General features: G+C 70.6%; 46 protein-coding genes and 1 pseudogene (1 of these 47 only partly in view). 21 read left to right on the top strand and 26 right to left on the bottom strand.

Annotated elements, in window-relative coordinates; translation table 11 throughout:
* Window positions 1–29: 29 nt before the first annotated feature.
* From G3I60_RS30895 to G3I60_RS30865, 7 genes are all read left to right on the top strand, one after another.
* The gene (locus G3I60_RS30895) at window positions 30–1,964 is read left to right on the top strand and encodes an ATP-binding SpoIIE family protein phosphatase (RefSeq protein ID WP_164608032.1); all 1,935 of its coding nucleotides are present in this window, start codon (window positions 30–32) and stop codon (window positions 1,962–1,964) included.
* 146 nt (window positions 1,965–2,110) lie between these two features.
* Window positions 2,111–3,559, top strand: coding sequence for a catalase (locus G3I60_RS30890; RefSeq protein ID WP_138352110.1), 1,449 nt, complete (start codon window positions 2,111–2,113; stop codon window positions 3,557–3,559).
* Between the two features lie 166 nt (window positions 3,560–3,725).
* Entirely contained in the window at window positions 3,726–4,673 is a 948-nt protein-coding gene (locus tag G3I60_RS30885) for an SPFH domain-containing protein (protein ID WP_138352111.1), read from the top strand.
* Window positions 4,670–4,960, top strand: a complete 291-nt coding sequence (locus G3I60_RS30880; RefSeq protein WP_164295358.1) for a hypothetical protein — start codon at window positions 4,670–4,672, stop codon at window positions 4,958–4,960. Before G3I60_RS30885 ends, G3I60_RS30880 begins: the two co-directional genes overlap by 4 nt.
* 77 nt (window positions 4,961–5,037) lie before the next feature.
* Window positions 5,038–5,562 (top strand): PadR family transcriptional regulator, encoded by a 525-nt coding sequence (locus G3I60_RS30875; RefSeq protein WP_138352113.1) that lies wholly within the window; start codon window positions 5,038–5,040, stop codon window positions 5,560–5,562.
* Window positions 5,559–6,260, top strand: coding sequence for an ABC transporter ATP-binding protein (locus tag G3I60_RS30870; RefSeq protein WP_164295359.1), 702 nt, complete (start codon window positions 5,559–5,561; stop codon window positions 6,258–6,260). The genes G3I60_RS30875 and G3I60_RS30870 overlap by 4 nt, the downstream gene beginning before the upstream one ends.
* Window positions 6,257–8,677 (top strand): FtsX-like permease family protein, encoded by a 2,421-nt coding sequence (locus tag G3I60_RS30865; RefSeq protein ID WP_343241328.1) that lies wholly within the window; start codon window positions 6,257–6,259, stop codon window positions 8,675–8,677. Before G3I60_RS30870 ends, G3I60_RS30865 begins: the two co-directional genes overlap by 4 nt.
* A 43-nt stretch (window positions 8,678–8,720) precedes the next feature.
* Here the strand turns inward: G3I60_RS30865 and G3I60_RS30860 are convergent, their stop codons facing one another.
* Complete coding sequence (locus G3I60_RS30860; RefSeq protein WP_244809374.1) at window positions 8,721–9,725, bottom strand: hydrogen peroxide-inducible genes activator; 1,005 nt, start codon at window positions 9,723–9,725, stop codon at window positions 8,721–8,723.
* Window positions 9,726–9,871: 146 nt separating this feature from the next.
* Here G3I60_RS30860 and G3I60_RS30855 point away from each other — a divergent pair, with 146 nt between their 5' ends.
* Together G3I60_RS30855 and G3I60_RS30850 are read left to right on the top strand one after the other, a co-directional pair.
* On the top strand, window positions 9,872–10,426 hold the full coding sequence (locus G3I60_RS30855; RefSeq protein ID WP_138352116.1) for a peroxiredoxin: 555 nt from the start codon (window positions 9,872–9,874) through the stop codon (window positions 10,424–10,426).
* A 6-nt stretch (window positions 10,427–10,432) separates the two neighbouring features.
* Window positions 10,433–10,966 carry an alkyl hydroperoxide reductase gene (locus G3I60_RS30850; RefSeq protein ID WP_164295360.1) on the top strand — a complete coding sequence of 178 codons (534 nt, stop codon included), beginning with the start codon at window positions 10,433–10,435 and terminating at the stop codon, window positions 10,964–10,966.
* Window positions 10,967–11,048: 82 nt separating this feature from the next.
* Here G3I60_RS30850 and G3I60_RS30845 read toward each other — a convergent pair whose 3' ends face one another.
* From G3I60_RS30845 to G3I60_RS30830, 4 genes are all read right to left on the bottom strand, one after another.
* Window positions 11,049–12,440, bottom strand: coding sequence for an AI-2E family transporter (locus tag G3I60_RS30845; protein ID WP_164295361.1), 1,392 nt, complete (start codon window positions 12,438–12,440; stop codon window positions 11,049–11,051).
* A 193-nt stretch (window positions 12,441–12,633) separates the two neighbouring features.
* A complete protein-coding gene (locus tag G3I60_RS30840) occupies window positions 12,634–13,323 on the bottom strand; it encodes a transglycosylase SLT domain-containing protein (protein WP_138352119.1) in 690 nt (229 codons plus the stop codon).
* Between the two features lie 403 nt (window positions 13,324–13,726).
* Window positions 13,727–15,046, bottom strand: a complete 1,320-nt coding sequence (locus G3I60_RS30835) for a PhoH family protein (protein ID WP_138352120.1) — start codon at window positions 15,044–15,046, stop codon at window positions 13,727–13,729.
* Between the two features lie 391 nt (window positions 15,047–15,437).
* Window positions 15,438–16,199, bottom strand: a complete 762-nt coding sequence (locus tag G3I60_RS30830) for an isoprenyl transferase (RefSeq protein ID WP_138352121.1) — start codon at window positions 16,197–16,199, stop codon at window positions 15,438–15,440.
* Between the two features lie 127 nt (window positions 16,200–16,326).
* On the opposite strand from G3I60_RS30830, the gene mgrA reads away from it, so the two are divergent.
* Window positions 16,327–17,370, top strand: a complete 1,044-nt coding sequence (gene mgrA, locus G3I60_RS30825) for an L-glyceraldehyde 3-phosphate reductase (protein WP_138352122.1) — start codon at window positions 16,327–16,329, stop codon at window positions 17,368–17,370.
* A gap of 71 nt (window positions 17,371–17,441) precedes the next feature.
* Here the strand turns inward: mgrA and G3I60_RS30820 are convergent, their stop codons facing one another.
* Complete coding sequence (locus G3I60_RS30820; protein WP_164295362.1) at window positions 17,442–18,185, bottom strand: A24 family peptidase; 744 nt, start codon at window positions 18,183–18,185, stop codon at window positions 17,442–17,444.
* A gap of 95 nt (window positions 18,186–18,280) precedes the next feature.
* Between G3I60_RS30820 and G3I60_RS30815 the strand changes: the two genes are divergently transcribed.
* Window positions 18,281–18,721 (top strand): DUF192 domain-containing protein, encoded by a 441-nt coding sequence (locus G3I60_RS30815; protein ID WP_164295363.1) that lies wholly within the window; start codon window positions 18,281–18,283, stop codon window positions 18,719–18,721.
* Window positions 18,722–18,743: 22 nt separating this feature from the next.
* Here G3I60_RS30815 and G3I60_RS30810 read toward each other — a convergent pair whose 3' ends face one another.
* A complete protein-coding gene (locus tag G3I60_RS30810; protein WP_164608030.1) occupies window positions 18,744–19,223 on the bottom strand; it encodes a hypothetical protein in 480 nt (159 codons plus the stop codon).
* A 97-nt stretch (window positions 19,224–19,320) separates the two neighbouring features.
* Between G3I60_RS30810 and G3I60_RS30805 the strand changes: the two genes are divergently transcribed.
* Complete coding sequence (locus G3I60_RS30805) at window positions 19,321–20,094, top strand: SDR family NAD(P)-dependent oxidoreductase (RefSeq protein WP_164295365.1); 774 nt, start codon at window positions 19,321–19,323, stop codon at window positions 20,092–20,094.
* A gap of 148 nt (window positions 20,095–20,242) precedes the next feature.
* Here the strand turns inward: G3I60_RS30805 and G3I60_RS30800 are convergent, their stop codons facing one another.
* The 11 genes and pseudogenes from G3I60_RS30800 to G3I60_RS30750 form a co-directional block, all read right to left on the bottom strand.
* Window positions 20,243–20,902 carry an OmpA family protein gene (locus G3I60_RS30800; RefSeq protein WP_164295366.1) on the bottom strand — a complete coding sequence of 220 codons (660 nt, stop codon included), beginning with the start codon at window positions 20,900–20,902 and terminating at the stop codon, window positions 20,243–20,245.
* A gap of 6 nt (window positions 20,903–20,908) precedes the next feature.
* Complete coding sequence (locus G3I60_RS30795; protein ID WP_239070450.1) at window positions 20,909–21,502, bottom strand: hypothetical protein; 594 nt, start codon at window positions 21,500–21,502, stop codon at window positions 20,909–20,911.
* A 32-nt stretch (window positions 21,503–21,534) separates the two neighbouring features.
* Window positions 21,535–22,089, bottom strand: a pseudogene (locus G3I60_RS30790) (pilus assembly protein TadG-related protein); the annotation flags it as partial.
* Between the two features lie 32 nt (window positions 22,090–22,121).
* On the bottom strand, window positions 22,122–22,340 hold the full coding sequence (locus G3I60_RS30785) for a hypothetical protein (RefSeq protein WP_203674272.1): 219 nt from the start codon (window positions 22,338–22,340) through the stop codon (window positions 22,122–22,124).
* A 278-nt stretch (window positions 22,341–22,618) separates the two neighbouring features.
* On the bottom strand, window positions 22,619–23,512 hold the full coding sequence (locus G3I60_RS30780) for a DUF5936 domain-containing protein (RefSeq protein WP_164295403.1): 894 nt from the start codon (window positions 23,510–23,512) through the stop codon (window positions 22,619–22,621).
* Window positions 23,513–23,546: 34 nt separating this feature from the next.
* Entirely contained in the window at window positions 23,547–24,485 is a 939-nt protein-coding gene (locus G3I60_RS30775; protein WP_138352131.1) for a type II secretion system F family protein, read from the bottom strand.
* Window positions 24,482–25,819 (bottom strand): CpaF family protein, encoded by a 1,338-nt coding sequence (locus G3I60_RS30770; RefSeq protein ID WP_138352132.1) that lies wholly within the window; start codon window positions 25,817–25,819, stop codon window positions 24,482–24,484. The genes G3I60_RS30775 and G3I60_RS30770 overlap by 4 nt, the downstream gene beginning before the upstream one ends.
* A complete protein-coding gene (locus G3I60_RS30765; protein ID WP_164295367.1) occupies window positions 25,816–26,202 on the bottom strand; it encodes a TadE/TadG family type IV pilus assembly protein in 387 nt (128 codons plus the stop codon). The genes G3I60_RS30770 and G3I60_RS30765 overlap by 4 nt, the downstream gene beginning before the upstream one ends.
* Entirely contained in the window at window positions 26,199–27,767 is a 1,569-nt protein-coding gene (locus G3I60_RS30760) for an AAA family ATPase (protein ID WP_164295368.1), read from the bottom strand. Before G3I60_RS30760 ends, G3I60_RS30765 begins: the two co-directional genes overlap by 4 nt.
* Window positions 27,764–28,480 carry a Flp pilus assembly protein CpaB gene (cpaB, locus tag G3I60_RS30755; RefSeq protein ID WP_138352135.1) on the bottom strand — a complete coding sequence of 239 codons (717 nt, stop codon included), beginning with the start codon at window positions 28,478–28,480 and terminating at the stop codon, window positions 27,764–27,766. The genes G3I60_RS30760 and cpaB overlap by 4 nt, the downstream gene beginning before the upstream one ends.
* 12 nt (window positions 28,481–28,492) lie before the next feature.
* The gene (locus tag G3I60_RS30750; RefSeq protein WP_239070448.1) at window positions 28,493–29,434 is read right to left on the bottom strand and encodes a hypothetical protein; all 942 of its coding nucleotides are present in this window, start codon (window positions 29,432–29,434) and stop codon (window positions 28,493–28,495) included.
* Window positions 29,435–29,647: 213 nt separating this feature from the next.
* On the opposite strand from G3I60_RS30750, the gene G3I60_RS30745 reads away from it, so the two are divergent.
* Window positions 29,648–31,231 (top strand): chitinase, encoded by a 1,584-nt coding sequence (locus G3I60_RS30745; protein WP_164608028.1) that lies wholly within the window; start codon window positions 29,648–29,650, stop codon window positions 31,229–31,231.
* Between the two features lie 71 nt (window positions 31,232–31,302).
* Here G3I60_RS30745 and G3I60_RS30740 read toward each other — a convergent pair whose 3' ends face one another.
* Entirely contained in the window at window positions 31,303–33,969 is a 2,667-nt protein-coding gene (locus G3I60_RS30740; protein ID WP_164295369.1) for a YfhO family protein, read from the bottom strand.
* A 149-nt stretch (window positions 33,970–34,118) separates the two neighbouring features.
* On the bottom strand, window positions 34,119–34,619 hold the full coding sequence (locus G3I60_RS30735; protein ID WP_164295370.1) for a hypothetical protein: 501 nt from the start codon (window positions 34,617–34,619) through the stop codon (window positions 34,119–34,121).
* Window positions 34,620–34,713: 94 nt separating this feature from the next.
* Between G3I60_RS30735 and G3I60_RS30730 the strand changes: the two genes are divergently transcribed.
* From G3I60_RS30730 to G3I60_RS30720, 3 genes are all read left to right on the top strand, one after another.
* Window positions 34,714–35,016 carry a hypothetical protein gene (locus G3I60_RS30730; RefSeq protein ID WP_164295371.1) on the top strand — a complete coding sequence of 101 codons (303 nt, stop codon included), beginning with the start codon at window positions 34,714–34,716 and terminating at the stop codon, window positions 35,014–35,016.
* A gap of 111 nt (window positions 35,017–35,127) precedes the next feature.
* Window positions 35,128–36,429 carry a hypothetical protein gene (locus tag G3I60_RS46565; RefSeq protein ID WP_164295372.1) on the top strand — a complete coding sequence of 434 codons (1,302 nt, stop codon included), beginning with the start codon at window positions 35,128–35,130 and terminating at the stop codon, window positions 36,427–36,429.
* Window positions 36,426–37,079 (top strand): hypothetical protein, encoded by a 654-nt coding sequence (locus G3I60_RS30720; RefSeq protein ID WP_164295373.1) that lies wholly within the window; start codon window positions 36,426–36,428, stop codon window positions 37,077–37,079. Before G3I60_RS46565 ends, G3I60_RS30720 begins: the two co-directional genes overlap by 4 nt.
* Before the next feature lie 53 nt (window positions 37,080–37,132).
* On the opposite strand, the gene G3I60_RS30715 is transcribed toward G3I60_RS30720, so the two are convergent.
* The 4 genes from G3I60_RS30715 to G3I60_RS30700 all read right to left on the bottom strand — a co-directional run bounded on the left by G3I60_RS30715 (window position 37,133) and on the right by G3I60_RS30700 (window position 41,125).
* Window positions 37,133–38,617 carry a GntP family permease gene (locus G3I60_RS30715; RefSeq protein ID WP_138352142.1) on the bottom strand — a complete coding sequence of 495 codons (1,485 nt, stop codon included), beginning with the start codon at window positions 38,615–38,617 and terminating at the stop codon, window positions 37,133–37,135.
* Between the two features lie 158 nt (window positions 38,618–38,775).
* Window positions 38,776–39,210 carry a RidA family protein gene (locus G3I60_RS30710; protein WP_138352143.1) on the bottom strand — a complete coding sequence of 145 codons (435 nt, stop codon included), beginning with the start codon at window positions 39,208–39,210 and terminating at the stop codon, window positions 38,776–38,778.
* Window positions 39,207–39,968, bottom strand: coding sequence for an IclR family transcriptional regulator (locus tag G3I60_RS30705; protein WP_164295375.1), 762 nt, complete (start codon window positions 39,966–39,968; stop codon window positions 39,207–39,209). Before G3I60_RS30705 ends, G3I60_RS30710 begins: the two co-directional genes overlap by 4 nt.
* On the bottom strand, window positions 39,965–41,125 hold the full coding sequence (locus tag G3I60_RS30700) for a sugar kinase (protein WP_343241335.1): 1,161 nt from the start codon (window positions 41,123–41,125) through the stop codon (window positions 39,965–39,967). The genes G3I60_RS30705 and G3I60_RS30700 overlap by 4 nt, the downstream gene beginning before the upstream one ends.
* A gap of 257 nt (window positions 41,126–41,382) precedes the next feature.
* On the opposite strand from G3I60_RS30700, the gene G3I60_RS30695 reads away from it, so the two are divergent.
* On the top strand, window positions 41,383–42,660 hold the full coding sequence (locus G3I60_RS30695; protein ID WP_164295376.1) for an amino acid deaminase: 1,278 nt from the start codon (window positions 41,383–41,385) through the stop codon (window positions 42,658–42,660).
* A gap of 54 nt (window positions 42,661–42,714) precedes the next feature.
* A complete protein-coding gene (locus tag G3I60_RS30690) occupies window positions 42,715–44,337 on the top strand; it encodes an amidohydrolase family protein (protein WP_164608025.1) in 1,623 nt (540 codons plus the stop codon).
* A gap of 2 nt (window positions 44,338–44,339) precedes the next feature.
* Here G3I60_RS30690 and G3I60_RS45830 read toward each other — a convergent pair whose 3' ends face one another.
* Window positions 44,340–46,493, bottom strand: coding sequence for a P-loop NTPase fold protein (locus G3I60_RS45830; protein WP_343241338.1), 2,154 nt, complete (start codon window positions 46,491–46,493; stop codon window positions 44,340–44,342).
* An 89-nt stretch (window positions 46,494–46,582) separates the two neighbouring features.
* On the opposite strand from G3I60_RS45830, the gene G3I60_RS30680 reads away from it, so the two are divergent.
* On the top strand, window positions 46,583–47,797 hold the full coding sequence (locus G3I60_RS30680) for a pyridoxal phosphate-dependent aminotransferase (RefSeq protein ID WP_138352147.1): 1,215 nt from the start codon (window positions 46,583–46,585) through the stop codon (window positions 47,795–47,797).
* A gap of 294 nt (window positions 47,798–48,091) precedes the next feature.
* Here G3I60_RS30680 and G3I60_RS30675 read toward each other — a convergent pair whose 3' ends face one another.
* Entirely contained in the window at window positions 48,092–49,903 is a 1,812-nt protein-coding gene (locus tag G3I60_RS30675) for a phosphoenolpyruvate carboxykinase (GTP) (protein ID WP_138352148.1), read from the bottom strand.
* Between the two features lie 273 nt (window positions 49,904–50,176).
* Here G3I60_RS30675 and G3I60_RS30670 point away from each other — a divergent pair, with 273 nt between their 5' ends.
* Window positions 50,177–50,875: a hemolysin III family protein gene (locus G3I60_RS30670; RefSeq protein WP_138352149.1), complete on the top strand. Its 699-nt coding sequence runs from the start codon at window positions 50,177–50,179 to the stop codon at window positions 50,873–50,875.
* Between the two features lie 282 nt (window positions 50,876–51,157).
* On the top strand, window positions 51,158–52,227 hold the 5' portion of the coding sequence (locus tag G3I60_RS30665; RefSeq protein ID WP_164608023.1) for a DHA2 family efflux MFS transporter permease subunit. It continues 559 nt past the right edge of the window; the window shows 1,070 of its 1,629 coding nt (coding positions 1–1,070); its start codon is at window positions 51,158–51,160; the stop codon falls past the right edge of the window.

Genomic DNA, 52,227 nt, shown 5'->3' with positions numbered 1-52,227 from the left:
GCGGGACCCAGGGCCCGGCGGGTGCCGCCATGGAGCCCGCCGGCCATCCGCGCCACGAGGAGCCCGCGGCGGCGCTCGCACCCACCCCCGCGGCGCCCGCGTCCGCGGGCTCCACGCCGCCCACCCCGCCCGGCGCCTCCGGCACCCTCGGCACCCGTACGGCGGTTTCCTCGGGCTCGGAGGCCGAGCGGCTGCGGTACGTCGGGGCGGCCACCCGGCGGATCGCCCGCGGTCTGGACCTCGACGAGATCCTGCTGGGCCTGTGCCGCTCCGCCGTCCCCGCGTTCGCCGACGCGATCCTGGTCTACCTCCGCGACCCGCTGCAGGTCGGCGACGAACGGCCGTCAGGGCCGCTCGTGCTCCGGCTGCGGCGCGCCGACGGCGGCCTCGACGAACCCAGCGGGCAGTCCTACGTCGGCACCGTGCTGGCCCCGGTGCCCGCGGAGCCCGCCTACGGCGGCGCCGCCGAGAGCACCCTCGTCCGGCTGGACGGCCCGCTCGCCGAGGTGCTGCGCGGCGTACGCCCGGTCTTCGCGGAGCACCCGCAGTCCGCCGCCGCGCTGGAGGAACTGCTGCGCTTCGGCGAGGGTCCTTCGGCCTCCGCCGGCGCGGGTCGGCCCGGAGAACGGCCCGGATTACACCCCGAGCCGGGTGCCGCCAGGAGCGACAGGCCGCTGCACCCGCCCGTCCTGCCGACCGGACGCCGCGCGATACTCGCCCCGCTGCGCGGCCGCCGCCGGGTCATCGGCGCCGCCGTACTGCTGCGCCGCCCCGACCGGCCGCCGTTCGAGTCCGACGACCTCCTGGTCGCCGCCCAGCTCGCCACCCACACGGCGCTCGGCGTCGACAAGGCGGTGCTGTACGGACGCGAGGCGTACATCGCGGACGCGCTGCAACGCGAGATGCTGCCCGACTCCCTGCCGCAGCCCACCGGGGTCCGGCTCGCCAGCCGCTATCTGCCGGCCGCCGAATCGGCCCGGGTCGGTGGCGACTGGTACGACGCGATCCCGCTGCCCGGCAGCCGCGTCGCGCTCGTCGTCGGCGACGTCATGGGCCATTCCATGACCTCGGCGGCGATCATGGGCCAGCTGCGCACCACCGTGCAGACCCTCGCGGGGCTCGACCTGGCGCCGCAGGAGGTGCTGTACCACCTGGACGAGCAGGCCCAGCGGCTCGGCAGCGACCGCATGGCGACCTGCGTGTACGCGGTCTACGACCCGATCGCGCACCGGCTGGTGGTGGCCAACGCCGGCCACCCGCCGCCCATCCTGCTGCACGCCAACGGCCTGGCCGAGGTGCTGCGGGTACCGCCGGGCGCGCCGATCGGCGTCGGCGGGGTGCCGTTCGAGGCGGTCGAGCTGCCGGCGCCGGCCGGCGCGACCCTCGTGCTGTACACCGACGGCCTCGTCGAGTCCCGGACACGGGACGTCTGGGGCGGCATCGAGCTGCTGCGCGAGCGGCTGCACGACGCCGCGACCGTGCTGTCGCCGCCGCCGCTGGAACCGCTCTGCGACGAGATCCTGGAGATCCTCGGCCCCGGCGACCGCGACGACGACATCGCGCTGCTCGCCGCCCGCTTCGACGGGATCTCGCCGAGCGACGTCGCCTACTGGTACCTGGAGCCGCAGCCGCAGACCGCCGGCCGGGCCCGGCGGCTCGCCCGCCAGGCGCTGCGCCGCTGGGACCTGGAGCACCTGATCGAGCCGACCGAACTCCTGGTCAGCGAGATCGTCACCAACGCCGTCCGGTACGCCGAGCGGCCCATCACGCTGCGGCTGCTGCGCACCGACGTGCTGCGCTGCGAGGTCGGCGACGACGCGCCGCTGCTGCCGCAGATGCGGCACGCCCAGCCGCAGGACGAGGGTGGCCGCGGCCTGTATCTCGTCAGCCGGATGGCTCAGCGGTGGGGGGCCACAAGACTGAGTGCGGGCAAGGTCGTCTGGTTCGAGCTGGCGATTCCGTAGTTCCCGGCACCCGGGCCCGGGTGCCGGAGGCCGCGCGGCTCTGGCGCCCCGCTGTCGCCCGGCGTGCCGAGCGGGAGGTTCGGTGCAAGGGTGGTCGAAGCGACGCCCCGGTACCGGACTCTCGACTCGAACGGGAGACACACGCGATGAGCACCCCGTACACCACCAACAACGCCGGTGTCCCGGCGGAGAGCGACGAGCATTCGCTCACGGTGGGGCCGGACGGCCCGATCCTGCTGCAGGACCACTATCTGATCGAGAAGATGGCCCAGTTCAACCGTGAACGGGTCCCCGAGCGGGTGGTGCACGCCAAGGGCAGCGGAGCCTACGGCAGCTTCGAGGTCACGAACGACGTCAGCCAGTTCACCAAGGCCGATCTCTTCCAGCCGGGCCGGCGCACCGAGATGCTGGCCCGCTTCTCCACCGTCGCGGGCGAGCAGGGCAGCCCGGACTCCTGGCGCGACCCTCGGGGCTTCGCGCTCAAGTTCTACACGGAGCAGGGCAATTACGACCTGGTGGGCAACAACACGCCCGTGTTCTTCGTCCGCGATCCGCAGAAGTTCCAGGACTTCATCCGCTCGCAGAAGCGCCGCGCCGACAACGGCATGCGCGACAACGACATGCAGTGGGACTTCTGGACGCTCTCCCCGGAGACCGCGCACATGGTCACCTGGCTGATGGGCGACCGCGGCATCCCGAAGAACTTCCGCCACATGAACGGCTACGGCTCGCACACCTTCATGTGGGTCAACGGCGCCGGGCAGCGGTTCTGGATCAAGTACCACTTCATCACCGACCAGGGCATCGACTTCCTCACCCAGGCCGACGCGGACGCGCTGGCCGGCGAGGACCCCGATGCCTTCCGGCGCGATCTGTTCGAGACGATCAAGCGCGGCGAACACCCTTCGTGGACGTTGAAGGTGCAGGTCATGCCGTTCGAGGACGCGTCCGGGTACCGGTTCAACCCGTTCGATCTGACCAAGGTGTGGCCGCACGGCGACTACCCGCTGATCGAGGTCGGCCGGATGACGCTGGACAGGAACCCGGAGGATTTCTTCGTCCACATCGAGCAGGCAGCCTTCGAACCGTCGAACATGGTGCCGGGCATCGGCCCGTCCCCGGACAAGATGCTGATCGGCCGGCTCTTCTCGTACCCGGACACCCACCGGTACCGGATCGGCCCGAACTACGCACAACTGCCCCCGAACCGGCCGCACTCGCCGGTCTACTCGTACGCCAAGGACGGCCCGATGCGGTACGAGCCGTCCCGTACGGCCGCCGTGTACGCGCCGAACTCCTACGGGGGTCCCGCCGCCGACACCGAGCGGTTCGGTGAGCCGGCGGGCTGGGCGAGCGCGGGCGAGATGGTGCGGGAGGCGTACGCGCCGCACCGCGAGGACGACGACTGGGGACAGGCCGGCACACAGGTGCGGCAGGTGCTCGACGACGCTGCCCGCGCCCGGCTGGTGACGAACGTTTCCGGCCATCTGCTGAAGGGTGTCAGCGCACCCGTCCTGGAGCGGGCGCTGCAGTACTGGCGCTCCATCGACAAGGAGGTCGGCGACCGGATCTCGGTCGCCGTCAAGAGCGGCTGACCCCGCCGCAGCACCTCCGCCCCTCGAAACCGCAGCCCCGGCGCACGTGTTACCCCCCTCCGTGCCCCGGGGCTGCATTGTCTGCCCATAGCTTGCGGATGATTAATGTGATATCACTTTGCTAGGCGGGCGAATGAGCGCGCCGAGCACTGTGAACGGGGGACCCATGTCCGAGAACCGCACCACCGATCTCCAGTCCGAGATCCCTGAGATGCCTGCCCCGCATGTCACCGAACGGGTGGCCGTCGGCATGCCGGGGCTGCCCTTCCTGCTGATCGCCGTGCCGGTGCTGTTCGGCGGCATCGCGCTCTTCATCGTCGGCATCGCCCAGGCCAAGGACAGCGGCGGCGCGCTGGCGGGCGTCCTGATCGGCGCCGGTGTGCTGATCGCGATCGCCGCCTTCATCACCATGTTCGGCCTCACCCAGGTCGCCCCCGGCGAAGCCCGCGTCTGCCAGCTCTTCGGCCGCTACCAGGGCACCATCCGCCAGGACGGGCTGCGCTGGGTGAACCCGTTCACCAGCCGCCGCAAGATCTCCACCCGGATCCGCAACCACGAGACCGCGGTCCTGAAGGTCAACGACTCGTACGGCAACCCGATCGAGCTGGCCGCGGTCGTCGTCTGGCAGGTCAGGGACTCCGCGCAGGCGGTCTTCGAGGTCGACGACTTCGTGGAGTTCATCGCGATCCAGACCGACACCGCCGTCCGGCACATCGCGACGAACTACCCGTACGACGCGCACGATGTGGAGGGCCTGTCGCTGCGCGGCAACGCCGAGGAGATCACCGAGAAGCTCTCCGTCGAGATCGCCGCGCGGGTCGGCGCGGCCGGCGTGAAGATCATCGAGTCCCGCTTCACGCACCTCGCCTACGCCCCCGAGATCGCCTCCGCGATGCTCCAGCGCCAACAGGCCGGCGCGATCGTGGCCGCCCGCCAGACCATCGTCGAGGGCGCGGTCGGCATGGTCGAGTCCGCACTGACCCGGATCTCCGAGCAGGGCATCGTCGAGCTCGACGAGGAGCGCAAGGCCGCCATGGTCAGCAACCTGCTCGTGGTCCTGTGCGGTGACCGCGCCGCCCAGCCCGTACTCAACACCGGGACCCTCTACCAGTGACGGAACGCACCGGCCGCGCCGCCCGCAAGCAGGTGCTGCTGAGGCTCGACCCCGCCGTCCACGACGCCATCGCGACGTGGGCGGCGACCGAGCTCCGCAGCACCAACGCGCAGATCGAGTTCCTGCTGCGCCGGGCGCTCGCCGAGGCCGGGCGCCTCCCCGGCGCCGCCGGGCCGATCCCCCGCCGCGGCCGTCCGGCCCGGTCGGCGGAGCCGTCCGCAGAGTCGTCCGCAGAGCCGCAGACAGAACCGTCGGCAGAGGGAGGAAAAGGGATCGAGAGCCGATAGGAGTGGCTTGACCTGCGATGATCCACTACACACCACGTCTATACACACCACGTATACACGTCATGTAGAGTGCTCGCATGTCAATCGGCCACACCCTGCTCGGGCTTCTTGAGTCCGGCCCACGCCATGGTTACGACCTCAAGCGCGCCTTCGACGAACGCTTCGGCCACGACCGCCCGCTGCACTACGGGCAGGTCTATTCGACGATGGCCCGACTCCTGAAGAACGGGCTCGTGGAGGTCGAGGGCATAGAGCCCGGCAGCGGCCCCGAGCGCAAGCGGTACGCGATCACCGACGCCGGACTGACCGACGTCGAGACGTGGCTCGCCCAGCCCGAGAAGCCCGAGCCGTATCTGCAGACGACCCTGTACACAAAGGTCGTCCTCGCCCTCCTGACCGGCCGCAGCGCCATCGACCTGCTGGACACCCAGCGCGCCGAGCATCTGCGGCTCATGCGGGAACTGACCCGTCGCAAGTCCAGCGGCGACCTCGCCGACCAGCTGATCTGCGATCACGCTCTCTTCCACCTCGAGGCGGATCTGCGGTGGCTGGAACTCACCGCCGCCCGGCTCGACCAGCTCGCGACGGAGGTACGCAAGTGACCAGCTCCACCCCTCAGCCCAGCACGCCGCTGCTCTCCGCCGACGCGCTGCACAAGACCTACGGCCCCACCCCCGCCCTGGACGGCGCCGACTTCACGATCCGCTCCGGCGAGGTCGTGGCCGTGATGGGCCCCTCCGGCTCCGGCAAGTCGACGCTGCTGCACTGCCTGGCCGGCATCGTGCGGCCCGACGCCGGCAAGGTCCTGTACCGGGGCGAAGAGCTGTCCGCCATGTCGGACGCCGCCCGCAGCGCGCTGCGCCGCGGTGACTTCGGGTTCGTCTTCCAGTTCGGCCAGCTCGTCCCCGAGCTGACCTGCGTCGAGAACGTGGCGCTGCCGCTGCGGCTGAACGGCACCAAGCGCAAGGAGGCCGAGCGGCTGGCCACCGAGTGGCTGCACCGGCTGGAGGTCGACGACCTCGGGCACAAGCGCCCCGGCGAGGTCTCCGGCGGCCAGGGCCAGCGGGTCGCGGTGGCCCGTGCGCTGGTCGGCGGACCCCGGGTGATCTTCGCGGACGAGCCGACCGGCGCCCTGGACTCCCTCAACGGCGAGCGCGTCATGCGGCTGCTCACCGACGCCGCCCGGGACACCGGCGCGGCCGTCGTCCTGGTGACCCACGAAGCGCGGGTCGCCGCGTACTCCGACCGCGAGATCGTCGTACGCGACGGCAAGTCCCGTGACATGGAGCGGGTCGCGTGAGCACGCCCTCGGAGAACGCCCCGCGCACCACTCCTCCACGCACCCTGCCGCGCACCGACGCCCGTACCTGGGTCCGCGACCTCGCGCTCGGCGCGCGCTTCACGCTCGCCGGCGGCAAGGAAGGCTGGATCCGCAACCTGCTGACCGCCGTCGGCGTCGGCCTCGGCGTGGCGGTGCTGCTGCTCGCGTCCGCCGTCCCGGCGATGATGCAGGCCCGCTCGGATCGCAGCCACGACCGTGACGACATGTACTTCGGCGAGAAGCTGAAGCCGACCGCGTCGACCATGCTGATCAACAACACCGACACCGTGTACCACGGCGTGGACGTCTACGGCCGGGTCCTGGACCCCGACGGCGACAAGCCGCCGGTACCGCCCGGCCTGAGCAGGGTCCCGGCCCCGGGCGAGATGACCGTCTCCCCCGCGCTCGCCAAGCTGCTGGACTCCTCCGAGGGCAAGCTGCTCAAGGAGCGGCTCAACTACCGCGTCACCGGCACCATCGCCAAGGCCGGACTGCTCGGCCCCGCCGAACTCGTCTACTACGCGGGCAGCGACACCCTCACCGACGCACACGCCACCCGCGTCGACACGATCGGCGGCGCCCGGCGCAGCTCCGAGGGGCTGGGCGCGGTCCTGACCCTGCTCGTCATCATCGGCCTCGTGGTGCTGCTGATGCCGGTGGCCATCCTCATCGCCACCGCCGTCCGATTCGGCGGCGAACGCCGCGACCGGCGGCTCGCCGCACTGCGGCTGGTCGGCGCCGACACCCGGATGACCCGACGGATCGCGGCCGGCGAGGCACTCGTCGGCGCGGCCGTCGGGCTCGTGTTCGGCCTCGGGTTCTTCCTGCTGGGACGGCACTTCACCGGGCAGATCGAGCTGTACAGGCTGAGCGTCTTCCCCTCCGACGTCCGGCCCGGCACCGGCCTCGCCCTGCTGATCGTGCTCGGCGTCCCGGCGGCGGCCGTCGCGGTCACCGTCCTCGCACTGCGCGGTATCGCCATCGAACCGCTGGGGGTCGTCCGCAACGCGGCACTGCGCAAGCGCCGCCTGTGGTGGCGGCTGCTCATCCCGGTCGCCGGGCTGGCGCTGCTGGCCCCGCTGTTCGGCGGCGTCCAGGGCAACGCGGACCTCAACGCGTACCAGATCTCGGCGGGCACGATCCTGCTGCTCGTCGGTGTCACCGCCGTCCTGCCCTGGCTCGTCGAGATGATCGTCAACCGCTTCGGCGGCGGCCGGATCCCCTGGCAGCTCGCCACCCGCCGTCTGCAGCTCAACAGCGGCGCCTCCGCCCGGATGGTCAACGGCATCACCGTCGCGGTGGCCGGCGCCATCGCCCTGCAGATGCTGTTCAGCGGCATCGAGAGCGGCTTCACCTCCGACACCGGCAAGGACCCGAACCGGGCCCAGATGCAGGCGAGCGTCGATGTCGCCGACGGCCCGCAGGCGACGGCCGCGTTCCAGGCCTACCGGACCACCCCCGGAGTGCGTTCGGCGCTCGGTCTCGTCCAGACGTCCGCCATCCCCGACGGCGCGGCGGCGAAGGCGAAGGCCTCCGGCAACCCCGACGCCGCGGGCGAGATCCTGGAGTTCCCGGTGATCGTCGGCGACTGCGCCGCACTCGCCGAGATCGCCGCCGTCGGCGACTGCGCCGACGGAAGCGTCTACCGCGTCCTGCCGGACGCGTCGTACACGACCCCGCCCGACATCTCCAAGGCCGGCGCCCGGCTGGACCTCAACGCCCCGCAGAGCGGCGTGCTGACCGGCCCGCCCCGGCCGTGGACCGTCCCGGCCACCGCCCGCACGGTCAAGTCCCGCACCAGCCCCAACGGCGACGTGCAGTGGGGCATCCTCGCCACCCCCGGCACCCTGGACGTGGCCCGGACGCAGCAAGCGCGCGCCACGGTGCTGATCAAGCTCGACGCGCAACGGCCGGACGCGGAGGAGTACGTCCGCAACACCACGGCCCGGCTGGGCGAGAGCGCGAACACCTACACGCTCGAAGGCACCCGCACGGTGCGCAAGTACACCAGCATCAAGCGCGGGTTGCTGATCGGCGCGGTCACCACCCTGCTGCTGATCGGCATCAGCCTGCTGGTCTCGATGCTGGAGCAGCTGCGCGAGCGCAAGAAGCTGCTCGCGGTGCTGATCGCCTTCGGCACCCGGCGCTCCACCCTCGGGCTGTCGGTGCTGTGGCAGACCGCGCTACCGGTCGCCCTCGGCCTGGCGCTGGCGGTGATCGGCGGCCTCGGACTCGGCTCCGTGCTGCTGAAGATGGTCGGCTCACCGATCCGCGTCGACTGGGCGAGTGCCGCGACGATGACGGGCGTCGGGGCGGGCGTGGTCCTGCTCGTCACGCTGCTCAGCCTGCCACCGCTGTGGCGCATGATGCGCCCGGACGGTCTGCGGACCGAGTAGCCCCACCGGATTCCGGCACCGACGCCGGCCGGACCTGCTTCCCTCAGGCCCGGCCGGCGTCGGCGTACTCCAACACGTCCGCCCCGTCCGTCACGTTCTCCGCTGCCTCCGCGTCCTCCGCGTCGAGGACGCGCACCGGCAGCGGCCGCAGCGCCTCGCGCAGCGCGGCCGCGAAGGCCGTGAACTCCTCCGCACGGGCGGTCCCGCCGCGCATCGCGAGCGCGATCCGCCGTGACGGCGCGGGATCCGCGAAGTACCCGGTCGACAGCTGGTCGTTGCGCCCGGTCTCCACCAGCAGCGCGGTCCGCGGCAGCAGTGTCACCCCGAGCCCGCCCGCGACCAGCTGCACGAGCGTGGACAGCCCGGCCGCGGTGGTCGTCACCGGAACGCCGCCCGGCCGCCCGGCCTCCCGGCAGATGTCGAGCGCCTGGTCGCGCAGGCAGTGCCCCTCGTCGAGCAGCAGCAGGTCCATCTCCCGCAGCGCCTCACGGGGAATGGCCTGCCGTCCGGCCAGCCAGTGCCCCTGCGGTGCGACCACGGCGAAGTCCTCGTCGAAGAGCGGCAGTTCGGTCACCCCGGGCATCCCGAGCGGCACCGCGAGCAGCAGCAGATCGAGCCGCCCACCGGTCAGCCCCTCCAGCAGTGATGACGTCTGCTCCTCGTGCACCTGCAGATCCAGCGCCGGGTAGCGGACATGGACCAGCCGCAGCACCGTCGGCAGCAGATACGGCGCGACGGTCGGAATCACCCCGAGCCGCAACACTCCCGTGAACGGCGCCCGCGCCGCCTCCGCCTCCTCCATCAGCTCCCCCACGGCGTCGAGCACGCTCCGTGTCCGCGCCGCGATCCGCTCCCCCGCCGCGGTGAGCAGCACCCTGCGCGTCGTCCGCTCGACCAGCTGCACTCCCAACGTCTCCTCCAGCGCGGCGACCGCACCGGAGAGCGCCGGCTGACTGGTCCCGATGGACGCCGCCGCATCACGGAAGTGCAGGTACTCGGCCACGGCGGCGAAGGCCCGCAACTGGGACAGGCTGGGCTGCTTGCTCACTGACACTCCGGGCTACTGATAGGCGACTCCGATCAACGCCGTCGAGTCTAGCTATTTCTGTGATCAATAGACGCCATGGGAGGGTGGAATACGTCCAACCCTCTGGAAAGCCTCAAAAGGGATTTCCAATGTTTCAAGGAGAGCGCGTGCTCACTGTCGGTGACAAGTTCCCCACCTACGACCTGACTGCCTGCGTCGATCTCGACGCGGACAAGGCCTTCGCCCAGATCGACCACAAGTCGTACGAGGGCAAGTGGCGCGTGGTGTTCTTCTGGCCGAAGGACTTCACCTTCGTCTGCCCGACCGAGATCGCCGCGTTCGGCAAGCTGAACGACGAGTTCGCCGACCGCGACGCCCAGATCCTCGGCGTTTCCGGCGACTCCGAGTTCGTGCACCACGCCTGGCGCAAGGACCACGCCGATCTGCGTGACCTGCCCTTCCCGATGCTCGCGGACTCCAAGCACGAGCTCATGCGCGACTGCGGCGTCGAGGGCGAGGACGGCTTCGCGCAGCGTGCCGTGTTCATCGTCGACCCCAACAACGAGATCCAGTTCACGATGGTGACCGCCGGTTCCGTGGGGCGTAACCCCAAGGAGGTGCTGCGGGTGCTCGACGCCCTGCAGACCGACGAGCTGTGCCCGTGCAACTGGAGCAAGGGCGAGACGACCCTCGACCCGGTCGCGCTCCTCGCGGGCGAGTGATCCGGTATGTCACTGGACAACCTCAAGTCGGCGCTGCCCGACTACGCCAAGGACCTGAAGCTGAACCTCGGTTCGGTCATCGGTAACTCCGAGCTTCCGCAGCAGCAGCTGTGGGGCACGGTGCTCGCCGTCGCCATCGCGTCGCGTTCGCCGCGGGTGCTGAGCGAGCTGGAGCCGGAGGCCAAGACCAACCTCTCGCCCGAGGCGTACACCGCCGCCAAGTCCGCTGCCGCGATCATGGCGATGAACAACGTCTTCTACCGGACCCGGCACCTGCTGTCGGACCCGGAGTACGGCACGCTGCGCGCGGGGCTGCGGATGAACGTCATCGGCAACCCGGGTGTGGAGAAGGTCGACTTCGAGCTGTGGTCGCTGGCGGTCTCGGCCGTCAACGGCTGCGGCCAGTGCCTGGACTCGCACGAGGCCGTACTGCGCAAGGCGGACGTCTCGCGCGAGACGATCCAGGAAGCGGTCAAGATCGCCGCCGTCGTCCAGGCGGTCGGAACGACGCTGGACGCCGAGGCCGTCATCGCCGGCTGAGCAGCCGCACCGCATCACGCAGCGGGCCCCCGACCGATGGTCGGGGGCCCGCTGTACGTGTGCGGTTGTGCGTGCCCAGGTGCTAGCTCTCCTCCGCCAGGCCGCCGATCGGGGCGAGCTCCTCGACCGTGGCGCCGTGCGGGCCGGGCTCGGTGACCATGGCGGCCTCCCGGGCGTGGCTGCGGAGATAGCCGACGACCGTGTTCGTCACGGCGACGAGCGGGACCGCGACGACGGCGCCGCCGATGCCGGCGATGAGCGAGCCGGCGGCGACGGAGAGCACCACGGCCAGCGGGTGGACGCGGACGGCGCGGCCGAGGATGAAGGGCTGCAGGATGTGGCCCTCGATCTGCTGGACCGCGAGCACCACGATGAGCACCATCAGGGCGGTGAACGGCCCCTCGGTCACGAGCGCGACGACCATCGCCAGCGCGCCCGAGGCGACCGCGCCGACCAGCGGGACGAAGGCGGCGACGAAGATGACGACGGCCAGCGGCACCGCCATCGGCACGTTCAGGAACCAGATGCCCACGCCGATGAAGACGGCGTCGATGAGGGCCACTATCACCGTGCCGCGCACGTAGAGCGTCAGCGTCCGCCAGGCGCGCGGCCCGGCGCCCGCCAGCCCGTCGCGGGCGGCGGCCGGAAAGAGCTTGAGGGTCCAGTTCCAGATGTTGCGGCCGTCGTAGAGCAGGAAGAGCGTGCTGAACATCGCGAGCAGCATGCCGGTGAGCAGTTCGACGATGACGGTGACGCCCTGGAGGCCGGCGTCGGTGACGGCCTTGGTGTTCGTGCTGATGGTGTCGGTGAGGTTCTTGGCGAGCTGGTTGATCTGGTCCTCGGTGACGTGGAACGGGCTGTTGAGCAGCCAGCGCTTCATCTCGGCGACGCCGTCGGTGAGCTTGGTGGACAGGTCGTCGACGTTGTCCATCACCTGCCACACGACGAACCAGCCGACCAGGCCCATCAGCACGAAGCCGCCGATGAAGGTGATGCCGGTGGCGAGGCCGCGCGGTACCCCGGCGCGTCTGAGCCGGCCCACGACGGGCTGGAGCAGCGCGGTGATGAGGAGCGCGGCGACGAAAGCCAGGACGACCAGTTGGATGGCGCCGATGATCCGCATCAGCACCCAGACGGTGCCGGCCAGTACCAGCAGCCGCCAGGCGACCTCGGCCGCGACGCGCATGCTCCACGGCACGACGCCCAGCGGGTCGGGCAGCTGTGCGCCGCCCGGCGCCTGCGGCGGATGGCCGGCGGCCGCCACGGCCTTGGGCGCGGGCCTCGGCTCGGACTCGGCTGCGGTCCCGGATCCGGCCTTCCGCGGGACCTGCGGTCGCGGCCTGGTCTTCGGCGGCGGGGCGTCGGGCTGCTCGTCCTGCTCGGCCGTCACCTCCGCGCGCCGTTCGTCGAGGCGGTCGGCGAGCTTGGCCAGCTTGGAGGCAACCACCGCGCTCCAATGGCGCTTTTCCGACATCGCGTTCCCCTGCCCCTTCGTACCGGCACCCGCACCGGCATCGGTGAGGAGGACGACGTTACCCGTGCCCGGGGTTGCCTCTCCTGCCGCCCGCCCTGTACCGCTCCGCTCATGCGTGTGCCCCCCGACCGGCTGGGGTCGGGGGGCACACGGGGAAGCTCACCTGATACCGGGACGAACCGGCCGCCGTGACTCAGTACGAGTGGTGCTGCTGCCAGTAGGACCAGGCACCGCACGGGCTGTCGTACCGCTCGTTCATGTAGTTGAGGCCCCACTTGATCTGCGTGGCCGGATTGGTCCGCCAGTCGGCGCCGACGGAAGCCATCTTCGAGCCCGGGTAGGACTGCACGAGTCCGTACGCGCCAGAGGACTGGTTGGTCGCCGTGTAGTCCCAGCCGCTCTCGTGCTCCACGATGTTGGAGAAGCACTGGAACTGGCTGGAGCCGACGATCTGCAGGGCCATGGCCTTGACTTCGGCCGTCGTGTACGAGCTCTTGACCGCGAACGTCGCACGCTCCGCGGAACGGCTCGCCGCCGCCTTCGCCTCCAGTTCCCGGGCTTCCTTCGCCTTGGCGGCCGCTTCGTCGGCGGCCTTCTTCTTGGCGGAGGCGTCCTTGGCTGCCTGCTGGCGCGCGCTGTCCTCGGCTGCCTTCTTCGCTGTCGCGTCGGCGGCGTCGGACTGTGCCTGCGCCTGCTGCGTCAGTGAAGCCTGCTGAACCTGCTGGCCAGCGGGTATGTCCGCGAGTACGGTCGTCGCGCCGGCGGCCTCGACAGGCTGGTTGGAGCCCTGGTCAGCGCCTGCTGCGACGCCGACTACGGCGCCCACGGTGGTGACTGCGGTGGCCGAGGCCACTGCGAATCCCCGGACCGAGATCCGGCTCACACGGTTGTCCTTCCAGCACCGTCCGCGTGGTGACCTCGCGGACCGAATCGTGCCCCTGAACGCTGGCCTCCCCTTGTTCCGGACCGCGAACGGTCCGACTGGTCACGGGGGCACTGGCCCGGTGCGGGTCCCTGACGGGATTCCGCGTGGTGCTCGGGCGGCTTACGGCGGCAACGCTGTTCAGTTCTGGGGTTCCACACCGCTGGGGGTGTGGGTGTGCCGTAAGCGGGGCCTGACAGCGTCACACCCTAGCGGGAAGGGAAGGCCGTCAAGCAATTTACGGATGCGTGGCAAACATCACACGGCTTCATGAGCGGAAAACCCCGGCGCGGCGCGCCCCACAACGCTAGGCTGCTGCGCCCCTTGGGGACGCAGCAGCCTCAACTCACGCACGGTTACCGGATCATACCCCGTTGTCCTCCAGCAACTCCGTCACCAATGCGGCGATCGGGGAGCGTTCGGACCGGTTCAGGGTGATGTGCGCGAAGAGCGGATGTCCCTTGAGCTTTTCGACGACGGCCACCACACCGTCGTACCGCCCGACCCTCAAGTTGTCCCGCTGTGCCACGTCATGGGTCAGAATGACCCGCGATCCGGCACCGATACGCGACAGAACGGTCAACAGGACGTTCCGTTCGAGCGACTGGGCCTCGTCCACGATCACGAACGCGTCGTGGAGCGACCGGCCGCGGATGTGGGTCAGTGGCAGCACTTCGAGCATGCCCCGCGCCACGACCTCCTCGATGACCTCCTTCGATGTCACCGCGGACAGGGTGTCGAAGACAGCCTGAGCCCAAGGGCTCATCTTCTCCGACTCACTGCCCGGCAGGTATCCCAGCTCCTGTCCGCCGACCGCGTACAGCGGCCGGAAGACCATCACCTTGCGGTGCTGCTGACGCTCCAGCACCGCCTCCAGGCCCGCGCACAGGGCCAGTGCCGACTTGCCGGTGCCGGCCCGGCCGCCCAGCGACACGATCCCCACATCGGGATCGAGCAGCAGATCCAGCGCGACCCGCTGTTCCGCGCTGCGGCCGTGCAGCCCGAAGGCCTCCCGGTCGCCGCGCACCAGCCGCACCCGGCCGTCCTCGGTCACCCGGCCGAGCGCCTTGCCGCGCTCGGACTGGAGGACCAGTCCGGTGTGCACGGGCAGGTCGCCCGCCTCGGGCAGGACGATGACCTCTTCCGCGTAGAGCCTGTCCACCTCCTCCGCGTCGACCAGCAGCTCCTCCATACCGGTCCAGCCCGACGTGATCGCCAGCTCGGCCCGGTACTCCTCGGCCGCGAGGCCGACGGAGGAGGCTTTCACCCGCAGCGGCAGGTCCTTGGAGACGACCGTGACGTCGTACCCCTCGGCCTGGAGGTTGCGGGCGACCGCCAGAATGCGCGAATCGTTGTCACCTAGCCGGAACCCGACGGGGAGCACCCCGGGGTCCGAGTGGTTCAGTTCGACGCGGAGCGTGCCACCCAGCTCGCCGATCGGGATCGGGGCGTCGAGACGCCCGTACTTGATCCGGAAGTCGTCGAGCAGCCGCAACGCCTGTCGGGCGAAGTAGCCGAGCTCTGGATGGGCCCGCTTGGCCTCCAACTCCGTGACCACCACCACCGGGAGCACGACTTCGTGCTCGTCGAAGCGGGTGAGGGCATTGGGGTCGGCAAGCAGGACGCTGGTGTCGAGGACGTAAGTGCGCCGGTCGTGCTCCCGGCGATTCTTGCTTTTCACCACGTGTGGACGAACCCCCTCGGGCAGAGGTCGGGGTGCGACAACGTCGCGCTGTACTGGGCCGGGACCGGGCGCGTGGGCCGGTCCGCGGCCCTCCGTAAACGGCACGTCCGTGGGCAATGGGCCTCCCGGGCGGACGAACCTGGGTGCCGTCCGCTGTTGACCGGTGTATGCCCTCGAAAGCGGGTGCCTATGCGACTGCATATGACAGCTGTGCCATCAATCCTGGCGCGGGCCCGAAAAAAGTGCGGCAGATGAACGGAAGATGCTGCGGCAGATGGCCGAAGGAGGCTACGGAGCGGCCACTCGGGGTCGGCCGCGGGAGGTACCCGGGATCGGCAGGAGGGGGTACTCGCGGTCGGCCGGACGTGGTCGTCGAGCCGGCCTCGGACGGCTACGAACCGTAGCGGCGGTGCCGCGCCGCGTAGTCACGCAGCGCGCGCAGGAAGTCGACCTTGCGGAAGGCCGGCCAGAAGACTTCGCAGAAGTAGTACTCGGAGTGGGCGCTCTGCCAGAGCATGAAGCCCGACAGCCGCTGCTCTCCGCTGGTGCGGATGACGAGGTCCGGGTCGGGCTGACCGCGGGTGTAGAGGTGCTCCGCGATGTGCTCGACGTCCAGCAGCTCGGCGAGGTCCTCGATGGACGTGCCGCGCCCCGCGTGCTCGTGCAGCAGTGAGCGGACCGCGTCCGCGATCTCCTGCCGGCCGCCGTAGCCGACCGCGACGTTCACGAGGATGCCCTCGACGCCGTGGGTGGCCTGCTCGGCCTCCTTCAGCACCGACTGGGTGCGCGCCGGCAGCATGTCCATCGTGCCGACGTGGTGGACGCGCCAGCGGCCGGTCTCGGCCAGCCCGCTCACCGCGCCCTCGATGATGCCCAGCAGCGGGACGAGCTCCTCGGCGGGACGGTCCAGGTTGTCGGTCGACAGCAGCCAGAGCGTGACGACCTTGACCCCGGTCTCCTCGCACCAGCCCAGCATCTCGGCGATCTTGTCGGCGCCGGCCCGGTGGCCCTGCTCCGTCGTACCGCCCGCGGCCTTGGCCCAGCGCCGGTTGCCGTCCAGGATCACACCGATGTGCTTGGGTCCCTGGGCCAGATCGAGGCGGTGCTCCACTCGGCGGGCATACAGCCCATACACCAGGTCGCGCAGATTCATCGCGTACCAGCCCCTCCAGCGCTCGTCACCCGATCGCCACAGTACTGCGCGCGGCAGTGAGCGCACGAACCGGGTGCCCGGCTTCCGGTTCGGATCCGGGGGCCCGGAGGCGTGATAGGCAGAGTGCATGAATAACCGTTCCCTCTACCGCGCCGCCGACGAGCGCTACGACTCCATGGAGTACCGCCGCACCGGCCGCAGCGGGCTGAAGCTCCCCGCGATCTCGCTGGGCCTGTGGCACAACTTCGGTGACGACCGCACCCTCGACTCGCAGCGCGCGATCCTGCGCCGCGCCTTCGACCTGGGCGTCACCCACTTCGACCTGGCCAACAACTACGGCCCGCCCTACGGCGCCGCCGAGTCCAACTTCGGGACGATCCTGGCGCAGGACTTCCGCCCGTACCGCGACGAGCTGGTCATCTCCAGCAAGGCCGGCTGGGACATGTGGCCGGGCCCGTACGGCGACGCCGGTTCCCGCAAGTACCTGCTCGCCTCGCTCGACCAGTCGCTGTCCCGCATGGGCCTCGACTACGTCGACATCTTCTACTCGCACCGCTTCGACCCGGAGACCCCGCTCGAGGAGACGATGGGCGCCCTGGCCTCCGCCGTCCAGCAGGGCAAGGCGCTCTACGTCGGCATCTCCTCGTACAGCCCCGAGCGCACCCGCGAGGCGGCCCGCATCCTGCGCGAGCTGGGCGTCCCGGCGCTCATCCACCAGCCCTCGTACTCGATGATCAACCGCTGGATCGAGGACGACGGACTGCTCGACGTCCTCGCCGACGAGGGCATGGGCTGCATCGGCTTCGTACCGCTCGCCCAGGGTCTGCTGACGGACAAGTACCTCGGCGGCATCCCCGACGACTCCCGCGCCGCCCAGGGCAAGTCCCTCGACCCGGGCCTGGTCAACAAGGAGACGGTCACCCGGCTCCAGGCCCTCAACGAGATCGCGCAGCGCCGCGGCCAGTCCCTCGCCCAGCTCGCGCTGAGCTGGGTGCTGCGCGACGAGCGCGTCACCTCGGCGCTCATCGGCGCGTCGTCGGTCAAGCAGCTGGAGGCCAACGTGGCGGCGGTCGGCGCGCCGAAGCTCACGACGGAGGAGCTGGCGGAGATCGACCAGTACGCGGTGGAGCCGGAGGGCGTGAACCTCTGGTCGGTGAGCAGCGAGGCGTAGGACTGACGTCGTCGCGGCGCGTTCCTTCGCGGCGCGTTGCTTTGCGTCGGGCGGGGTGGTGCCGGTGGTGGTCAGGCGGTCGCCAGCAGCACTCCGCCCAGCGCGCCGATCAGCATGAACGGCCCGAAGGGCAGGGGCGTCTTACGGTTCGCCCGGCGGGTGGCCAGCAGCACGAGCCCGGCGACGGCGCCGAGGACGAACCCCGCGAACGTGCCCGCGAAGAGCACCGGCCAGCCGTACCAGCCGAGGGCGAGGCCGAGCGTCGGGGCGAGCTTCACGTCGCCGAAGCCCATGCCGGCCGGGTTGATGAGGAACAGCAGGAAGTAGACGGCCCCGAGGACGACCCCGCCGAGCAACGCCCGCGGCCAGGAGCCCTCGTGCCCCGGCAGCAGGGCGGCGCCGCCCAGCAGGGCGGCCGTGCCGGCCAGCGCGGGGAGGGTCAGGACGTCGGGGAGCCGGAAGACGGCCAGGTCGATGCGGGCCAGCAGCACGCCGAGCGGCACGAGCAGCAGCCACACCACCAGTTCGGGACGCGCCCCCACGAGCGCGGCGAGCGCGGCGCAGGCCGTGACGCAGAGGAGCACGGTGCCGTACGGGCGCTGCCGTGTGCCCGTCCCACCGTTATCGCTGCTCCCGCTGTTCCCACTGCTCCCGCCGATCCAGCCGCGCGGGCCCGGGGGGTACGGCAGGCCGTCCTCGTCGTCCGCGCGCACCGGTTCCCCGGACGCGACCGCGAGCCGGTGGATGGCGCGCGGCAACGCGAGGCCCGCCACGATTCCCCAGACGGCGGCGACTGCGGTGAGGTAGACAGACATCCGGGGTCCTCCCGTGCGGGACGGATTCGGCACGGCGCGGGAGGCGCGGCCCTGCAGGGTTTCGGGGGCCGAGGCTACACGGAGGTGCGGGACGGATGGGTCGGACGGGTCGGACGGTCCGGTGGCAGGACGGCGGCGGAACGTTGCGGCTCACCGCGCCGGAAGCGGTGGCGGCGGGAGAGGCGGGAGAGGCCCGGGAATCAGCTGACGGCACGGGCCGGGAGCCGCTCCCGCCCGTACCGCTGGAGATCGCCGCGTCCTACCGGGCCAGGACCCGGGGACTGCTCGGGCGGGACGGACTGACGGGGGCGCTCCTGCTCACACCCGCGACGAGCGTGCACACCGTACGGATGCGCTTCGCGATCGACGTCGCCTATCTGGACCGCCGGCTGCGCGTCCTGGCGGTGCGCACCATGCCGCCCGGCCGCCTGGGGCGGCCCCGGCTGCGCGCGCGGCATGTGCTGGAGGCGGAGGCGGGCGCGATGGAGCGCTGGGGGCTGCGGCGCGGGGTGCGGGTGGAGATCGATGCCGGCTGACGTCCGCTGACCTCAGCTGACCTCAGCTGACGTCGATGCTGTTGACGATCTGCCGCAGTTCATCGGGCCAGCCGTCGACGTCGGGTCCGGTGACGCGGACGAGGACCGGGCGGCCGTGGCTGTCGGTCGTGGTGATCTCGACAGCCCGGTTGCTGCTGCCGTCCGCCGCCCGTTCCACGTACCGCAGCTGCTGCGCGGGCCGGCCGTCGATCGTCATGGCGTGTGCGCGGGCGCCCCGCCGGGTGGCGCCGCCGGGCCACACGGTGATCTCGCCGACCGCGCGGCCGCCCGCGCCGCGGAGCACGGCGGAAGCCTGCGCGCCGGCGGTGCTCTTCCCTGCGGGCCGCGTTTCCTCCCACGCCTTCGGATGCGCTACGGCCACCGAGCCGCCGCGCATCACCTTCCACCCCTCGGGCGCTCCTTCACCGGCGGAGCACGCGCTCAGCACGGCGGCCGCGCCGACCACGCCCGCTACATACCGAATAATCCCCTTTTCCCGCATGGCGCCAATCTAGGGTCAGCGCGCGGTGCGCAGCCGGTCAGCACGCCGCGCGAAGGTCGCCCCACCGCACAGCGCCCACCCTGACAAGGAGCCCGCCATGGGAGATCTGACCGGCAAGACGGCACTGGTGACCGGAGCCTCGCGTGGCATCGGGCGCGCGATCGCCCGGCGCCTCGCGGCGGACGGCGCCCTTGTCGCGGTCCACTACGGCAGCAACGAGACCGCGGCCAAGGAGACGGTCGACGGCATCCTGACGGCCGGGGGCCGGGCCTTCGCCCTGCAGGCCGAGCTGGGTGTCGAGGGCGACGTGGACACGTTGGTGCACGCCCTCGAACGCGGGCTGCGCGAACACACCGGCCAGGCACCCCGCTTGGACATCCTCGTCAACAACGCCGCGATCAACGCCGCCGGCGGGCCGATCGAGGCGGAGTCACCGGAGCGCTTCGAACGGCTCTTCGCCGTCAATGTGCGCGCGCCGTTCTTCCTTGTCCAGCGCGTGCTGCCACTGCTCCGCGACGGCGGCCGCATCATCAACATCAGCTCCGCCGTCACGCGCATCGCGCTTCCCGAGACGATCGCGTACGGCATGACGAAGGGCGCGCTCGACGTCCTCGGCCACACCCTCGCCAAGCACCTCGGCCCGCGCAACATCACCGTCAACACGGTGGCCCCCGCCACGGTCGACACCGACGCCAACGCCTTCTGGCTGCGCGGCAACCCGGAAGCGCAGGAGCTGGTCGCCGCGGACACCGCACTCGGCCGCGTCGGCCTCCCCGACGACATCGCCGCCCCCGTCGCCTTCCTCGCCTCCGACGACGCCCGCTGGATCACCGGCCAGATCGTCGACGCGACGGCCGGCTGCCGGCTCTGAGGCTCCGGCGCGGGTGCGGGTGCGGGTGCGGGTGCGGCGGGCGCCCGGATGAGGGCAACAAAAAACGGGCCGGTTCGCAGGGGGGGAGAGCGAACCGGCCCGAGGGGGGGAGTTACACCGTACCGCTTATGAGCGCGTGCTCAGCACCTCACGCGGCGGACGGTGTGAACGTAATCTCCACCCGGCGGTTCTGACGGCGTCCCGCTTCGGATGAATTGTCAGCAATGGGATAGTCCTCGCCGTAGCCGCGCACCTGGAAACTGTGGCTTGCGCCACCGGCGGATCCGAGCGCCTGGGCCAAAACTTTGTAGACGGCGTCGGCGCGTTGCTTCGACAACACGTCCCCGTGCTCGCTGCTGCCCAGGTTGTCGGTGAACCCGAAGACCCGGATGGGTGACGAAACCTTCTTTGCGTTGATGTCGCCCGCAATGGCCTTGATCCGCGCCGCCGCGGCCGGCGACAGCACCGCGCTGTCGATCTCGAACAGCACCTCCGACTGCAGCGCGTACGTGATCGAGGAGTTGGACTCCTCATGCCGCTGCTCCGGCTGACTCGCGCTCGTCGACGACTGGTCCGTGACCGCCACGATGTCCAGCACCTTCGCCGGCGCCAGCGTCGCCCCTTCCGGCAACTTCAGCCGCGGCGACGTCGGATCGACCTTCACCGGCGCCGAAGGCGCCACCGTAGAAGGCGAAGCCGACGGCCCCCCATCCGCCCGCGCGATCCCGACGGGCCCGGCGAACGTGATCGTGACAACCGAAAGCGTGAGCACGGCCGCACCGGCGGCACGTCGCTTGGTACCGGGCATGATCGCTCACCCCTCCGAAATCTGGATCTTGGCGGGCGGCATGGTGGGGAGCTGGAACTCCACGGAGGTGGTACCGGTGGGTGGGGCGGGGAACTGCGCGAAGATGGGACGGGTCTCCTTGGGCTGAATACTGAGCAGACCCATCGTGCACAGGCACTTGCCCTCCGTATCCCGGAGAACGTAATAGCGCTTCTTTCCCGCTTGGTCGACGAGGACCGCGCCGGCGACCGAGGCACCGGATCTGCTGACCGCGGTCTCCGAACCAACCCACATGTCGGCGTTGAAGACCTCCGTGCCGTTGTTCGTAACCGACCCCTGCACGGTGAGAAATCCACCCGCGTCCCGGACAACCGAGTTGATGGTGACCTCGATTCCCTTCTCGCCCTTGACCTGGGCCAATACCTGGGTCGCATCGGCGGACGGGGACGAGCCGCCCTTGCTGGCAGTACCCCCGCTGGAGGCGGACTTGGACGAAGGCTTGCTGTCCGGTTGTTTGTCGCCACCGCCCCCACCACAGCCCGCCAGGGCAAGGGCAACGCCGGCCGTGAGTGCCACCACCGCTGAGGCCCGCCGGACCATCGGCCTGTACTGGTCGCTCATTGCTCCCCGTTCCTTCATTTCTCGATCGACCATCACTTGCTCAGATGCACGGTGAAGAACAGCGAAAGGTCCAATCGGAACCCGTTCGCTGTCGGATCGACGCTCACGTCCTCACCGCCGTTGCAGGAGAACTTGATCGCCTTGCCGTCCTTTTGGCGCACGGTGCAACGGGGTTCGACGACAGCTGTGGCGTTCGCCAAGGCGTGCTTGTTCTCAGTGCCGTCGATTACGGACTTGCCGACGGTTCCCTGCGTCCGAACGCCGACGGTGTAGCCGGGGGGATCATCCGTCCGGTCACAGATCTGACGGTCGGCATGATTTGCGACAGCCATGGTCGCGGCGGCCTCGCAGGCACCGGCACCGTTCATGCCGGCGCCCGCGAGGAGATCGCCTAGCTGGGAGAGATCGCCTTCGATCAGCGCCTTGTTGAAGGCGTCCTTGACGTCGTCGCGAGCACTGCGCGCAGCCGCCAACGCCGAAGCATCAGCCGCGGTCTGTGCACTGTTTCGAACGACGGAGGCCTGACCGACAGCAAAGAACGCGAATGCGAGAAAGAACAGCGCCGCCACCGCGACGATGTACAGACCGAGCGTCTGTCCGTCGTCGCAACCGGCGAGTGCTACTTTCCGTTGCCCGCGATGACCTTGTCGATCATTCCTGTGATCCCGTTCTTGACCTTCGTGCCGATGTCCGTCGTCCCGGCCAGCACGCCGATGATCACTGCGATCACGACGGCGATCCCGAGGTACTCGAACGACGTCTGTCCCCGGTCGCTGCTCAGCTTCTCGCGCATCCAGATCTGCGTGACCACGAGCCGCTTCACTGCCCACCTGCTCATGTCTGATCGCCCCATCCTTTGTCACCTGATGAACGCCAACCACGCCCGATGCGACGGCCGGTCTCTCGTTCCCACGCTCGCTACGGCCGCCGAACTCGACGTCACCTATCACGGCGCACCGCCTCTCACCGGTCCGGTCCGTAGCGATCCGTTCTTGATTGCAGGTGCAAATATGGTTGCGTCTGCAAAGGTACACCCGAACCCCGAGCAACCGCAGCCCTTTACGCGCCAACTGGCGCATCCAATATGGCGGTTCCGTACATACCTCATGCGCGGAATCACCCATTCCCCAGGAGATTGCCGAAGTTGATCTGAGAGCCCATGATCGTGCCGGTGATCAGCAGGATCATCGTCGCGGGCACCAGCAGCATGGTGATCACCCCGGTCGCCCTCGGCACCGTCCGCGCCGCCCGCCTCCGTGCGTTCTGCGCCTCGGTCCGCCGCATGTCCTGGGCGATCTGCAGCAGCGTCCGTGCAATGGGCGCGCCCAATTCCTCGCCCTGTTGCAGCGTGCTCACGAACTGGCTCACCTGATCGCTCCTGTTGCGCTTCCGGAGCTGGTCGAAAGCGTCGCGACGGCTCACCCCGACATCCATCTGCCGCAGCGCAATGCGGATCTCGTCCGACCACGGGCCCTTGTAGACCGTGTTGACGCGCTCCAGTGCCTGACGGAAGCCGAGACCCGCGCTCACCACCACCGCCAGCACGTCCAGGAAGTCGGGGAGGGTGCGCTCGATGTCGTCGCGGCGTTTGCGGACCGCGAGCCAGAGGCCGAGGTCGGCCCAGCCCCATGCGTAGCCGACCAGGATCAGCGCCAGGAACCAATGGCCGCTCGTGAGGAGAGCGAAGGCCGCCAGCCCGCCCAGCGCCCCGTACACCGCCCGCCGCGCCGCATACCGTTCCACCGTCAACCCGTGCGGGTGACCCGCGTGGTCGATCTTCATGCGCATTTTGGCGACGCGGGCGGGGCCCATCCAGCGCATCACCATCGGGGACCAGCGCATACCGAGTTGGTCGACGGCGTTGCCGGTGCGGGTGGTTCGGGTGCGGCCTACTTCCAGGGCGAGCATCAGGTCGTCGGGGAGCTTGGCGTCGGAGCGCAGGAGGGCGATCGCGTGGACGACGCCGACCGCGCACAGTGCCAGGGCGAGGGCCAGCCCGAGGCCGATCATCACCATGAGCAACTCACCCCTTTCATCAATTGATTCAGACGTCGATCCGGGACATCCGGCGGATCATCCAGAAGCCCACCACGTACAGGCCCAGCGAGATCAGCACGCAGATGCGCCCGAGGTTGGAGCCGGTCATCGCGCTCAGCGAGCCCGGCATGATCTGGTTCAGCAGGAACAGCGAGCCGATGCCGATGACGGGGACGGCGTACGCGGTGACCGTGACCTGCGACATCTGGGTGCGGATCTCCCGTCGGGTCTCCTTGCGCTCCTCCAGCGTGACCGTCAGGTTGCGGAGCGACTCGACGACGGAGCCGCCCGCGCGGCTCGACAGGACGAGGGTGGAGACCAGGACGATGAGCTCGCGGCTGGGCAGGCGTTCCTGGAGTTCGGCCAGCGCGTCCTCGACGGAGTGGCCCATCGCCATCGCGTCGGCGACCTTCTTGAGCTCCTCGCCCGCCGGCGCCTCCAGCTCGTCCGCCGCCATGCCGACCGCGGTGCGCAGCGCGAGGCCGGCCTGGGTGGCGTTGGCCAGGACGCGGGCCAGTTCGGGCAGTTGGGCGATGAAGCGTTCGGTGCGGACGCGGCGGCGCCACTCCAGGAAGGAGTACGCGGACCAGAACGCGAGGATCCCGGCGATCGGCCCGAAGAACGGGGCGAGGACGACGTCGGCGACGAGCCAGGCGCCGCCGACCAGGCCGACGGCCGCCGCGGTGAACTGGCCGGGGGTGAGGTCGGTGCCGGTGGCCGCGAGGCGGCCGGCGAGCCGGCGGCCCCAGCCGGTGGCGCGCACCCGGCGGTCCAGGGCGGCGAAGGGGACATGCCGCCCGGCGCCCGACCCCAGCTCGCCCGCGAGGCGTTCGACGAGGGCGGCGCGTTCGGCGCGCCCGCCGGACCAGGCGTGCAGGCCCCAGACACCCAGCGTCAGGGCGAGCAGGGTGGCTCCGATGACGATCAGCGGGAGCTGGTCGCTCACTTGGCCTCCCGGATGTCGAGTTCCAGTTCGCTGGAGCCGACGCCGAAGGCGGCCGGGACGTGTTCACCAGCCAGGTACAGGCGCTCCGCCAGCTCGCGGGGCAGCGGGTGGTGCTCGTACCAGCCGCGCACGATGCGGTCCGCACCGAGCGGCTCGGCGCGGAAGCGGGTGGCGCTGGTGAGCCGGAAGACGTCACGGCCGCGGGAGGAGAGCATGGCGATCTCGACGATGCGGCGGGTGCCGTCGACATGCCGGGTGAGCTGCACGAGCACGTCCACCGCACTGTTGATCTGGTCGCGCAGCGCCTCGAAGGGGATCTTGACCTCGCTCATCGAGGCCAGCGTCTGCAGGCGCAGCACCGCGTCCTCGGCCGAGTTGGCGTGGACGGTGGCGAGCGAGCCGTCGTGGCCGGTGGACATCGCCTGGAGCATGTCGAGGGTCTCGCCGCCGCGGACCTCACCGACGATGATGCGGTCGGGCCGCATACGCAGGGAGTTGCGTACGAGGTCGCGGATGGTGATGCGGCCCTCGCCCTCGACGTTCGGCGGCCGGGTCTCCAGCCGGATGACGTGGTCCTGCTGCAGCTGCAGTTCGGCGGCATCCTCGACGGTGATGATGCGCTCGCCCTCCGGGATCAGCCCGGACAGCGCGTTGAGCAGCGTCGTCTTGCCGGAGCCGGTGCCCCCGCTGACGATGATGTTGCACTTCGCGCGGACCAGCGAGGAGAGCAGCATCAGCATGTGCTCGTCGAGGGTGCCGAGGGCTATCAGCTCCTGCAGGGTGTAGGCGCGCGGGAAGCGGCGGATGGTGAGCGTCGGGCCGCTCAGCGACAGCGGCGGGATGATGACGTTGACGCGCTCACCGCTCGGCAGGCGCGCGTCGACCATCGGATTGGACTCGTCGACCCGGCGGTTGACGGTCGAGACGATGCGTTCGATGGTCTGCAGCAGCTGCTCGGCGGACGAGAAGCGGACGGCCACCTGCTCGACCCGGCCGCCCCGCTCGACGTAGATCTTGTCCGGTCCGTTGACCATGATCTCGGTGATGGTCGGGTCTTCGAGGAGCGGTTCGAGGACGCCGAGGCCGAGCGCCTCGTCCACGACGCGGCGGATGATGCCCGCGCGCTCCTTCGTCGACAGCACCGGACCCTCGCGGCTGATGATGTGCCCGAGTACCCGTTCCAGCCGGGCCCGCCGCTCGGCGGTGGCGAGCGCCGACATCTCGGCGAGGTCGATCTCCTGGAGCAACTTGGTGCGGTAGACGGCCACCATGTGGCCCTCTTGGGTCTGGGGGGTGGCCTCCTCCGTGACGGCGAGGCGGGCGCGCAGGCTCATGGCGTGGTGTCTTCTTTCGGCATGGTCGCGCTGCGCCGCACCGGACCGAAGATGCTCACGCCGGGGATGACGGACGGGATGTTGATGGTGGCGGTCATGGTGACGGAGTCGCCGTCATCGGAGGCGGGCGAGATGACGGTGCCGTCCCGCAGCCAGTCGCTCACCGCGTTGCGGCCCGCTTCCCCCGCGTCCGGGTGCGGGGCGCGCAGCGCAGCGGTGCGGGCGGCGGTACGAGCGGCCGTGCCGGCCTGGTTGGCGGCGTACGCGACGAAGCCGAGCTGGATCCCGGCGAGGGCGATGAGCAGCAGGATCGGCAGGACGCCCAGGAACTCCAGGGACGCCGAACCGCGTTCACGCCACGCACGCGCTCTGCGCCCGGTCATCGCTTCGTCTCCTCGTCCACCGTGGACGCGTGGCCGTGCACCGTCAGCGGGAAGTCGATCGCGCCCGGGAACAGGACGGGGACCTGGAGGTTGACGGTGACGGTGACCTTGCCGTCGCCCCGGTCGACGGTCGTGGTGCCGTTCCACGCGCCCGGCAGGTCCCGCTGTGCCGCCGTCACCGCGTCCGCGTCCGTGCCCACCGCCGCCGCCCGCGCCGCCTCGTCCGCCGCGTGGCCGGCGAGCGTGAACGTGTAGCCCGCGAGCACCGCCTGCCAGACCAGGATCAGGGTGATGAGGATGATCGGCGTCATGCCGAGGGTCTCCAGGATCACCTGGCCCCGGTCGTCGCGCAGGCTGCGCCTGCCGCGCCGGGCCGCCTTGGGCAGCGCGTGGCCGCCGACGGCGAGGCCGAGTTCGGCCGCCAGCGCCCACAGGCCCTGCTTCACGGTGGAGCGGTTGTCGAGGTCGTGGAGGCGTCCGGCGTCGATGACGGACTGGAGTTCCTTGAACGCGGCGGGCACGACGGAGGCCGCGACCTTGGTGCCGGTGATGCGGGCGACGAGGGACGGCTGGATCTCGGTGCCGCGCGTGTAGCGGTTGACGACGGTCGTGGTGTCCTGCGGTTTGCGGATCTGCAGCCGGTCCCACATCCGGACCATGCGCTTGGCCGCGCGGACCGCGACGACGTCCGGGGTGGTGACCAGCAGCGCCGTGTCGGCGGTCTCGACGGCCACGGCGTTGGCCGTGGTCAGCTGGGTGCCGCAGTCGACGACGACCACTTCGTACCGCTGCCGGAGTGCGTGCAGGACCAGCCGCACCGATCGGTCCGTGACGTCCTCGCCGCGTTCGCCCTCGCCCGGGGCGAGCAGCAGGGCGGGCCCGGACTCGTGGACGTACATCGCGTCGTGCAGGACGCGCGACGAGATGTCGGCGATGTCGGCCAGGTCGGCCATCGAGCGGCGGAACTGGACGTCCAGGTACGAGGCGATGTCGCCGCCCTGCAGGTCCAGGTCGACGAGGGCGGTGGACCGGCCGGCGGCGTGCGCGGCCAGTGCGAGCTGGATGGCGGTGACGGTGGTGCCGACGCCGCCCTTCGCACCGGCGACGGCGACGAGGGTGCCGCCGGCCACGGCGGGCAGCGCGCGCTGCGGGCTGAGGTGGCGGCGGACCCCGCCGGCCCAGGCGGCGGCCGCCTCGACGCGGGCGCCCAACTCGTCGTACGACAGCGGCAGCCCGATGACGCCGCGCGCTCCGGAGTCCATAGCGGCGGAGAGCACGGCCGGGCTCGGGTCGGCGGTGAGCAGGACGACGCCGACGGCCGGGAAGCGGAGCGCGACCTCCCGTATCAGTTCCAGCGCGGGCATCGGGGTGATGCCGTCGTGCACGATGACGACCTCGGGCAGCTCGTCTATCCCCGCCTCGGCGGCCCGGGCGAGGGTGTCGAGCAGCAGCGTGGAGTCGGGCAGTGCGGGGCCCGGTTCCGCGCCGGGCAGCTGGTGCAGCAGACCGGCCAGTGCGCGGGCGGCATCCGGGTCACCGGTGCCGGACAGGATCCTCACGATCACCTCTTGCCTCCCGTGTCCCCCGCCAGGGTGTACGTGCGGTCGACCGCGGCCGGGGCGCTGTCGTCGCCCGGGGCGATCAGCGCCAGCCGGACGTGACGCGCGAAGGACTCGGAGAACGCGACGCGCTGGGCGTCGGCCGCGTCGAGCGCGAACGTGATCGGCACGCCCTGGGCGGCCTGCCGCTGGGAGTCCTGGCTCTTGTCGAACGCCTTGATCTCGCCGACGTCGATGACCCGCGCCCCGGTGACGATGATCTTCGAGACATCGGGGTCGGTGTCCTTCTTGCCCGCGAAGGTGGCGAAGATGTTGACCTTCGACCCCGGGGTGATCTTCCCGGCGACGCCGGTCTCCGCGTCGATCATGATGGCGATCTCCATCTGGCCGGACTGGAGCACCGGCCTGGCCGCGACCATGCCGGACTCCAGCAGCGAGCCGCGTTTCAGCGGGATCGCCGCGACCATCCCCTGGACGGAGGCGAGGTCGCGCACGGCGGTGTCGGGAAGCCACTTCTCCGGTATCCGGACCTTCTCCAACTGCCCGGACGTCACCGCCGTGTAGGCCGGCACGTCCTTGGTCAGCTGGTAGGCGGTGACCTTCGGGCCGACCTCCGACCGTGCGTTGCCGATGACCGTGACGACTCCCGCGAAGGCCGCCACCGCGCACAGCACGGAGACCACCAGGAGGACGACACCGCGTCGCTGACGTGAATTCATCGGCAGGCAGACCTATCGCTTATGGGGTTCGAGCTGGGGGCGGTTGGGGGTGGGCAGCTCCCGCGACGGCGGTTCCTGCCGCTGGTGCTGCGGCTGGTACTGCGGCGGGCGCTGCTGCTGCGGCCGGCGTAACGGCTGCTCCTGGGCCGCGACCTGCTGCGTACGGTCGGAGCGGTCGGCGGCGGGGTCGGCACGGTCGCCGAGCCGCGTCGAGCAGAACAGGCACTGGTCGCCGATCACCTCAAGGCCGCACCACGGGCAGGTGTCCCGGCGGACCGACGTGACCAGTTGGTACAGGATGCCGATGTCCGCGATGTACGCGGTGAACTCGACGAGCCGGCCGGTGCCCCACCACCGCGCCGATCCTTCCGGCAGCGGCACCTCGCGGATGTGCTGGGTGCGCCAGGCGGCGGCGAGCGGGCCGGTGACCCAGCCGGCGTCGAGGCCGTGCCCGGCGACCGCGAGCTGGGTGAGGAAGCCGGGACCCGGCGGGACGGCGTCGGGACCGGCCTCGGTCAGCCCCGGCTCCGGGTGCGCCATGACGGCGAAATGCCGCCCGGGGACCAGGGACTTGAAGTGCTTGCCGACGGTGACCGGCACCCGGTCGAGCTTGCTGACCGAGCCGAGCAGGGCGCCGGAGTACAGGTAGTACGAGAGCAGCCGGGCGGCGCCCGCGAGCACGCCTGGCCCCAGGTCGGTGCCGGCCAGCTGGCGCAGCTGCTCCCCGAGCAGCGCGGCGGCGAGCGGCGGCAGATCGACGGGGACGATCGCCATCCGGTCCGCTTCCAGCGCGGCACGCACGGTGTGCAGCCGGCGCCGGCCGGGGTCGGCGGGATCGGGCGAGGCGAGGGCGATGAGGTGCCCGTAGGCGTCGAGCGCCGCGGAGATGCGCGCGACATGCTGCTCGAGCGGAAGCGCGAGATCGTCCGCTGTGACCGTTATGACGCTCGACATCCGCAGCCCTCCTGTCCCGCGCAAGGACCGTTCACCCGCCGGATCGCGTGCGCCAGCCTATCGATGTGTAGCGGAATGAGTGCGGAAAGTCGCGGATCAGGATCGGTAAACGCCTGGATGCGCCCCATGAACGACTGGTGAAGGCCAGAGGTCTTGACAACCCCATTGGTCTGGACCAGTTTGGTCGCACGCAGGGCACGCCGCCCAACCCTCATGCGCATTCCCCACCACCCCCCAACTCCTTGCCCCCAGGAGGCAGTCGTGGAACGTGCATCGCATGCTTATCGGAGACCGAAGGTCGCGCGTACGGCCCTCGCCACCGTGGGAGCCGCCTCGCTCGTGGCCGCAGGCTTCGCGATAGCCAACGTCGGGACCGCGCAGGCCGCCGACACCAATCTCGTCAGCAACGCCGGCTTCGAGAGCGGACTGTCCGGCTGGACGTGCACGGCGGGCAGCGGTGCGGCCGTCTCCAGCCCGGTGCACGGTGGGTCCTCGGCCCTCAAGGGCAGTCCGAGCAGCTCCGACAACGCCAAGTGTTCGCAGACCGTGAGCGTCAAGCCCAACTCCGCGTACTCGTTGAGCGCCTGGGTGCAGGGCTCGTACGTCTACCTCGGCGCGAGCGGCACCGGCACCTCGGACGTGTCGACCTGGACCCCGTCCGCCGGCTCGTACCAGCAGCTGAGCACCAACTTCACGACGGGCGCGAGCACCACCTCGGTCACCGTCTACCTCAACGGCTGGTACGCACAGCCCGCGTACTTCGCGGACGACGTCGTCCTGACCGGTCCCGGCGGCACTCCCACCACGCCCCCGACGACCCCGCCCACGACACCGCCGACCACCCCGCCGACGACTCCCCCCACGACACCGCCGACCACGCCTCCCACCACCCCGCCGACCACGGGCCCGGCCGGCAGCCTGCCCAAGCACGTCCTCACCGGGTACTGGCAGAACTTCAACAACGGCGCGACCGTCCAGACCATCGCCCAGGTGCAGAACCAGTACGACATCATCGCCGTCTCGTTCGCCGACGCCTCCGGCACGCCCGGCGGGGTCACCTTCAACCTGGACCCGGCGCTGAACTACTCCGTCGCCCAGTTCAAGGCGGACATCGCGGCGAAGCAGGCGGCCGGCAAGCGGGTCATCATCTCCATCGGCGGCCAGAACGGCACCGTGTCGATCAACGACTCGGCCTCCGCCACCAACTTCGCCAACAGCGTCTACTCGCTGATGCAGACGTACGGGTTCAGCGGCGTCGACATCGACCTGGAGAACGGGCTCAACTCCACGTACATGTCGCAGGCGCTGCGCAGCCTGAGCAGCAAGGCGGGATCCGGCCTCATCATCACGATGGCGCCGCAGACGATCGACATGCTCTCCCCGTCGAGCGGCTACTTCGCCACCGCGCTGAAGATCAAGGACATCCTGACCGTCGTCAACACCCAGTACTACAACAGCGGTTCGATGAACGGCTGTGACGGCGGCGTCTACTCGCAGGGCTCCGTGGACTTCATCACCACGCAGGCCTGCACGGTCATCCAGGGCGGGCTCGACCCGTCCCAGGTCGGCCTCGGACTCCCGGCCTCGACGAGCGGCGCGGGCTCCGGCTACGTCGACCCGTCGGTGGTCAACAACGCGATCGACTGCCTGACCAAGGGCACCGGCTGCGGCACCTTCAAGCCGGCCACCAAGTGGCCGACGCTGCGCGGTGCGATGACCTGGTCGACCAACTGGGACGCCAAGAACGGCAACCAGTGGTCCAACTCGGTCGGCGCCCACGTCCACGCCCTGCCGTAACGCCTGAATCACCCACCGCATGACTCACCGCGCCCCCCGGGACGGCTCACAGCCTCCCGGCGGGCGCGGTGTCATGCTGCGGCCGCTTCGGTGGGACGGCGTCTGCGCGACCACCACCGGTACCCGGCCAGTGCGAAGAGCCCCAGCGCCGCGGCGCCGCCCACCGCGGACCCCGCCTTCAGTCCCGGCGGGGTGAAGTCGCAGCTGATGGTGCGCGACGTGCCGTCCAGCGGGACCGACAGCATTCCCAGGTGGTTACCGGCCGGCCGGGCGGCGGCGCCGCCCGTCGAGCAGCTCCACCCCTCGATCGCCGGGGCGGCGATCACGGCGACACCCGTGCTGCCGGGCGGCAGTTCGGCGGTCAGACGGCTGCCGGACACCGACACCCGCGTCGCACCGGTGGCCTTCAACGCGGCCACCCGGGCGGCGAGCTTCGCCGGGTCGAGGCAGCCGATCGGCTCCTTGGGGAGCGCTCCGGCGCCCAGCGCTATCAGGTCCACCCGCACATCGCCCGAGGCCGGCACCGTTCCCAGGGGCTGGACGGTCGCGCGGTTCTGCGGCGGGCGGGCGTCGAAGCGCACCCCGTCCGACACCCCGCGCAGCCCGCCCTGGCCGGCGAAGTCCGGCACCGAGAGGAACACCTCGCTGCCCGCCGGGCAGTGCGCCCGCAGCAGCTGCGTGGGCCCGCTCTTCCCCGCCTCGCGCGCCCTGACCCCGTACTGGCCGCCCAGCGTCAGCTTCGGCACGCTGCCGTCGGCGTCGCGTATCTCGACCCGCGGAACGGTGTACACGGTGGCGCCGAGCAGCGCCTCCTGGTTGCGGAACGTGTTGTCGCCGTAGGACCGCGGTCCGCCGGCCGGACGGACGGTCACCAGCGGGGGAACGTCCATCCGCGAGACCGACACCGTCGTCGTGTACGGGCCGCGCAGCGGGTGCCGGAACGGGTCCTGGTTGGAGTGCAGCCGGGCGCCGATCGAGAAGATCGCGTCCGTGACCGGCCCGTCGATGCTGCGCGGCGACCGGCCGCGCGAGGAGTAGCCGCCGCCGAGCGCGGTCAGCGTGCTCGCCCAGACCTCCGAGGTGAGGCTGCTGTAGTACTGGGCGCCCTGCCCGCCGACGACCAGCGGATCGTTGCCGACCGTCTGCCAGATGCCGGGATCCGTCCGGTACGCGGGCCAGCCGTCGGACCGGGAGACCGCGGCGCTCTGCACGTCCTGGCGCTGGCTCCACGGCCCGTAGTCGTCGAGCCGCCCGAGCCGCGCCTTGTCGTACGACGCCTCCGAGACCGCCGACTCCCCCACCTGCGCGCCCACCAGCAGCGCGGCTGCCAGCACCGGCGCCCAGCGGGCGGTACGCCGCCGGGCCTCCACCGACCGCAGCAGCACGAGGCTGCCGAGGACGGCCGTCAGGGAGAGCGCCAGCAACGGCACCGTCCAGGACTCCGTGACGACGCTGGTGCTTCCGATCGCGGTCACCAGCACGAGCAGCCCGACGCCGCCCAGCAGCGGCTTGAGCCGCGGCACACCCTGCGCGAGGGACAGCCAGCCGGCGATGACCAGCACCCCGCAGAGCACGAACGTCTGCCGGTAGGAACTGCCGTTGGGCGTGGCGAACGCGTGCCAGGCCAGGTGCGTGGGCTTCCACTGCATGGACAGCAGGACGATGAGAACGAGCGCACTCCAGCCGGCCCGCTCGCGCCGGGCGACCGCCGTGTTGAACGGCAGGGTCAGCGCGAGCAGCAGCGCGGCAGTGCCGACCCAGACGGCCGGGGTCCCGAAGGTGTACGTGCCGGGCAGCAGCCGCGCCAGCACGTCGGGCATGGCGGACGGCGCGAACTCGTTGACGCGGCCGGGGTGCGCGAGCTTCGTCGCTTTGAACACGACGAGGATCAGCGGCGCCGCCAGCCCGATGCCGAGCAGCGTCGCCAGCACGGCCCGCCCCAGCACGGCGAGCTTGCGCCGCACGTCCTCCCGGCCGAGCAGCAGCCGCAGCAGCAGGACGAGCGCGGCACCGATCGTCGCCATGTACGCCGTGTAGAAGTTGGCCGTCCAGGCCAGGGCGACGACCAGCGGGCCGAGCACCGGGCGCCGGTTCGTCAGCGCCCACTCGCCGACCAGGCACAGCAGCGGGAACGCGATGAGCCCGTCCAGCCACATGAGGTTGTACGACGCCTCGGCCATCGACCAGCCGCACAGCGCGTACGAGGCGCCGAGCGTCCCGGCCGTCCACCAGCGGCCCTTGCGGAGCGTCAGCAGCAGGAACGCCATCGCGGCGCCCGCCGACGCCATCTTCAGCACGGTGATCACGTACACCGCGAGGTCGATCTCGTCCCGCGGGAAGAGCCCGACGAGCAGCGCGAAGGGGCTGCTCACATACGTGCCGAGGTCGGGAAGGAAGCTGGAGCCGTACCCGGACTGCCAGTTGACGAGCAGCCCGCCGTCGGCCCTGCCGTGCAGCAGGTCCCACAGGTGCGCGTGGAACGGCACGAACTGGTTGCCCAGGTCGCTGACGCTCCGGCTGTGGCGTCCGAACGGAAAGGTCGTCGCGACGGCGTCGCCGACGCAGAACGCCAGAGCCGTGATCAACGCGGCCAGGGCGGTGGCGCGGCGGCGGATGTGCGGTGCGGGGGCGGACCCCCGGTCCCCGGTCCCGGTGGCGGTGCTGGTGTCGCTGGTGTCGCCGGCATCACTGGTGGCGCTGTCACCGGCCCCTTTCAGGGCGGCTTCCTTCGTCGGCATGGCTTCCTCCGAAGGGGACGCTAACCCGCCGGAAGACCGGATGCGCCCCTTGACCCGAAGTGCCCGTTCACCCGACGCCTCTGCTTCAGTGGGTGTTCATCGCGCGTTCCGTCGGGGCGGGGAACCGAAGAACGCCCGGATGTCTCCCGTCAGCGGGTCCGCGGCGCATCCGACGCTTCCGACCAGCGAAAAGTCCCCATCACGGCGTCGAACAGCTCCACCATCAGATCGGCCAGCCGGGGCTCGGCCACGGCCGTCGGCGTCGAGAACGCGGCGGCCAGACAGCGCCCGGGGACGTCCGGGACGGGCAGCACGTAGTCCACCCGACGCGCCTCGCCCACGACGTACTCCCGCCGCTCCTTCCTGCCGCCCACCGCCAGCTCCGACACCACGAACGACGCCGGCACCGGTGCGGCTCCGCCGCGCGGCCGTACGGGGAGGTAGAGGTCGAGCCCGGCGCCGTCCCGGCGCGCCCTGACCGCCAGCTCCCGCAGCCGGCCCTCCAGCCGGACCCGCACCTGAGCCACCGCGTCCCCGCGCGAACCATCGAAGGCCGACGTCACGATCCCCCGGATCGCGTCCTCGGTCCCCTCCCGTAACGGAATCCGCCCCCAGCCGGGCGGCAGCACCAGCCGGTATCCGCCAACCATCACAACTCACCCTTTTCCGCCGCCGGTTCATGCCTGTGACCTATGCCCGGTCAGATCGTTCCACAGGAACACAACCCCACAGGAGTCCGGACATATGTCCAACACATGCACCAGCGCTGCCGACTTGAAGGTCGACGGCCGCCTCCTCGACGCGTCGGAGCACTCCCTCAGCTCCATCCGCACCGCCCTCCAGCGCTGCCCCGCCACCCAGGACGCCCTCGCCCACGCCGTGGGCGCCCCGCGCATGGCCGAGATCATGCACACCTTCGCCGACAACTGGAAGGACAACAGGAAAGAGACCCTCTGGAACCTCGGCCAAGTCCTCAACCTCGTCCGCGGGACGAAGGCGGCCTTCGCCGCCGTCGACCGCGACCTCGCCGCCCGAGCGAAGGGCTGAGCCCTCCCGATGCCCCACCGCCCCCGCGACTGGCACCCCCTGCGCACCGAGGACCCCTACGCCGACCCCACCCCCGGCTCCCCCGCCGACATCCGCACCGGCCGCCGGACCATGACCGACACCGCCATCGAGATCCGCACCCAGATCACCCGGCTCCGCGCCCTCTCCGACGGCACGGGGCTGAAGGGCGACTACGCCGACGCCCTCCAGGACGGCGCGGACCGCCTGCGCGACAAGCTCGGCAAGGTCGCCGACCGCTACGAGGCGGTCGCCGTCAAGATCTCCGCCTGGGCCGAAGCCGTCGAGGACGCCCAGCACCAGACCGCTGCCGCCCACCGCGCCGCCACCGCCGCGCACGACATCATCACCCCGCTCGACGCCCTCCCCGAAGCCGATCTCACCCCCACCCAAAAGAGCGACCTCGACCACGCCCGCGCCTCACTCATCCGTGCACAGGCCGCCTTCGACGGCGCCGTCGGCGACTACGAATCCGACGCCCGCCGCCTCTCCGGCGCCATCGAGGACCTCCTCGACGACTCGCTGGAGGACTCGTGCTGGAGCTGGACCTCCAACCTCCTCGAACGCAACGCCGCCTGGATCAACGAAGCACTCGAGATCATCGGCTGGATCGCCACCGTCGTAGCCATCGCCGCCGTCCTCATCGCCTGCGCCCCCACCGCCCCCGCCTGGCTCGCCCTCGCCGCATCCTGGGCCATCGCCGGAGCCGAAGCCGCCACCTACGGCACCGCCCTCGTCCACACAGCCCTCGCCGCCACCGGCAACGGCACGTGGGCCGACGTCGGCCTCGACATCGTCGCGATCCTCACGCTGCGCATGGGCAAGGCGGCGGAACAGGGGGTGACGGCGGGCGTGGACGCCACGCGGGTTGCCTCGCGGCAGGCGGCGAAGGACGCCGTATCGGCGGCCCGGGCCGAACAGAGTGGAGCCCGGCAGGAGATCGCGCGCGAGCTGCGAAACCGGAGCATTTCGAAGCCGCGACGGCAGTTCCTGGAAGGGAGACTTAAGCAGATGAATCGGGAAGCACGGGCTGCAGCCCGCTATCCCACCCAACACGTGCCGGAAGTTTCGAAGGCAGAAATCTGGCGCGCAGGTGGCTCCCGCAGCACAGCTGTTGCCGAGAAGGTAGGCGCGCACGAGCTTGCCAAGCACTCGGCGAATCCAGCAGTGCAAGCGGCGGCGCAACGACTCAACCGAAGTGCTGTGAAGAATTCCGCGGCCTTCGCTGTAGGCACTGGCGCCGATCTGGCGGATAAAGGCGCTGGCAGCAGCGATCTCTTCGACGGAAAGCCCAACTTGGCCCAATACGACGACGGGAAACAGTTCTTCAAGTTCCATACCAGCTGGGTCGATCCGGACTCGGCGCCAACAGCCATGGCAGGAGCACGCAATTGAGCTGGGTAGACATCTACTACCCCTTGGATAGCTGGGTCGAGATCACCCCAAGGAACTCGTGGGTAGACACGGAGTGGGGCAGCCAGACCAATTGGTCCCGGTCGTCAGCCGAGACCGTGCTCGCGCTGCGCGGGCAACCCCACCGCTGGCTAGCAAATCGCCGCCTGGCGAAGTACCTCAGTCACGCCTACGACGTGTACGCCAAGCGCCCGATGGGTGAGCGCAGCTACCTCTTCCTTGGGGACCTGAAACAGCAAGCTCTTCACGTCAGCGTCGCCTACGGCCCCGCCGAAGGCGATAAGCGCGGCGCGCTCCAGCGCCTGGTCCGCGCCCAGGACCCCGAGCTCCTCCGTCCACCCCAAGTGGACACCTTCCACGCCGGCCACCTCGGCGAGGGCCTAAAAGCCCTGGGGCACGTCGAGCTCGACGGCAACGAGATCGTCGCCAACCTCTGGTACGCCTTCCGCGACGAGCACCACGCAGTGGACGTCGTCGTGTTCGCGTCGACCGGGGATCTCGTGCGGCTCGGACAGGTGATGCCCGACATCGACGCGCTCGTGCACGGGATCAAGGTGCGGGCGGATGACGAGGACGGGTGGTGGGCGGGGGTTTCCGACGACATTCCCGCCGACGCCGGCGCCGACGACTGATGGGGGTGGCCGGCCCCGCCGGGCCGGCCACCCCCATCCACCAAACCGCGCGCCTAGATAACAAGGCTGAGCGACGCGGCCACCGCGAAGCCCGCCACCGAGAGGACGGATTCGAGGACCGTCCAGGACTTGAGGGTGTCGCGTTCGGAGATGCCGAAGTACTTGGAGACCATCCAGAAGCCGCCGTCGTTGACGTGCGAGGCGAAGATGGAGCCGGCGGAGATCGCCATGATGACCAGGGCCAGGTGGGCCTGGGAGAAGTCGCCGGCGGAGAGCATGGGGGCGACGATTCCGGCGGTGGTGACGATCGCGACGGTCGCGGAGCCCTGGGCGACGCGGAGGACCACCGAGATCAGCCAGGCGAGGACGATGACCGGCAGGCCGGCGCTGTCGAAGGCGTCGGCGAGCGCCTGAGCGACCCCGCTGCCCTTGAGGACGGCGCCGAAGACGCCGCCCGCGCCGACGACCAGCAGGATGTTGCCGACCGGCTTGAGCGAGGCCGTCGAGACGGTTTCGAGGGACTTGCGGGACCAGCCGCGGCGGATGCCGAGCAGGTAGTAGGCGAGGAAGAGCGCGATCATCAGGGCCACGAAGGGGTGGCCGAAGAACTCGATGACCGAGCGGCCGGTGCTCGGGTCCAGGGCGATGGAAGAGAACGTCGCGCACAGGATGAGCAGCAGCGGGGTGCCGATGATGGCGAGGACGGTGCCGAGCGAGACGGGGGTCTCGACGGGGGTGACGCCCGCGGCCTGCTGTTCGGCGGCGACGGCGGCCTTGGCCTCGTCGGCGGCGTCGACCATGTCCTGCGGGACGGGGACGAAGATGCGGTTGCCGATCCAGGCGGCGTAGACCCAGGCGGCGATGACGGACGGGATGCCGACGGCGGCGCCCATCAGGATGACCCAGCCGAGCTGGACGTGCAGCAGGCCGGCCGCGGCGACCGGGCCCGGGTGCGGGGGCAGGAAGGCGTGGGTCATGGAGAGGCCCGCGAGGAGCGGCATCGCGTAGAGGACCATCGACTTGCCGCCGCGCTTGGCGGCGGCGTAGACGATCGGCGCGAGGACGAAGATGCCGACGTCGAAGAAGACCGGGATACCGAAGATGAGGCCTGTCAGACCCATCGCGAGCGGGGCGCGCTTCTCGCCGAAGGCGTTGAGCAGGCGGGCGGAGAGGGCTTCGGCGCCGCCGGATATCTCCAGGATCGCGCCGAGCATCGTGCCGAGCGCGATGATGATCGCGATGTGGCCGAGGGTGCCGCCCATGCCGGTCTCGATGAGCGAGGTGGCGCTGGACTTCTGGACCGTGCCGAAGAGTTCGGTGACGGACAGACCCGCGGCGAGGCCGACGGCTATGGAGACGCCGAGCAGTGCGACGAACGGCTGGACGCGCGCCTTGATGATGAGGACGAGCAGCAGGCCGATGCCGAGGGCGGCGACGGTCAGCAGTCCGGCCGTGCCGTGGATCAGCAGGAGGAGGCCGCCGGTGTGCGGCGTCGGTGGGGGTGGGTCTGCCGCGAGGGTGGCGAGCGATGAGAACACGTGGGGACTCCGTATTCGGGGGAGGGCAGGGGGGACCGCGGCACGGCGCCCGTGGTGCGGGCGCCGCGCCGTGCGGCGGCTGAGGGTTGGTGGTGCGGTGCTGCAAGGAGACCTGTGGTGTCAGGGGGTGCGGGGGTTCGGGGGGTGCGGGGGGACCGTCAGCCGAGGACGGCCAGCGCGTCGATCTCGATCAGCAGGCCGGCGGGGAGGCCGACGTAGACGGTGGTGCGGGCCGACGGCGCTTCCTTGAGGCCGGCGAAGTACTCGTTGTAGATCTCGTTGAACTCGGCGAAGTGCGCGGTGTCGGTGAGGTAGACGCGCGTCATGATGACGTCCTCCCAGGAGGAGCCGCCCTCTTCGAGGATCGCCTTGACGTTGGCGAACGTCTGGAGGGTCTGTTCGCGGAGCGTCGGGCCGGCGGGGGTGGGGGCCTGGCCGTCAACGGCGGGCAGGAAGCCGACCTGGCCGGCGACCTGGAGCAGGTTCCCCTTGCGCACGCCGTGCGAGAACCGGGCGGGCGGGGTGGTGTGGGTCGCCGGGGTGATGGCGGTCTTCTGGAGGGGGGACCCGTGGGTCCGGGAGTTGTCGCTCATGGGGTGTCCTTCGAAACGGTGTTTCCTGAGTACTCCCGGCTGATGGCCTCCGCGGTACGGAGGATCAGCGGGCGCAGTTTGAGCAGTTCGTCGGCGGTGACGACGACGTTCGGCGCGGAGACGGACATCGCCGCGGCGATCCTGCCGTCCGCGCCCCGGATGGGGGCGCCGACGCAGTTGATGGATTCCTCGTGGCCGCCGAGGTCGGTGGCCCAGCCCTGGTCACGTACCCGCAGGAGCTCGGTGAGGAAGGCGGCCGCGTCGGGTGTCGACCTGGCCGTGTACTTGGGGTATTCGAGGCGCTCGGCGATGGAGCGGCGCTCGGCCTCGGGGAGGTCGGCCAGGAGCAGCTTGGCGACGGCTGCGACGGTGATCGCGACGGGCTTGCCGATCCGCGAGTACATCCGGACGGGGTAGCGGCTCTCGACCTTGTCGATGTAGACGACCTCGCCCTCCTCGTAGACCGCGAGGTGGATGGTGTGGCCGATCTTCTCGTTGAGCGCGAGAAGGTGCGGGTGGGCGATCTCCCGCACGTCCAGCGTCTCCATGGCCTGCTGGGCGAGGGCGAAGAGCCGGGCGCCGAGCCGGTACCGCTGGTCCTCCTGGCGGTAGACCATGCCGTGTTCGTGCAGGGTGCGCAGCAGCCGGAGCGCCGTGGACTTGTGGACGTCGAGGCGGGTGGCGACCTGTTCGAGGTTGGCGGGTCCCTCCGCGAGCAGCGGCAGGATGCGCAGGGCGCGGTCGACTGTTTGGCTCATCTGTCCTTCTCCGTCCGTCCGGCCCGATCCGTCTGTCCGGCCGGTTCCGACTGCCCGGCCCGATCGGACTGCCCGGCCGGCTCCGGCCGCCGGACAGGTTCCGACTGCCCGGCCGGTTCCGTCCCGCCGGCCGGTTCCGTCCCGCCGGCCCGATCCGTGCCGTCGGCCCGATCCGTCCATCCGGGGCCCAGCCGCAGTGTCCCCCACGCGTCCTCGCCCAGGGCGACAAGGGCGTCGGCGTGGGCGCGCGCGGGCGGGGTGCCGAGGTCTCCGGGGACGGTGAGGGCGGCGGCGGCCATGACGTGCCCGTGGCGCAGCCGGTCGGCGAGGGGCAGGCCGCGGAGGGTGGCGGAGAGGAACCCGGCGGCGAAGGCGTCGCCCGCGCCGACCGGTTCGACGACGTCGACGGCGAGGGCGGGGACGAAGGTCGCGGTGTCACCCGTGAAGGCGGTGGCTCCCGTGCTGCCCTGCTTGACGACGAGGACGGCGGGCTCCGGGAGCGCGGTGCGGATGGCGGCCGCGTCGGCCAGCCCCCAGGCGTCCTGCGCCTCGTCCTCGCCGACGAAGACGATGTCGCAGCCGCGGGCGAGTTCGGCGAGCAGCCAGGGGTCGTCGCCGGTGCCCCACAGGGCCGGGCGGAAGTTCACGTCGTACGAGACGAGGGGCCGGCCGGGCTCGCGGGTGACGAGGGAGCGCATCAGGGCGCGGCACTCGGGCGACAGTGCGGCGGTGATGCCGGACAGGTGCAGGATGCGGCCGGACCAGGCGTCGCGGCGGTGCACGGTCTCCGGTGACATGGCGGCGGCCGCGGAACCGGCGCGGTAGTAGAGCACGGCGGTACGGTCCGCCAGCTGCTCCTTGAAGTAGATGCCGGTGGGGCGATCGGCGTCGCGCTGGACGGCGGTGACGTCGACGCCGGTCGCGGCGACGGCGCGGATCAGATGCTCGCCGAAGCCGTCGCCGCCGACCCGGCTGATCCAGCGGGCGCTGTGACCGGAGCGGGCGAGGGCGCAGGCGACGTTGGACTCGGCACCGCCGATCCCGCGGTGGAAGGCGGGGACCTCGGCGAGGCTGCCGGGCTGCGAGGGCACGAAGGTGACCATGGATTCGCCAAGGCACGCTACGTCGAACTGCGGGCCGCTCGGGACTGCGGTCACGGTCGCTCTCGCTCCTCATGGGGCTGTCGGGTGGGGCGGTCGGACGGTTGCTGTCCGGGCTGTCGGACAGTTGCTGTCCGGGCCGGCCGGCGGGTGCTGTTCGGTTCGGCGAGGACCGCTGTTCCGGTTCGGCCGGTGCTTCACACACCGTTGACCCGGTGCTTGCCGGGATGTTAGACAGCAGGAAGCAAGACATGCAATGGACGTTGCACATGTTGCAACGCGAAGGTCCGCGCAGAGATTCTCCAGGAGGTTCCATGGACGTCGCGAAGACGACCGAGCGGCTGCACGAGGAGCGGGTCGGCCACCGCTTCAAGGGTCTGCCGCCGGACGCCGCGGAGCTGACCCTCGGCGAGCTGGCGGCCGAGCGGCGCTCGCTCTTCGACGGCGGCTTCACCACACCGGTGCTCACGCTGTCCGCCGAGTCCCTGGAACACAACCTCGCGCTGATGGAGAGCTATTCCGAGAAGTACGGGCTCGCCTTCGCCCCGCACGGCAAGACGTCCATGGCGCCGCAGCTCTTCGCCCGGCAACTCGCCTACGGTGCCTGGGGCATCACGGCCGCCGTCCCCACGCAGGTCCGGGTGTACCGCGCCTTCGGCGTCCAACGCATCTTCCTCGCCAACGAGTTGGTCGACGCCGTGGCGCTGCGCTGGCTCGCCGCCGAGCTCGCCGCCGACCCGGACTTCCGCTTCGCCTGCTACGTGGACTCCGTACGCGGCGTGGAACTGATGGACGCGGCACTGGCGGACGCCACCCGCCCCCTCGACGTCGTCGTGGAGCTGGGCGAGGAGGGCGGCCGGACCGGTGTACGCGGTGCCGCGGCCGCCACCGAGGTCGCCGAAGCGGTCGGCGCGGCCCGCCATCTGCGGCTCGTCGGGGTCGCCGGGTACGAGGGCGAGATCCCCGTCAAGACCCAGGAGACCGTACGGGACTGGCTGAACCGGCTCGTCGCCCTCACCCGGGACTTCGACGCCGCCGGGCGCTTCGCGGACGCCGACGAGATCATCCTCAGCGCGGGCGGCAGCGGCTGGTTCGACACGGTCGCCGAGGTGTTCCAGCCGGTCGAGGCGACGGACTTCTCGAAGCCGCTGCTCAAGCTGCTGCGCTCCGGCGCCTACATCACCCATGACGACGGCCACTACCGCGAGATCACCCCGTTCCACGACCGCATCCCCCAGGAGGGCGCCCTCCAGCCGGCGTTCCGGCTCTGGGCGCAGGTCGTCTCCAAGCCGGAAGGCGCGCTCGCCTTCCTCAACGCCGGCAAGCGCGACGCCTCCTTCGACCTCGGGCTGCCGGAACCCCAGGTCGTCCGTGGCACCGACGGCGCGCTGCGGCCGGCCGCCGGGCTGACAGTGACGGCCCTCTCCGACCAGCACGCGTTCGTCGCCATCGGACCCGGCGCCGGCCTGGAGATCGGCGAATGGGTCGGCCTCGGCCTCTCCCACCCCTGCACGGCGTTCGACAAGTGGAAACTGCTGCCGCTGGTCGAGGCGGACGGCACGGTCACGGACTACATCCGCACCTTCTTCTAGACCCTTGAACCCTTTCGCCCAGTCCAGCAGACCGAGCACAGGAAAGGCACCGGCATGGATCTCGTGTTCCGCGACGTGAGCGTCATCGACGGAAGCGGGGAGGCCGCCTACCGGGCCGACGTCGGCATCGACGCGGGCCGGATCTCCGTGATCCGGCCCGAGGACGCAGCGCGGTTCGGGGACATCCGGCTGACCGGAACCCGCGTCGTCGATGCCGGCGGCCTGGCCCTGGCCCCGGGATTCATCGACATGCACGCGCACAGCGACCTGGCCCTGCTGCGGGACCCCGACCACTCCGCGAAGGCGGCGCAGGGTGTGACGCTGGAGGTGCTGGGGCAGGACGGGCTGTCGTACGCGCCGGTCGACGACCGCACCCTCGCCGAGGTCCGCGCGCAGATCACCGGCTGGAACGGCGACGGCTCGGACATCGACTTCGACTGGCGCAGCGTCGGCGAGTACCTGGACCGGCTGGACCGGGGCATCGCGGTGAACGCCGCCTATCTCGTCCCGCAGGGCACGGTCCGGATGCTGGCGCTGGGCTGGGAGGACCGCCCGGCGACGGCGGCCGAGGTCACCACGATGAAGCGGCTGGTGGCGGAGGGGCTGGAACAGGGCGCCGTCGGGCTGTCGTCCGGGCTGACGTACACGCCCGGGATGTACGCGTCGGACGCCGAACTCACCGAACTGTGCCGGGTGGTGGCGGCGTACGACGGCTACTACTGCCCGCACCACCGCTCGTACGGGGCGGGCGCGCTCCAGGCGTACGAGGAGATGGTGGCACTGACCCGGGACGCCGGCTGCGCCCTGCACCTGGCGCACGCCACGATGAACTTCGGTGTGAACAAGGGAAAGGCGCCGGACCTGCTGGCGCTGCTGGACCGGGCTCTGGACGCCGGCTCCGACATCTCGCTCGACACCTACCCCTACCTCCCCGGCTGCACGACGCTCGCGGCGATGCTGCCGAGCTGGGCGACGGAGGGCGGCCCGGAGGCGACCCTCGCGCGGCTGCGGGACGACGTGACGGCGGAGAAGATCCGCCACGTCATGGAGGTCGACGGGGCGGACGGCTGCCATGGCGTGCCGATGGACTGGTCGACGATCGAGATCTCCGGGGTGAGCGATCCCGGACTCGCGGGCTGCGTCGGCAGGACCATCGCGCGCAGCGCGGCCGAACGCGGCGAGGAGCCGTTCGTGACGGCCCGACGCCTGCTGATCAACGACCGGCTGGGATCGACGATCCTGCAGCACGTCGGCCACGAGGAGAACGTCCGGGCGATCATGCGGCACCGGGTCCACACCGGCGGCAGCGACGGCATCCTGATGGGCTGCAAACCGCACCCTCGTGCGTACGGGACCTTCCCCGAATACCTGGGGAAGTACGTGCGCGAGCTCGGCATCCTGACCCTGGAGGAGTGCGTCGCCCACCTCACCTCCCGCCCGGCCGCCCGGCTGCGACTGCCCGACCGGGGCCTGGTCCGCGAGGGCTACCGCGCGGACCTGACGCTCTTCGACCCGGCGACGGTGGCCGCCGGCTCCACCTTCGACGCCCCCCGCGTCCTCCCGACGGGCATCCCGCACGTCCTCATCGACGGCCGCTTCGTCATCGAGGACGGGCGGCGCACGGATGTGCTGGCGGGCCGCTCGGTGCGGCGGGAGCCGGCGGGGCGGCGGGCCTGACCTTACGGTCGGAAGGGTCTCAACCCGAGCTCGCGCGCTGCCCGGCGCAGCCGCCGGGCCACGACGTGGACGAGGGCATGGAGCCGCTCGGGGTCGTTGGTGATCCCCACAGCGTCCAGAAGTGCCGAAACGGCCTCCCGCTCCGGCGTGACCCGTCCCGTGAAGAAGATCACTGGCCCGGTGTACGTGCCGTCCCTCTGCAGTCGCAGGACATGATGCAGTCCCGCGTCGGCGTCAGCGTCGCCATCCCGGGAGGCACCGGAGATGATCAACGTCGGCTCCCGGAGCGCGATTTCGCGGTCGGCCTCCTCTTCGTCGGAGATCTCCCGCACCACCGCCCCGTATGCGGTCAGCCGCACGGACACCCTCTCGTTGTTCCCCGGGTGATCGTCGATCCAGAGGATGTCCATCCCCGCGAACGGCAGATCGGGTGGCGGCACCGGCCTGGCCGGTGGCTGCCCGCCCGACGGCTGCCGCCCCAATACCTGCGGCGAGTGCTGCGCGGGAATCGGCGCACCCTGCTGGCCGTAGGCAGGCACGCCGTACCCACCCTGCTGGTCGAAGGTGAGGCCGTACGCACCCCCCTGCTGGCCGTAGGCAGGCACGCCGTATCCATCCTGCTGGCCGTAACCGGGCACGCCGTACCCACCCTGCTGGCCGTAGGCGGGCACGCCGTACCCACCCTGCTGGCCGTAGGCGGGCACGCCGTACGCCGGCGGCGGATACGCGGTGTACGGGTCGGGGTAGTCCGGCAGACCGCCGGTGCCATCGGGGCGCCACGCCGTCGGCGCCGTCGCGAGACTCCGGTCCGGCGCGCCCTGCCGCAACCGCCGGACCAGCTCCGCTGATTCCGGCAGCCCCATCAGTTCGTCGATCAGCGAGTTGAACGCCGGGTCGACGGCCAGTGCCGGGAAACCGCTGGGCAGTTGCTGTTCCAGTTCGGGCAGGAGTCCCGGCCGCCACTGGTTGCGATCGGTCCGCGGCAATACCCCGTCATGAGCGGCGACAAAGACCTCGAACCGGTCGTGGACGTCCGGCAGGATGTCCTCGGCAGGGCTGCGCACGGCCGTGCGCAGCTCCCGGTACGTGCGGAACTCCGTGACCACATCCCCGTCCGACGCCCCCGAAGGGGCCGTCATCATCCGGAAGAAGTCCGGATAGAAGTACTGGAGGAGCAGCGTCCTGATGACGCCTCCCGGCCCGAACTCCCGCCACATCGGATTCAGGGTGGCTTCGAGGACGAAGCCATTGACCAGTCGTTTGATGCAGCGCGGGTTGCGGCCCGAGCGTTCGATGAGGAGGTCGGTCAGGCCCGCGTCGAGGTAGCGGCTGATGCCGGCGGTCTCCGCACACCAGCGGACGTACTCCTGGATCCCCTCGCTGTCCGTCACCGGGATGCGGTAACTGGTCTGGAAGATCTTCTCCATGAACGCGGCCGCGTCCGGCGACATGTCGCGCAGCAGTCCGTTGGGCGCCATCGCAGAGCGGTCGCAGCCGATGACGAAGGAGATCCCGGGCACGTCGAGGTAGATCTTGGCCGCCTCGCAGACCGCGAGGACGGTCTCCTCCGAGCAGCGGTCGAGGTCATCGATGAAGACCACGAGCGTCCGCTGTTCCGTAAGCTGCGGGTCGCCGTCCGCCCAGTCCTGGACGAGGTCCCGGATCGACTCGCGCATGTCGTTGCGCGTCTTGGCGTCGAGGTTCATCGACTTCCACAGCTCGTCGGTCATCGCGGCGATCCCCAGCGGCCCGGCGATGAGCAGGGTCAGCGCGCGCAGCACCTTGATCAGCGAGCGGTGCCGGGTGACGCGGTCCAGGCCGCGGCGCAGCACCCGCTTGTCGAAGCCCGTGAGCACGGACTTGATCAGCCCTTCGAGGGCGTCGTCGCCGGTGGAGGTCCAGGCGTTGTACCAGACGGTCTGTACGCCCGGCGTCTCTCCCAGCCGGGCGTCGACCAGCCGCATCAGGCTGCTCTTGCCCGTCCCCCACCCGGCGTCGACCGCCAGGGTGAACGGTGTGGAGCCCCGGGAGGCGACCAGCAGCCCGGCGAGCTGCTCGGCGGCGCGTCCCGCGCCCAGCAGATCCCGGTCGCTGTGGGACACCGGCTCGTCGTTGAGAAGGGAGTACGGAGGCCATGAGGAGGGGGGAGATGCCACCGTGTCAGTGTGGCAGCGCGGGCTCCGGCCGTCCCGACGTGGCGAAAAACACCGGGCGGGCAGCCGTACGCGCCCGTAAGGTGACGGGCATGCAGCAGGTGATCCAGTCCACGAAGCTCGCGAATGTCTGTTACGAGATCCGGGGCCCGGTCCTCGAAGAGGCGATGCGGCTCGAGGCGGCGGGCCACCGCATCCTCAAGCTCAACACCGGCAATCCGGCGCCCTTCGGTTTCGAGTGCCCGCCCGAAATCCTTGAGGACATGCTGCGCACCCTGGGCGACGCGCACGGCTACGGCGACGCGAAGGGCCTGCTCTCGGCGCGCCGGGCGGTGATGCAGCACTACCAGACGAAGGGCATCCCGCTGGATGTCGACGACGTCTACCTCGGCAACGGCGTCTCCGAGCTCATCCAGATGTCGATGCAGGCGCTGCTCGACGACGGCGACGAGGTGCTGGTCCCGGCGCCCGACTATCCGCTGTGGACGGCTTCGGTCTCGCTGGCCGGCGGCACCGCGGTGCACTACCGCTGCGACGAGCAGGCCGACTGGATGCCGGACCTCGCCGACATCGAGCGCAAGGTCACCGACCGCACCAAGGCCCTCGTCATCATCAACCCGAACAACCCGACGGGTGCGGTGTACGACGACGAGATGCTGCGCGGCCTCACGGACATCGCCCGCCGCCACAAGCTGATCGTCTGCTCCGACGAGATCTACGACAAGATCCTGTACGACGGCGCCACCCACACCCCGACCTCGGCCATCGCCCCCGACCTGCTGACGCTGACGTTCAACGGGCTGTCGAAGGCGTACCGGGTGGCGGGGTACCGCAGCGGCTGGATGGCGGTGTGCGGTCCCAAGTCGCACGCCTCCAGCTACATCGAGGGTCTGACGATCCTGGCCAACATGCGGCTGTGCGCCAACATGCCGGCCCAGCACGCGATCGCCACCGCGCTCGGCGGCCACCAGTCGATCAACAGCCTCGTCCTGCCCGGCGGCCGGCTGCTCGCGCAGCGCGACGCCGCGCATGCCGCGCTCACCCAGATCCCGGGCGTCACCTGCGTCAAGCCGAAGGGGGCGCTCTACCTCTTCCCCCGGCTGGACCCGAACGTCTACAAGATCAAGGACGACCGGCAGATGGTCCTCGATCTGCTGCGCGCCGAGAAGATCATGGTCGTGCACGGCACCGGCTTCAACTGGCACGAGCCGGACCACTTCCGCATCGTGACCCTGCCGTACGCCGACGACCTGACGGAGGCGTGCGCGCGCATCGCCCGCTTCCTGGACGGCTACAGCCAGCCGTAACGCTCGCGCCGGCGGAGGTTGTGCCGGCCGCGGCCGGCACAACCTCCGGCTGCTCGCCTGCCCCGCCGGAAAACACCCGAGGGCCCGGTCACGACGTGAGTCGTGACCGGGCCCTCGGCGTGAGGGTTGGCATCGGTCCGTCCGGCAGACGGTCTTGGTCGGGGTGCCTACCGGTCGGGCGCGCCGCGCCACCGGGCAGCCTCCCGCATCGCACATGCGGGAGGGCCGCCCGAGTTCAGGTTTTCCGAGCCCGGCGGGACCCCCGTGAGAGGGGATCCGCGCCGGAGGCGGGGGTCAGCCGAGGCGGGCGACCAGTGCGCGGTACTCGTCCCACAGTTCCTTCGGCGTGTGGTCGCCGAAGGTCTCGAGGTGGGCGGGAATCAGGCCGGCCTCGTCGCGCCACACGTCGAGGTCGACGGAGAGCAGCAGGTCCAGGTCCTCCTGCGAGATGTCGAGCCCCTCGGTGTCGAGCGCGCCCGCGGCCGGGAGGATGCCGATGGGCGTCTCGACGCCCTCGCCCTCACCGTTGAGGCGCTCGACGATCCACTTCAGGACCCGGCTGTTCTCGCCGAAGCCCGGCCACACGAAGCGGCCGCCGGCGTCCTTGCGGAACCAGTTGACGTAGTAGATCTTCGGCAGCTTGGCGGCGTCGGCCTGCTGGCCGATCTTGATCCAGTGGCCGAAGTAGTCGCCCATGTTGTAGCCGCAGAACGGCAGCATCGCGAACGGGTCGCGGCGCAGCTCGCCGACCTTGCCCTCGGCGGCGGCGGTCTTCTCCGAGGCGATGTTGGAGCCGATGAAGACGCCGTGCTGCCAGTCGAAGGACTCCGTGACGAGCGGCACCGCGCTGGCGCGGCGGCCGCCGAAGAGGATCGCGGAGATCGGCACGCCCTTGGGGTCCTCCCACTCGGGCGCGATGGTCGGGCACTGCGAGGCCGGGACGGCGAACCGGGCGTTGGGGTGCGCGGCCGGGGTGCCGGACTCCGGCGTCCAGTCGTTGCCCTTCCAGTCGATGAGGTGGGCCGGCGGCTCGTCCGTCATGCCCTCCCACCACACGTCGCCGTCGTCGGTCAGGGCGACGTTGGTGAAGACCGTGTTGGCGTACATGGTCTTCATGGCGTTGGCGTTGGTGTCGTCGCCGGTGCCGGGCGCGACGCCGAAGAAGCCGGCCTCGGGGTTGATCGCGTAGAGCTGGCCGTCCTCGCCGAAGCGCATCCAGGCGATGTCGTCACCGACGGTCTCGACGGTCCAGCCCGGGATGGTCGGCTGCAGCATCGCGAGGTTGGTCTTGCCGCAGGCGGAGGGGAACGCGGCCGCGATGTACTTGGCCTCGCCGGTCGGCGGGGTCAGCTTGAGGATCAGCATGTGCTCGGCGAGCCAGCCCTCGTCGCGGGCCATGACGGAGGCGATGCGCAGCGCGTAGCACTTCTTGCCGAGCAGGGCGTTGCCGCCGTAGCCGGAGCCGTAGGACCAGATCTCGCGGGTCTCGGGGAAGTGCGAGATGTACTTGGTGGTGCTGCAGGGCCACGGCACGTCGGCCTGGCCCTCGGCGAGCGGCGCGCCGACGGAGTGCACGGCCTTGACGAAGAAGCCGTCCTCGCCGAGGTCGTCCAGGACGGCCTTGCCCATGCGGGTCATGGTGCGCATGGCGACGGCGACGTACGCGGAGTCGGTGATCTCGACGCCGTTGGCGGAGAGCGGGGAGCCGACCGGGCCCATGCAGAACGGGACGACGTACATGGTGCGGCCGCGCATGGAGCCACGGAACAGGCCCTGCTCGCCCGAGAAGATCTCGTGCATCTCCGCGGGGGCTTTCCAGCGGTTGGTGGGGCCGGCGTCCTGCTCACGCTCGGAGCAGATGAACGTACGGTCCTCGACCCGGGCCACGTCGGTGGGGTCGGAGGCGGCGTAGTAGGAGTTCGGGCGCTTGTTGGGGTCGAGCTGCTTGAAGGTGCCGTTCGCCACGAGGTCGTCACAGAGGCGCTGGTACTCGGCCTCCGAGCCGTCGCACCACACGATCTCGTCCGGCTGGGTGATTTCGGCGATCTCGCCGACCCAGGCGATCAGGTCCTTGTGATTGGTGGGAGCCGCAATTTCGCGCGCCACGATCGCTCCGTCCCGCCGAATTTGCACAGATTCGGCGTCAGATTTGAGGGTTTTGCGGACTCTAGTCCTGCTGTCCGCATGGTGGAACTACCTCGGCCCCTTGGGGGCTGCGACCCGGACGCCACGTGGCCGCTCATCCGGTGCCGACCTCACTCATATGAGTGTCGGGGGAGAAAACCCGATCTGTCCAGGGCGCGAAGGGTGAGCATCGCCACTTCCACCTGCCATACCTACGGTGCCGTAACCTACGGCCCCGTAGGTAGCATTGACGCTATGGACCTCGTCGAGGAGACTTCCGCTGTGTCTCAAGCCGTAGAAGAGCTCGACCCGCCCGTACCGCTGAAGCCCCTCCTCAGAGGGTGGATTCATGCCGCAATGTTCCCCGCGGTACTGATCGCGGGAGTGGTGCTGACCGCTTTCGCGGAGAGCACTCGGGGTCGCATCGCGTGCGCCGTGTTCACCGTCACCGCCTGCGCGTTGTTCGGCGTGAGCGGCCTCTACCACCGAGGCAACTGGGGCCCGCGAGGCGAGGCGATCCTGCGTCGCCTGGACCACTCCAACATCTTCCTGATCATCGCGGGCAGCTACACGCCCCTCGCGATCCTGCTGCTCCCTTCGAGCAAGGCGACCCCGCTGCTGTGGTTCGTCTGGGCGGGCGCGCTGGCCGGCATCGCCTTCCGCGTCTTCTGGGTCGGCGCGCCGCGCTGGCTCTACACCCCCTGCTACATCGCGCTCGGCTGGGCGGCGGTCTTCTTCCTCCCGGACTTCCTGCGCACCGGCGGCATCGCGGTGCTGGTCCTGGTGGTCGTCGGCGGTCTGCTGTACAGCGCGGGCGGCGTCATCTACGGACTCAAGCGGCCCAATCCGTCACCTCGCTGGTTCGGCTTCCACGAGGTGTTCCACTCCTTGACGCTGGCGGCCTTCGTCATCCACTACGTCGGGATCTCGCTGGTCGCGTACCAGCACGCTTAACCGCTGCGGGGCCCTGGACTCCGGCTCATGCCCCGCTCAAGGCACCGCCCAACGGCCCGCCCCAGACTCACGTCAGGCGCCCGCGACCGATCCGGTCGCGGGCGCCTTTGCGTACCCGGTTCTGCGTACCCGGTCCTGTGTACGGCTCTGCATACCCGGGCCTGCGTACGGCTCTGCGTACCCGGTGCACGGTGGCGCCCACATCTGAATATTGACAGGCCCCATCTTTTGCGAGTTACTGTCACTTGACAGCAACTCTTAAATATTTGACGGAGGAGTGTCATGACCGCACAGCTCGACCCCAGGCGCTGGTGGGCGCTCGGCGCCATGGTCGCGAGCATGCTCGTGCTCGGCTTCGACATGACGATCCTGAACGTGGCGCTGCCGACGATGGCCGGCCAGCTCGGCGCCACCACCGGCGAGCAGCAGTGGATGGCGGACGCCTATGTCGTCGTCTTCGCCGCCCTGATGCTCCCCGCCGGGCTGCTCGGCGACCGCTTCGGCCGCCGCCGGATGCTGGTGACGGGCCTCGGGATCTTCCTCGTCGGCTCGCTCGTCGGCTCGCTGGCCACCAGCGTCGAACCGGTCATCGCCGCCCGCGCGGTCATGGGCATCGGCGGCGCGCTGGTGATGCCGCTCGCCCTCGCCGTCCTGCCGTCGCTCTTCGCGCCCCAGGAGCGCACCAAGGCGGTCGGCATCGTGACCGCCGCCTCCGCGCTCGGGATGCCGCTCGGCCCGATCATCGGCGGCTTCCTGCTCAACCACTTCTGGTGGGGCTCGGTCTTCCTGATCAACGTCCCGATGGCCGCCCTCGGGATCATCGCCTGTGTCTTCCTGCTGCCCGAGACCCGCGACCCGGCGTCGCCCAGGGTCGACGCGGTCTCCACCGCGCTCACCGCGGCCGGTCTCGGCGCACTGATCTACGGGATCATCGAGGCGCCCGCCCGCGGCTGGTCCGACCCGGTCGTGGTGGGGATGCTCGCCGGGGCCGCCGTGCTGATCGCGACCCTCGTCCTGCGCGAACGCCGGATGGTCCGGCCCATGCTGGACATGACGCTGCTCGGCCACCGCCCGTTCCTGCTCAACACGCTCGCCGCGACCCTGGGCATGTTCATCTTCTCCGGGCTGATGTTCGTCCTCCCGCCGTATCTGACGGCGGTGCTCGGCAACGACGCCTTCGGCACCGGCCTGCGGCTGCTGCCGATGATGGGCGGCGTGATGTTCGCCGCCAAGGGCAGCGCGCCCCTCATCCAGCGGTTCGGCGCCCGCGCGGTGATCAGCGGCGGCCTGGTGGTGCTCGCCTTCGCGGCGTTCCTCGGCAGCCGCACCACCGTCGACACCGGCTACGGCTT

Origin of the sequence: Streptomyces sp. SID13666, from assembly GCF_010548325.1 — a bacterium.
Taxonomy (GTDB): domain Bacteria; phylum Actinomycetota; class Actinomycetes; order Streptomycetales; family Streptomycetaceae; genus Actinacidiphila; species Actinacidiphila fildesensis.
The sequence above is the reverse complement of the archived record's forward strand: the minus strand, read 5'-3'. Positions and strand labels throughout refer to the sequence as shown.

Excerpts from the sequence above, each read along its gene's own strand:
- G3I60_RS30895 (WP_164608032.1), top strand. The coding sequence starts at position 30 with ATGGAGCCCGCCGGCCATCCGCGCCACGAGGAGCCCGCGGCGGCGCTC.
- G3I60_RS30890 (WP_138352110.1), top strand. The coding sequence starts at position 2,111 with ATGAGCACCCCGTACACCACCAACAACGCCGGTGTCCCGGCGGAGAGC.
- G3I60_RS30885 (WP_138352111.1), top strand. The coding sequence starts at position 3,726 with ATGTCCGAGAACCGCACCACCGATCTCCAGTCCGAGATCCCTGAGATG.
- G3I60_RS30875 (WP_138352113.1), top strand. The coding sequence starts at position 5,038 with ATGTCAATCGGCCACACCCTGCTCGGGCTTCTTGAGTCCGGCCCACGC.
- G3I60_RS30850 (WP_164295360.1), top strand. The coding sequence starts at position 10,433 with ATGTCACTGGACAACCTCAAGTCGGCGCTGCCCGACTACGCCAAGGAC.
- G3I60_RS30845 (WP_164295361.1), bottom strand. The coding sequence starts at position 12,440 with ATGTCGGAAAAGCGCCATTGGAGCGCGGTGGTTGCCTCCAAGCTGGCC.
- G3I60_RS30830 (WP_138352121.1), bottom strand. The coding sequence starts at position 16,199 with ATGAATCTGCGCGACCTGGTGTATGGGCTGTATGCCCGCCGAGTGGAG.
- mgrA (WP_138352122.1), top strand. The coding sequence starts at position 16,327 with ATGAATAACCGTTCCCTCTACCGCGCCGCCGACGAGCGCTACGACTCC.
- G3I60_RS30820 (WP_164295362.1), bottom strand. The coding sequence starts at position 18,185 with ATGTCTGTCTACCTCACCGCAGTCGCCGCCGTCTGGGGAATCGTGGCG.
- G3I60_RS30815 (WP_164295363.1), top strand. The coding sequence starts at position 18,281 with ATGGGTCGGACGGGTCGGACGGTCCGGTGGCAGGACGGCGGCGGAACG.
- G3I60_RS30810 (WP_164608030.1), bottom strand. The coding sequence starts at position 19,223 with ATGCGGGAAAAGGGGATTATTCGGTATGTAGCGGGCGTGGTCGGCGCG.
- G3I60_RS30805 (WP_164295365.1), top strand. The coding sequence starts at position 19,321 with ATGGGAGATCTGACCGGCAAGACGGCACTGGTGACCGGAGCCTCGCGT.
- G3I60_RS30800 (WP_164295366.1), bottom strand. The coding sequence starts at position 20,902 with ATGCCCGGTACCAAGCGACGTGCCGCCGGTGCGGCCGTGCTCACGCTT.
- G3I60_RS30795 (WP_239070450.1), bottom strand. The coding sequence starts at position 21,502 with ATGAGCGACCAGTACAGGCCGATGGTCCGGCGGGCCTCAGCGGTGGTG.
- G3I60_RS30785 (WP_203674272.1), bottom strand. The coding sequence starts at position 22,340 with ATGAGCAGGTGGGCAGTGAAGCGGCTCGTGGTCACGCAGATCTGGATG.
- G3I60_RS30780 (WP_164295403.1), bottom strand. The coding sequence starts at position 23,512 with ATGATCGGCCTCGGGCTGGCCCTCGCCCTGGCACTGTGCGCGGTCGGC.
- G3I60_RS30770 (WP_138352132.1), bottom strand. The coding sequence starts at position 25,819 with ATGAGCCTGCGCGCCCGCCTCGCCGTCACGGAGGAGGCCACCCCCCAG.
- G3I60_RS30765 (WP_164295367.1), bottom strand. The coding sequence starts at position 26,202 with ATGACCGGGCGCAGAGCGCGTGCGTGGCGTGAACGCGGTTCGGCGTCC.
- cpaB (WP_138352135.1), bottom strand. The coding sequence starts at position 28,480 with ATGAATTCACGTCAGCGACGCGGTGTCGTCCTCCTGGTGGTCTCCGTG.
- G3I60_RS30750 (WP_239070448.1), bottom strand. The coding sequence starts at position 29,434 with ATGTCGAGCGTCATAACGGTCACAGCGGACGATCTCGCGCTTCCGCTC.
- G3I60_RS30745 (WP_164608028.1), top strand. The coding sequence starts at position 29,648 with ATGCGCATTCCCCACCACCCCCCAACTCCTTGCCCCCAGGAGGCAGTC.
- G3I60_RS30740 (WP_164295369.1), bottom strand. The coding sequence starts at position 33,969 with ATGCCGACGAAGGAAGCCGCCCTGAAAGGGGCCGGTGACAGCGCCACC.
- G3I60_RS30735 (WP_164295370.1), bottom strand. The coding sequence starts at position 34,619 with ATGGTTGGCGGATACCGGCTGGTGCTGCCGCCCGGCTGGGGGCGGATT.
- G3I60_RS30730 (WP_164295371.1), top strand. The coding sequence starts at position 34,714 with ATGTCCAACACATGCACCAGCGCTGCCGACTTGAAGGTCGACGGCCGC.
- G3I60_RS46565 (WP_164295372.1), top strand. The coding sequence starts at position 35,128 with ATGACCGACACCGCCATCGAGATCCGCACCCAGATCACCCGGCTCCGC.
- G3I60_RS30710 (WP_138352143.1), bottom strand. The coding sequence starts at position 39,210 with ATGAGCGACAACTCCCGGACCCACGGGTCCCCCCTCCAGAAGACCGCC.
- G3I60_RS30705 (WP_164295375.1), bottom strand. The coding sequence starts at position 39,968 with ATGAGCCAAACAGTCGACCGCGCCCTGCGCATCCTGCCGCTGCTCGCG.
- G3I60_RS30695 (WP_164295376.1), top strand. The coding sequence starts at position 41,383 with ATGGACGTCGCGAAGACGACCGAGCGGCTGCACGAGGAGCGGGTCGGC.
- G3I60_RS30690 (WP_164608025.1), top strand. The coding sequence starts at position 42,715 with ATGGATCTCGTGTTCCGCGACGTGAGCGTCATCGACGGAAGCGGGGAG.
- G3I60_RS30680 (WP_138352147.1), top strand. The coding sequence starts at position 46,583 with ATGCAGCAGGTGATCCAGTCCACGAAGCTCGCGAATGTCTGTTACGAG.
- G3I60_RS30670 (WP_138352149.1), top strand. The coding sequence starts at position 50,177 with ATGGACCTCGTCGAGGAGACTTCCGCTGTGTCTCAAGCCGTAGAAGAG.